Source organism: Exiguobacterium sp. HSB13 (assembly GCF_056764755.1).
The window spans coordinates 2,068,657-2,126,327 of record NZ_JBUZOM010000001.1 but is presented as its reverse complement, the minus strand read 5'-3'; the positions used below and the strand labels follow the sequence as shown (position 1 = coordinate 2,126,327).

Genomic DNA, 57,671 nt, shown 5'->3' with positions numbered 1-57,671 from the left:
GTTCTCGGTGTCATTCCGGCCTTGATCGTCGGGTTTATCCAGGATCCGATTCTTGCGATTTATGCGATCATCGTCATGACGGTCGCGCAACAGATTGATTCGCACATCATGTCACCACTCGTGCAAGGGAAAACGCTTGATGTCCATCCATTGACGATCATCATCGTCTTGCTCGTCGCGGGGAACATCGCTGGTTTCTTCGGCGTCTTGCTCGGTGTACCGTTCTACGCAGTCATGAAGGTCGTCATCTTGAACATCCGTCGTCTCTATCATCTCCGGTCGCAAAAGAAGATGGTCATCACGGAGGAAGAGAAGACGTTCGATACGATCATCACGGAACGCGATTGAGTTTTGAAATTCGCGTAAAAGTGCGTCATACTGAAGAGGTAGCTAAGAAAAAGGGGGCAGGAATCAGATGGATTCACGTCATACCGAAGAACAAGCCGATTTACTGGCGTTGCAGAAATTTCAACACAACTTCGAGAACAGTCTGAAGTCGAGCATCATTTATCTCTTGCGTGATGGTGCGTTGACGATTGGGGAACTCGAGCAACGGATCGATCAGTCGCACGGTCAAATCCTTGAGCAATTGCAGGAGTTGATCGAGGATGGACTTGTCGTCCAGCAGATGTCCGAGAAAGTGCACGGACTTGCCTATTATTTAACGGCACCTGCTGAAGATCTCGTCCGACAGTTCAAGGAATCGATCCGCTGGAGTAAACAGCACATTCGATTCTAAACAAGCAGGTTTCTAGACCTACGAGCAAACGCTCGTGGGTCTTTTTACGTTTTTTAAAACTATGGTCATATAAAATTGAATTAAGCCGTTTTTACACAAAATGGATAGAAGTAGTATGAAATAAAATTACAATATATCTTAAGTGGATATTATTAAAAATATATATTATTTATATTTTAATGGTAAATTAATATTTAAAATACTGGTTAATAATAACTATTTAACCATTGTTTTTGTAAAAAATTGTATATTTTTATGGAGATTGCATGCATAATAATAGGTGTACGATTATTTTTTCCGTAGAAAAGGAGTGTTGAAATGAAGAAAAAAGCACCTGATTTTCGAAAGAAGATGAATCGACACCATAGAAACCACACACGAAGACTAGTGAAACTGCTGGCAGCGTCCTCTCTCGCCCTCTCTCCGATCTCATTCACTTATACAAAAACCGAAGCAGCTGAAAATTCTGAAAAGAAGTTTCAGACGCAACAAAGCCAATTCGCGAATTCGGTGCGAAACTCACTTGCTCCGAATCAAGCAAGCTTGGCAAACATTGAAATTCTCACTGATGCTCAAATCAGTGCAGTTTTAACTGAGCAAACAGAAAAGTATAATTTAGCATTAGGTCTGACGGGGACCGGATTAGCTGATGCTGAAGTCCTCAATCCAACACGTGTTGCAGCATTCTCGATTCCGGATTTAGCTGGTAAGATGTCAGCGCCCAATCCAGCGAACGTAAGTGTTGAGATTCTTCCAATCACGCTTGAGGATTTGCCGACATTAAAGGCAAGTCTAGATCCAATATCGGGAGAGTTAACTTCGACACTTGGTAGCTTACTTCGGGCGTTAAGACCTCTTTTAAGTAATCCAGCTCTTACGGTGGAAGGGTTAGAAGAGTTAGAAGATGCAATCGAGGCATTAGATAATCTAGATGTCGCGTTATCTAAATTACTGGACTATAACGATAAAGTTCCGATTACGATCAACGAAGACGGAACGGTTGTAATTGATTTTAGTGATGGGTTAGGAAATCACATTGAACCAGCCGTCAAAGACGTTGTTCAAGAAACGATTAATAACGTAGTCAGATCATTAAAGAATTTAAAGGTCACCAGTGATTCTATTTTATTGAATACGACGCTTAATCTTACGGTAAATCCTGTTTTAAACCTGTTGAAGGGTTTAGGGACGGAATTGCAAGACATATCGGATGAACTGACAACTGATTTAACTCTCATATCTAATGATCTCGTAGGAGTTCAAGTGATTGGTAACACGACGATCACAGCCGATATTTTAGTCAATAAACCAGCCAATGTACCAAATGACAATGTAGTCGTTACCGGTACTGTCGTTAACACGTCAGCTATAGATGTAGGTATCTTAGCAGATACAGGTGATCAAGCTACAATCATTTTCAATGAAGAAGCTGATGGAGATGCCGACGCCGATGCGGATGCTGATGCCGATGCAGATGCTGACGCGGATGCAGATGCTGACGCTGATGCGGATGCTGACGCTGATGCGGATGCCGACGCTGATGCGGATGCTGATGCCGATGCAGATGCGGATGCTGACGCCGATGCGGACGCGGATGCCGATGCAGATGCCGATGCGGATGCCGATGCGGATGCCGACGCGGATGCCGATGCGGATGCTGACGCTGACGCTGACGCCGACGCGGATGCCGATGCCGACGCGGATGCCGATGCTGACGCCGATGCGGATGCCGATGCTGACGCCGATGCGGATGCTGACGCCGATGCGGATGCGGATGCCGATGCCGATGCGGATGCCGACGCGGATGCCGACGCTGACGCCGATGCCGATGCCGATGCCGATGCTGACGCCGACGCTGATGCCGATGCGGATGCGGACGCTGATGCGGATGCGGATGCCGATGCGGATGCCGATGCGGATGCGGATGCCGATGCAGATGCCGATGCGGACGCCGATGCGGATGCCGATGCGGATGCCGATGCTGACGCTGATGCGGATGCCGATGCGGACGCTGATGCTGATGCCGACGCGGATGCCGATGCGGATGCTGATGCTGATGCGGATGCTGACGCCGATGCGGATGCTGACGCTGATGCGGATGCGGATGCCGATGCGGATGCCGACGCGGATGCGGATGCTGACGCCGATGCCGATGCGGATGCCGATGCGGATGCTGACGCCGATGCGGATGCTGATGCCGATGCCGACGCGGATGCTGACGCCGATGCGGATGCGGACGCTGACGCCGATGCGGATGCCGATGCGGATGCCGATGCGGATGCGGATGCCGACGCGGATGCCGATGCTGACGCTGATGCCGATGCCGACGCAGATGCCGATGCCGACGCTGATGCCGATGCAGATGCCGATGCGGATGCCGATGCGGATGCCGACGCAGATGCCGATGCCGATGCGGATGCTGACGCCGATGCCGATGCGGATGCCGATGCGGACGCGGATGCGGATGCAGATGCTGACGCTGACGCTGACGCGGATGCCGACGCGGATGCGGATGCAGATGCAGATGCAGATGCCGATGCCGACGCAGATGCCGATGCCGATGCCGATGCGGACGCGGATGCTGACGCGGATGCCGATGCGGATGCCGATGCGGATGCTGACGCCGATGCCGATGCTGATGCTGACGCCGATGCGGATGCTGACGCCGATGCCGATGCGGATGCTGACGCTGATGCGGATGCTGACGCCGATGCCGATGCGGATGCTGACGCTGATGCTGACGCAGATGCCGATGCCGACGCGGATGCCGACGCTGATGCCGATGCAGATGCCGATGCAGATGCTGATGCTGATGCCGATGCAGATGCTGATGCTGACGCAGATGCCGACGCAGATGCCGATGCGGATGCCGATGCGGATGCGGATGCCGATGCGGACGCTGATGCTGACGCAGATGCCGACGCGGATCAAGATAATGACGGAGACAATGATAATAATAATGGTGGAGACAAAGACAACGACAATGATGGGAAAGAGGATCCAGACAACGTCTCGAATCCGAATGATGACAACGACAATGACAATGACAATGTCATCATCCCGATCCCAGTCGTCACACCACCAACGACTCCACCAGGAAATGGTCCAGGTGTCACACCAACTCCTGGCATGAGCCCTGTCTCAGGTCCGAACGTCAAACCAGCTCCTTCGACTGGCGCTGTAAACGGACCAAGCGTCAAACCGACATTGCCAGCGAACACAGTCGGTGCACCGATTAATAAATCACCACTCGTCTCAAAACCGATCACTCAACCCGTTAAACGAATCGTTGGTGGTACGTTACCGAACACTTCGGAAAATCTGTTCTTGATCACCCTCATGGGAATGCTTGCGACAGCTGCCGGATTGTTCACGAAACTGTTCCGCCGCCGTCCACAAGAGTAAGTCATGCTGTAGTTAATCGTAGTGGGGCCATCTGTGCCTCACTGCGATTCATCCTTTTAGAATAGGAGTGAAGCTGAACATGGATCTGCTCAACCGATTCACCACTGCCATCGATGTACTGGAACAACACATGAAGACCGATGATATCTATTACTGGAATCGTCAGATGATGTTATTCGTCTCACTCGGACAGGAATCAGAGCGGGCTCGCGTCGTTCGATTCCAAGGCAAAGGGCTACAATCCGTAAAAGATCAAGCACGCAATTGGCTCCGCAAACAACCGGAGATGGAGTGGTTAAAACTCGATATCGCCCGAAACTTTGAGGCGCTCTCGTTTGAGACCTTAAACGAACGTGTGAAAGGAACACGTAAAAATTACTTTCGGCGCGGAATCGCGTTTGATCGAAAGATGCAATGTGCCTATCTAGAAGAAGAATTGAATGGTAATGCCGTTTTGACAAAAGATCCGACGCATCCAGAACTACACATCAATCTAACGAACTTGAGCAATTATGCGCACCAACAAGGGCGGACGGAGCGGATGGTCTTTCATCCGACAAGTCCATGCCTCCTCTTTGATACACTCAGTGTCTTCGCAGACGAAACACCACATGTACTTGAAGTCATACGTGATGTCGAAAAAATCCGTGAGACGACAAGACCACTTCCTTCTGAAATCAAGACGATTGTCGCCCAGTCGAGTGAGTATCTTGCTCGCCAAGTCCGTGCGAATGGTCGCTTCCAATATGGTTACTTCCCATGCTTTGATAAACCAATCAAGTTCTATAACAGCTTACGTCATGCGAGTACACTCTATTCGATGATTGAAGCCTATCGACTGACACCAAGCGAACGAGTACGCCAAGCGATCAACGGAGCAAAACGCTATTTAATCGAGGAATTGATCGTACATGAAGGGGAGCGTTCCTTCGTGCTTGATCGTGAATCAAATGAAATCAAACTCGGTGCCAATGCTGCAGCCATCTTAGCGTTGACGGAATACATGCAGACGTTTCAGACGACGGATGAGTTACGACTCAGTCAACGACTCGCAGCCGGCATTCTTTCGCTGCAACAACCATCAGGTCAATACCTGCATGTACTCGAGTACCCGTCGTTTGCATTGAAGGATGCCTTCCGGATCATCTACTACGAAGGAGAAGCGACGTATGCCTTGATGCGGTTGTATTCACTCGACTCCAATCCACGTTGGCTCGACAGTGTCGTCCAGTCATTTGATCATTTCATCGCTAAATCGTACTGGAAGTTCCACGATCACTGGTTGAGCTACAGTGCGAATGAGTTGACGAAATGGTTACCGGAAGCGCGGTATTTCCAGTTCGGTCTCCAGAACGTTTCCCCGAAACTCGACTTCATTCATCACCGGGAGACGACGTACCCGACGTTCCTTGAACTGATGCTTGCGGCACGCGAGATGATTGACCGAATCGAAGCGCTCGGACGAGCCGACTTGTTAGCTGATTTTCCGATCGACTGGCTCGACCAGACGATTGAACGACGGATGATTTATCAGCGAAACGGCTTCTTCTATCCAGAAGTCGCGATGTATATGAAGAAACCCGGTCGGATTCTCGGAAGTTTTTATATCCGGCACCACTCGATGCGGGTTCGGATCGATGACGTCGAGCATAATTTATCTGGATATTGCCGGGCATGGACACGAATGCTGAAGGAGGTGCCGTCATGATGCGACGCGTATCAACGCTGTTACTTGTCATCGGACTTGCCTTACTTGGATACGTCGGGTATCAAAAACTGACGGTCCAGCAAACCTTGACGACGGAACTCGCAAAAGCAAAAGATGTCGTCCGGGCGGAAGAGACGTCATCGACCACATCAAAATCAGCAGTCACGAGCAAACAAGCGAAGGAGAAGACGGAGGACGTCCTCTTCCAAACCGGTGAGACGGTCGGTTATTTAAAAGTGGCGTCACTTGAAATGGAGTTGCCGGTGCTTGAAGGCGTCGATGATGCGACACTCGCAAAAGGCGTCGGGCATCATCCGGAGACGGCTTTTCCAGGTCAAGGCGACCGGATTTTCCTCGCCGGACATAACGATACGACGTTCTCGAAAATCAGTAAGCTGAAGAAGGGCGACGAAGTCGTCCTCTATCTCGCAAACGGCTCCTATCGTTACGTCATGCAATCGAGCGAGATTGTCGATTACAAAGATACGCGGGTCCTTGAGTCAACGAAGCAGGAGTCGCTCGTCGTCTCGACCTGTTATCCGTTTTATAACGTCACGGACAGTACGGAACGTTATTTGATCTACTTTGAACCGGTCGAGGAGGATGCGTCATGACACGAATCGGAATTTTACGCCTGAATAAGAAACCCCAATTTCGCGATAAGATTGCTTGCGTCATCGGTGCCTCAATGGGCGTTGACATCTTCTTTTTCCGACCACGCGATGTCGATTTTGAAAATCGGACGATCCGGGGACTCTTCTTCGATGAAGATGCCTGGCACCAAAGTATGTATGAGTTTCCGGACGTCATCTACAATCATTTGCCGCTCAGTGATGCAGACAAGGAGTTGTTCAATCGTCTCGCAGCAGAGATTCCGTTTACGACACATCGGATTGGTAATAAAAACGTCGTCTTACGCCAACTCGCGCAAGAAGGTTCGTTTCAGGATGTCTTGATTCCGATGCACCGGGTAAAGAAAGGAGAGACGATCTTCCCATTGGTTGAGCAATACGGAAAAATCGTCTTCAAGCCGGCGAACGGGAAACAGGGACAACGGATTTATACGATCGAGCAGGAGGGAGACCAGTACCGGTTCAGCCATCTACTCGAGTCGACCGTCTGTTCGACAGGGGAATTGATCAGCCGCATCGAAGAAGAGACCAAACGGAATCCGATGATCGTCCAGCCGTTCATCGCCTCACAAACGATCCATGGGCATTCGTATTGCATGCGAATCCATGTCGCGAAGGGAGCGAACGGTCGGTGGAAGCTCGTCAAATATTTTCCGTTCGTCAGCAACAATCACCAAGAATCGGTCAGCCATCTTAGTCACGGGGCGTTCTCGACGACGCGGATGGACATCTTCATGAAGCAGAACTATCCGGATCAACATGAAGCGATTTCGCGACGGATCGTCGACTTTGCGCGACGGTTCCCGGCCTATTTCGAATCATTTTATGCCTACCCGCTCGATGCGCTCGGGATCGATGTCGGGATTGGTGCGGATGGACGCATCTATCTCTATGAGGTCAATAGTCTACCGGGAACGCGCTACGTCGAGTTTCAGGCAGAATATCTTGCGGTCCAGTATTGCCAGTACCTTGCGACACATGGGCGCCCCGGTGTACATGGACTCGATCGGGGATGGATGAAGGAACGGATCGAGGCTTAGAAAAGAGGCGACGTGTGAAGACAGTATTGTTTTATGTGATGTCGGGCTTGCTCGTCCTCATCATCGTAACGAAATTCATGGTCCCCCTCTTCGGTTGGTTTCAGGCAGAAGAACCGACGAAAGAGATGAAACCGCGGACATCGATTCGACTGGATGAAGCACAGCTGAAGCAGTTTGATCGCGAAGATCGACTCGGTGTCGTCTATGAGATGGCGGGATTGAAGCTGAAGACGCTAGACGTCGATACGACCGAAAAAACACGACAAACGCCACTCGTTCAGATGAAGGTCGAAAAACAAAAGCTCCTCCAAGTAATGGGGGAGCCAGGACGGTTGCTTGCAATCACCGTCAAAGTGACGAATCAGTCAGCGGACGAGATTGAAATCTTACCTAAGATCGGGGAGTACGAGACAGAGGACGAAATCGTGACGATTGCGGATCAATTTAATGCTTTGAACGGTAAATATAAACCGAATGAGAGCCGGATTGGGATCGTCTTCATTCCGTCGGAGCAGCTCCGTGTGACGGAAGGACGACTCAGTCTGTTCTATGAGACGATGTCTGGGAAGAAACAACTCCGGATTGCGTTACCGGCAGCAAGTAAATAAAAAATGGGATGCCTCCGACTTGGAGACATCCCATTTTGTCATTTCTGAACGGCGCTGAACGCGTCTTCTGATTCGATTCCTGCTTTGCTGACCGCTGTGATGACGAAACGACCTGTTGCATCTTCAGGGAGTGGGAACGCTTTACGCTCGATCGATTCGGTCGTACCGAGTTTTTTGCGTTTTCCGTCCTTCTCTTGATAGATGTTGTATTTGACGACGTCCTCGTCTGTAGAAGCGTACCAGTTGATGAATCCACCACTGATCCGAATGTTCGTCGCGGGTTTCGGTGGTGTCTTAACAGGGTCAGACGCCTTCTCGTCCAGTTCCGTGAAAACGACGAGACGATCGTCGTACGTTCCTTTATTCTGATCGTACGTTCCGATACACGTGATCAAGTTCAAGTTCCGTGTATCGGCTGGACCGAAGATTTTTTTCAGTGGTGCTTTCAAGTGATCGTACTGAACGATTTCTTTGACGCGGAAGACGAGCTTACGTCCAGACGCATCGGTGATTTCGACGGGATCACCTTTCTTCAGCTCATGCAGTTTATAGAAGATCGCTGGACCGGTCTTTGTATCAGTGTGACCGTCGATGACGGCATTACCGACGTCACCGGGACGCGGACCGAACTTATACCAGCCGGCTTGTTGTTCGTTTTTAGGTGTCGCCATCGCACCATCCTTATCGAGCCCGACCTGTTCGACCTTCGTCTTGATGTCGTGCTTCGGGATGACGAGTTGTTTTGGAAGCTCGACCTCCGTTGCCGAGAGGTCCTTGAACTCCTTCTTAAAGATTTCAGACGGCTTGAGCGGATCTTCTTCCTTCGTCTCGGAAGAGGCCGCGGATTCTGTTTTTGGATCACCTTGCGTGATGTTTGATGTATCCGGTTTTGTTTGACCGAACAAGAGGAACAATAACGTTCCGACCGATGCGACCATTAAGATGATGCTCGCCGGTAATAACCAACGTTTCATAAACGCGTATCTCCTTTCCGAGAGAAGGGATTCCCTCTATGTACAAAAATAACAGGATAGCATGTCGCTATCCTGTTATTGATTATACCCAATTTCTTAGGCGTTTTGACGTTTACGTGCGAGGACAAGACCGACTGCTCCGAGTGCAAGACCGAATACTGCGATCGCACCAGTTGTTGCAGCTGAGTTGTTGTCGCTCATTCCACCGTTACCTGTGTTAGGCATTGATCCTGGAGTACCATCCATGAACTTCTCTGGTGATTGTTTAACGATTGCATCACCGAGGTTAGCTCCTACGCCGTACATGTAAGCGTAAGACTCACGGAATGTGTCGACAGAACCTTTGTAGTCGCCTTCAACATACTGCATGAACGTATCTTGGACGTAAGTCTCGTGACCTGATACGGCTTCTTGTGCTGCTTTTGTTGGAAGGTTTTCTTCTGTAGCGGCACCAAGGAATGCACCGAAGTCGTTCGAGAACATTTTGAGCATGTCTTGTGCGTCACCCATCAATTTCTTGTCGTCATTGATTGCTGCTGTGACGAGGTTCGCTTGTGCTTCGATGTGGTTTTTCGTCCAAACTTGCTCGAACTGATCTGCACCGGCTTGACCGTAGATCGATTTGATTGCTGCTTTGAAGTCAGCTGTGTGCATATCTTCAGCCCAGTTTGCTGCATCATAGTCTTTCGCTTGATCGACACCAGCTGTTAAGCTGAGGTTTGCAAGAGCGACGTGTTCAGCTGCGAGGCTGTTGAGTGTTGAACGAAGATCTGCTGCTTTTGAGTCAGCTTTCGTATTGTCGAATTTCTCTGGCATCTGTGTTGTGATCGCAACAGAGAGTGCTTTTGAGATATCGTACATGCGGCTATAACCTTCACGGAACGTGTTGTACGATCCTTCGTAGTCACCAGCTGCATATTGTTGGAATGTTTTGTAGACGTCTGCTTCGTGAGCACGGAGAACTTCTTCAGCTGCTGCTTTCGGGAGTTTACCTTCCGTAGCTGTATCGAGGAAGCTCGAGAGATCTTGTACGAACTCTTCTGTTTCTTTCTTCGAAGCGTTGATACCGTCTTGGTCGTCTGCTTTTACAGCTTTGACGAGGTCTGTCGTATATTTGTTGTGATCAACGAAGATTTTCTCGAACTGTTTTGCGCCTTCTTCACCGTAGACTGAAGCGATTGCTGGAGTCATGTCGAGTGCGTTTTGTTTGAGTGCTGCTTCGTAGTACTGTGCGTCTTTTGAGCCGTCATATTGTTTTTTCATGTCCATGACTGCAAGGACGAAGTGTTCAGAGAGTAATTGATCGAGTGTTGCACGAAGGTCAGCGGCTTTTGTTTTGACCGTGACGTTTTTCGGTGCATCTTGTTTCATGTCTTCTCCGCCACCGGAAGCGAATGCTGCCGTTCCTGGTAGTACGAGTGCTGCTGCCATTGCTGATGCTGCGAATTTTTTCGTGTGTTTCATCTTAAATCATTCCTCTCAGTTTTTGGTTTATTTGGTAGGTGTTTCTTGCCTGTTCTGAATAGCTTACGCAACGTCGGTTAATTTGGATTGCATAAAGTTTTAATTTTTTTTAAAAGTTATTGAAGTGATGTTTCGTGCCATCCAAGGACCGTTGCTGCGTCGTTCTGGAAAGCTTACGCCGGACAGTTCAGTTTGGATTTAAAAAAGTGTAAAAAAACCGCAGAACGTGGGAAACTGTTTTTCGCTTTCCTTATATACACAAACTAAAATTTTTTAGAGGAATTGCCTGTCTCATCGTGTTACACTAGTTGCGGAACACGTTTTGTAGCGAATTTGGAACTATTTAATACCAGGTACTAATATGCTATACTGTTCTCAGACTGAATCAATGAAAGGTGATCAAGATGGTACAAAACCAAACAGGCACGGATCAGCCAACGCGTGAACGCCTGAAGAAGAAGCAAGAGGCTTCAAACCAGGAAACCGGCAATCCGGAGCACAAATCAGAGCGACGTCTTCGTGCATATTCGACACGCCGAGTTCCGATCATCGTACGTGTACTGATCGTTCTCGTTCTCATCGTCGTAGCACTGATCGTCGGCGCAATGGTGGGTTATGCGACGTTTGGTGGTGGCGAGGCAATGGATGTGTTAAAGCTCGACACATGGACCCGCATCACCGATTTTTGGATGAAATCTTAATTTTAATCAGTGATGGGAGCTGTCGAATATGTATACGATCGAACAAATCAAGGAAGTCATTCCGCACCGGTATCCGTTTTTACTCGTTGACCGCATTTTGGAAGTCGAAGAGGGAAAACGTGCCGTTGGAATCAAGAACGTCACGGCGAACGAAGAATTCTTCAATGGCCATTTCCCAGAATACAATGTCATGCCCGGCGTCTTGATCGTCGAAGCACTCGCACAAGTTGGTGCCTTCGCCGTGCTGAAGATGGAAGAGAACCAAGGGAAGCTCGCTTTCTTTGCAGGAATTGAAGGATGCCGCTTCAAACGTCAAGTCGTGCCCGGGGATCAGCTCCGCCTCGAAGTCGAATTGACGAAGGTCCGTGGACCAATCGGTAAAGGTCGTGCTACAGCCACAGTCGATGGGGAAGTCGCCTGTGTCGCTGAACTGACATTTGCTATGAAGTGATGCGAACATGAAACGCTGGCTTCTCCCCCTCGCGATTTCCTTACTCGTCGTTCCTGGTTGTCAGCGCGCAGAACAAGCGAAGACCGCTTCCCCGACGGTCATCGTAGATCCCGTTAAGCGTGCAGGACAGACTGAGAACATTTCCGCGCAAGTCACCCTGACGGAAAATGACCGGATGCGTCTCGTCATCCGGACAGCGAATGACATTCGACTCGATGACCAACAGGTCGATATCCGGCTCGAAGTCGCCAATCAATCGATTCCGTTTCCGTTCGTCTCCTTCGAAGCGAAGAAGATGGGGGAAATCCGGACCTATACGTCCAATACGACGATCGAAAAAGAAGTCTTCGATGACCAACGTCTTCCTGTCCTCATCATTGATGCAGGAGCAGGCCGTGGAATCGAGATTCCGCTTGAGATCGTCAAATAAGACAGCATAGCGAGCTTCTAGCTCCATGTGCTGTCTTATTTTTGTTTGATTTCGGCTCGTGAGGGAAAAGAAAACATATACAAAGGAGGAATCATTATGGATCAAACGGTACAGCAACGACTGACAGATTGTATTCTTGCTTGTAATCATTGTTTTGATGCCTGTCTGAAAGAAGAACATGTTGGACATATGGCGGATTGTATTCGACTCGACCGGGATTGTGCTGATATCTGTAGCCTCTTGCTACAAGCAATTGCTCGAAACAGCTCGAATGTCGCGGTCCTTGCAAAAGCTTGTCAGGAGATTTGTGAAGCCTGCGCTGCTGAATGTAGTAAACACGATCATGACCATTGCCAAGCGTGTGCAAAAGCGTGTACAGCATGTGCGGAAGCGTGTAGTCAGCTCGTCTAAGACCTTGTCTTTCGACAAGGCTTTTTTATTATAAAAAAATAGCAGGAATTCAAGATTCCTTCTGGTTATTTTTGGCGGATTTGTTTACTATTTAGGGAGGTAATATTAAATCACGATAGGAGCATACATACACTCATGAAAAAACTTGGTTTACTTATGATGGCACTCGTCGTTGCGTTCGGTCTGAAGTTACCGGTCTACGCAGAAACCGTCGAGTGGGACGTCACAGGAACGGGCACGGGTCCGTATACGTTAACGTTTGAAGGCACAGGCATCGTCGATATCACGTCGGAGACGGCACTCGTCTTTGAAGACGGCGTGACAGGTGAAGATGTCAACATCGAAGAGACACCGGTCGTGACGTTCACGGCAGAGACGGCACCTGTCGTCAAGGTCGTCTCAGCAGATGGACAACGGACGATTCTCGTCGAATTCGGTAAAGTCGTTACACCAGAAGAACCGACGACAGAAGAACCAACTCCAGAGACACCCGTAACAGAAGAACCGGTCAAAGAAGATCCAGCAATGGATGAACCGGTGACGGACGAACCAACACCAGAAGAGCCTGTGACGGAAGAACCGGTCAAGGAAGAGCCGACGACAGACGAACCAGAGACAGGTGATGATGCAACACCGACACCAGTCGAGGCACCAACGACGGCAACGATTGAAGGAACGATCTGGTTTGATGAAAACGAAGACGGCATTCGCCAAGAGAAGGAAACACGTCTCGATGATGTCGTCGTCTATTTGATGGACCGGAATGAAGATGTCATCGATGAAGCATATACGAAGAATGGTCTATACAGCTTCAAGGACTTAAAGCCAGGAACATATGAAGTCGAAGTCGACGGATATGACATGGGCTATTACTTCTATTCCGAGCAAAACGTTGGTGACGACCGGACGATTGACTCCGATGTCGATGAAGACTTTGGGATGAAGAAAGTCCGTCTCGTCGCAGGTCAGACGGAAGTGATCGACGCTGGGATTTACGGCGACGAAGAGCTCGACGGTGCGTTCGAGCATTGGTTAGCTGTCGTCAATTTCTTTGATGCGAACGGAAACCAACAGCCAGATTTTGATGAAGGAACACTTCCTGCGACGTATACGGTGACGGATGCGATCACAGGAAAGGACGTCTATCAGGAAAAAATCGCAAAAGATGACTTGATGATGCTCCAACTTGATCCGGGAACGTACACGATCAAGACGGAAGTCGCAGCGGGCTACACGGTCAAAGCGATGCATCACCTTGACATGGATGACTTGATGATGGATATGGATGAAGAGATGTATGAAGACTATGAGTCATTCGCTCAGCAAGCGAAAGCAATGAAATTGATGGCGAGCGACGAAGAAGCAATATCGCCGGAAGAACAAGAGATGATTGATGAGTTATTGAAGTACTTCGAGCGGAAATCACCGGAAGCGGGTGTGACGATCGAAGAAGGCAGCCTCGGTACGATTTTGCTCGCAGAAATCGCGAAAGCAGAACCAGTTGCAAAACCGACGCCAACACCAACGTCAACAGAAACATCTGTCCAGACAGTCGAATCGGCTGAAAAACAGTCGAAACCTACGACAACGACAGCAACGGGCACATTACCACAAGCAGGTGAAGACAAGCCGTTCCCATATGCAGCAACGGGAGCAGGACTTGCGATCATCGGTCTTTGGTTGCTCGTTCGTCGGGGTGCATAATGATTAGAGACCTTCTACACGAGGGTCTCTTTTTTTGATGTGTGTATTCTTTGACACACACGCACACATGTGTGTATAGTGAAGATACTACTAGAAGGAAAGAGGGATGACGATGTTAACGACAAAACAGATCAGTGAATTGTTACGTGTCTCAGAAGAAACGGTCCGTCGCTGGATTCGGACAGGCGAATTGCATGCCGAACAGGATGGAAAAGGGTACCTCGTCGATGAATTGGCGCTGAAACGTCTCGTCGATGAGAAGTCGCAGATTCCAGGAACCGCGATGAACAAGATTCTCCCACTCATCCAAGATATGTTCGGACCGGAAGCGGCGCAGTTCGCGAAATCGAACTTGTTTGATCCACTCCGTCAATCGATGGAGCAAGCCCCACCGAAGCCGGAAGCATCGAACGAGTCACTCGCAGAAGAACTCGATCGTCTAAAGCGCAAAAAACGTCGTCTCGAACTTGAGCATGAACTGAAGTTGCTTGAGATTGAAGAGAAGATCGCAGCAATCGAACGGAAAGTTCAGTCCTGAAGACGAAAAGCGATGTCCCCAAGTGAGGAGACATCGCTTTTTTTCGTTCGATCATAAGAAAAACCCACTTCACGAGTCGGAAGGGGTTTTGTCGTTTGCTTGTTTCTTTTTACGGTACCAGTACCAGTAAGCAAGTCCGAGTCCGATCGGGATTGCAGCCAGGTACGGGTTAGCTTCGATGAAGCTGATCATCTCAAAGAGCGCGAACCATCCACTGATTAAACCGAGGATGAGTAAAATCGTCCGTAGTGCTTCGGGAAGCTTGCGGATCCGATACGCAATGAGACAGACGAGGCAAAAGATAATGATAGCCACGAGCATTCCTCCCATTCCCGTAATCCAGTATAGCGTATTCGGAAAGCTTTTTCGATGCACAAATCTTCTGCTCTCCCGTATAGTGGAGACAGAGAAACTATCGAAGGACGTGATGGAATGCAACTGACAGTGATTGGAACAGGATATGTCGGTCTCGTGACCGCAATTGGACTGGCGGAAAACGGACACGACGTAACGTGCGTTGACTTGAATGCAGAACGGATGGCGCAACTGACACGAGGGATCCCGCCGATCAAAGAAGAGGGAATCGAAGAAGCGCTAGTCGCGAATCAACAACGAATGACATTCACGACGGAATACCCAGTCGCAAAGACATATCTTGTCGCTGTCGGAACACCGGAAAAGGCTGACGGGAGCTGTGACTTATCAGCAGTAGAAGCCGTCGTCGCACATATCGAGCGAATCGCACCAACTGCGGCTGTCATCATTAAATCAACAGTGCCACCTGGAACGACGATGCAACTAGCGATACAGTATCCGACGTTACGTTTTGCGATGGTTCCTGAGTTTTTACGGGAGGGTACGGCGCTCGCTGATATGCGACAACCTCACCGTGTCGTCATTGGAACCAACGATGACGATTTATCGCAAGAACTAGCGACATTATTTGCGACGACGGCTCCACTTGTCACAGTCGATCCGACGACGGCAGAGTTGACAAAATATGCAGCGAATAGTTTTCTGGCTGTGAAGATCAGTTTTATCAATGAAATCGCGCGACTAGCGGATGCTGTTGGGGCTGACGTATCGGACGTTGCAAAAGGAATTGGGCTCGATCCACGGATTGGTTCCTCGTTCTTGCGAGCTGGAGCCGGATACGGTGGATCATGTTTCCCGAAAGATATCGCAGCGCTTACGACGCTCGCTCGTGAACATGAGCAACAACTTCATGTCATTGAAGCAGCAGATAAAACGAATGAAGCTCAACTAGATTATGTTTTACAAAAAATCCAACCACGAACTGGGATGCGCGTGGCGCTACTCGGTCTCGCCTTTAAACCAGGAACGGATGACTTGCGGGACGCACCAGCATTACGCCTCGCAGCACGTCTGGAGCAACTTGGCGTCAGCGTAACCGGATATGATCCAGTTGCCCGGACGTTACTCGATCAGAAGCAAACGGTCGAAGAAGCATTGAAGGATGCAGATGTTGCAGTTATTATGACGGAATGGGAAGAGCTCCGTAACATTGCACCAGAGCAATTCGTTCGTCAGATGCGTCAACCCCGTGTCGTTGATGGACGTAACTGTTGGTTATTCACGGATCAACCGGGAGATGTTCAATACGAAAGTATTGGGCGACCGGCTAAATCATTTTCGAACAATCGAACCGTTTGACCTGTCATGATAGGTGAGCCCCTCGCGGACTCACCTATTTTTGATGAAAAGGAGCAGACCCATGGTCATTGATTATTTCGCAGTCTTACCGAGTGGGAAAAAAGGCGCACTAGAACCGCACTGTCTAACACAGGGAACGTGGTATCAGCGCGTCAACGAGGAATTGTTTCGAGCCATTCATTATGGAGCCGGCATCATCCGGATACGCGACAAGGGAGCGGAATTGCGGATTCCGATTGAATTCGGATTCGGTTACGTCTTGCAGTATCTGCGCCAGTTCACGGAGGCGGAACGACAGGATGGGCGAAAACGTCATATTTTACAACGGCAGCTCGATTGGATTGGTCGCGAATTACCGATTGAATTAAAACGACGCGGAGCGAAGATTGAGATGTGGGCCGATGATGTCCATCGTTTGCACCGAGAATCATTTCTTCGAGCAATTGAAAAAGCAGATCACTTCATCTCGTAAAAATAAAACTTTATTTTAGTAAAGCGAAAATAAGACAAAAATTTAATAAAATGTAAGCGTTTTCTTTAAAGGAGTGAATACAAAATTTAATTTCCATGCACAGCCCATATAAATATATTTTTATTTACTACTATTCACCTATTTTTTACAAAAAATCTATTGTAGCGTTCTTCCTAGTTTTGTATATTTGACCTGTAGCGTTTCTACCGATTCTCAAAAACGAAGCGGTGAAGCGCACGAATCTACAATCAGAAATGGCTTTTTGAAGCGATTTCGGCAGTTTCTTTAGTTCATCCCAATCGGATACATAATGGCTCACGAATGATCGTCTTGATGATAGACGAAAAGTCGCACGTGAAACAGAAGGTACTCCTCCTAAGACGACTAAAGAATTTTTTTAACTGCTTTAAAGTAAAATATTTCTATATTTTACTTATATTGTAGATTTAAAATTGGGATTTGCGCTTTTGATTTGTTAGAAAAGAGGAGGAATAGTAAACATGGGTTATTCGAAGAAAACGAACAAATTGTACGCTGCTGCAGCTGCGCTTGCAGTCACAGCGTCTGTCGTAGCACCGGTTGCTGCTGATGCAGCATCGAAGGTCTCGGTTAAATACATCTCTCCAATCTTGATGAAACACGCTGGTGGTTCGAAATATGCAGTCAAGAAATTGACGCTTCCGACGAAAGTCAAAGTCAAACTTTCAAACGGCAAGTACGAAATGCGCTCAGTCAAATGGAGCGGTTCTGTCAAATTCGAAAAGAAATACATCAACAAATACCAAGTCCTTTACGGTAAGGTAGCGGGTACGACAAAGAAAGCTGTTCTTAAAGTCGAACTTCAAAACTACCCAGTTGATGTCCTCGAACCAGTCCTCGAGCCGGTTGCTGTTGGCGGAAAAGTTCAATTGCCAAGCACGATCAGCATCCAGTACAAATCAGGTATCATCGTTAAGCGTCCAATCAGCAAGTTCAACCTCAAAACACCATCGACTTCAAAAGCAGGTAAATATAAACTGGCTTACTCGTACAAAGGTGCTAACTCTGTCGTAACAGGTTACATCAACTACGAAGTCAAGGCAGCAAACATCTCGAACGTCATGGGAAGCGTCGATGATCAGATGCTTTCAGTCAAAGCAGACGTCATGTACCCAGCAGTGGGCGCAATGGCAGAACTCTTGATCTACCCAGGCAAAGACATGTCAGCAACGCCAATCGTTGCAAAAGGAACGCTCTCGAAAGGGAAGTTCATGGCATCGCAAGGTGGCATTCCAGAAGGAACACACAGCTACGTCGTCAAAGTCGGCGATGTCAAATCAGCTCCGATGGACTTCACGATCGCAAACACGGTCCTCGCTTCAGCGAAAGCAATCGGCAAAGAGAAAGTCGAAGTCTCATTCTCGCGTGCAGTTGATTCTGTCATGGCAGACAACTTCAAAATCGCAGGTGCGACAGTCAAGTCAGCGACACTCAGCGCAGACAAGAAGTCAGCAGTTCTTGAAGTCGAAGGGCTCGAGTACGGCAAAGACTATTCAGTTGACGCTAAAGGCATCATGATCGGTGGCGTTGCGAAAGACCTCGGTTCACTCAGCTTCATGACACAAAGCATTGAAAACATCTGGATGCTTGAAGTGACACCAAAAGCGTCTTCGATCCTTGCAAACGGATCAGACAACACGGAAGTCACATTCCAGTTGAAAAACAAAGCAACAGGTGAAGTCGATACGAAAGCAGACGATATCGTCTTGAAATTATCGACATCATTCGGTTCACTTGCGAAAGAACGCGTCACGATCCAAGACGGTAAAGCAACTGTTCTTTTGACATCTGAATTCAGCAACACAGACATCGAAGCAACAATCGACGCACAAATCATTGAGACAGCAGACAACGAATATAAAGAGTTGATCGGTAAAATCGATGGTCAAGCGAAAGTCAAGTTAAGCACGGTCATGGTTACGCCAGCACCAGTTGAATTGATCAACGTGCTTGCAGCGGAATCGAACCAAGCGGATCGTGTGACGATCTTCCTCGATAAAGCCGTCTCACGTGATCTTCTCTTGAAATCGTTCGGTCTCGATAAGAAATTACCGACGGTTGACGAGAGCGAGTATCTTGCGAACGACAATATTCAAATCGAGCAGTTCGATGGTATGAAACGTGTCATCGGTATCAAATCGATTCCTTCGAATCCAAAAGCATTCGAATTGATCCTTGATAAAGAAACACCACTCCAAGACAACGCCACTGTTAAAGTGCTTGCGAAAATCACAAGCAACACGGATACAGAAGTGAAGTCAAAAGCAAGCTTCAAGTTGACGGATGCACGTCAGCCGGAAGTCACTTCGGTCAAACCAGTCGGTCTGAACCAACTTGAAGTGAAATTCTCAGAAGCAATCGCAGGCGCGAAGTTCAAAATCGATGGTCAATACGGCGAGAAGTACTTCAAAGTCGAATACCTCGGGTTTGATAACAAAACAGGCGTCGATCGCCGTGATACAGTCATCATCACGTTGAACGACGCGAAAATGATGGGTGTTGCTCCAGAAGAGGCGTATCCAGGAGCAAAAGAAGGCTACTTCGCACCTGGTAAACACTCACTCCAGATTTGGAACGCGATGGACTTCGCAGCCCTTTCGGATGAGTCGAACATCGGAACGACACAAAACCTCGACTTCACAGTTGCTGCTGATACAGTCAAACCAACTGCAGGCGTCGTTGTTGAGTCGCCAGAACAATTCCGTATCATGTTCAGCAAACAGCTCAAAGGTCTCGACCTCGATGCAGTCAAAGCATTGCTTGCTTCGAAGAAGTTGAAACTCGAGCGTTACAACTCAAGCACGAAGTTGTACGAAGACTTCAGCCAGTATGCTGATGTCACGTACTACGATGAAGAAACAGGCGAAGTTCTCCTCGAGCTCAATAAGGACTGGACGGAAATCTACGATACAGTCAACACGAAAGAGAACTACTACAACGATAAGTTCAAACTTTCGCTCGCAAAAGATTCTGTCAAAGCAGAAGCGAACGGCGAGAAAAACGATGCGTTATCGCTTGACCTCAACTATGCTGGTTCACCGCTTAACTCTCCAGATCTGAAGAGTGCGGAAATCACGACGATTGACCGTTATCTCTTGACGAATGACTTCACAGTCATGATGAGTGAACCGGTTAAACTTCGTGGTCTTGATCAGTCGGATACGCCACTCATCAACGCAGAAGGTACAGTACTTCCGCCGAAAACAACAGTTGAGTTCATCGGTAAAGATAAGAACGGTAAAACCGTTACGATCGATGGATCAGTCGTTGGTTACACGGATAGCTCAGATATGAACTTCCGCGTCGCTGCGAACGATAACCTCCAGTACCTCGTCGACAAAGACGGTTACGGAGAAGAGTGGAAAGTCGTCGTCAAGTCACTCTCTGACGATGTCGGTAACACGGTCGCTACAGCGACACACGACTTCAAAGTTTCGAAAACGCCAGTCACACCAGTAGCTTCGCCATTCGAAATCGCTAAAGTCACAGCTAACGCAAAAGATGAAAAAGACGTGATCCGTATCAAGTTCACGGAAGGTGTACAATACACTGGTATGTACGATGCAACGAACACTGCACAGTACACGTTGAACGGAAAAAATCTCCCAGTCGGCACAAGCATCTCGCTGGCTGATTCGGATGATGATATCACGAACGGTCTCGACATCGTTAAGATCAAAGTTCCAGAAGGAACACTCAAAACATTGTCGAACGTCATCACGGTCAACAAAGAGCTTCAGTCGTATGACAACTCTGTCTTGACTGGTGGTTACGAGAAAGCAGTTCTTCTCGGACTGTAAGAAACGCTAAAACCTCTTCCTACTTCTTTAGGGAGAGGTTTTTTTGTGACAAAATAGCGCAATCGATTGCATTTTGGTAAATCTATTTACCTGTTTTATAAATTTATAACTGTCTTTACTTTGAAAAAGATGTTAAATTATGTGATGTTATTTGGAATTTTAGGTAGAAATAATCAGAAATATAGATTAGTTAAAGGGAGATTAGACTCATGAACAAGACGAAAAAAGTCTCAACAGGTTTGCTTGCGGCATTGGTAGCGACAAGCGGACTGACGTATGCACCAGAAAGCGCAAAGGCTTTCGCACCAAGTGAAAAACTCGATAACCGCGTTATTTTCCAAAGCTTCAGCCTGTATCAACCATACGAAAGCAACATGTACCGGACGCTTGCTAAAAAAGGTGAGTTGCTCAATTCGTGGGGTGTGACAGATGTGTGGTTACCACCTGCATATCGTTCATTCGATATGGCACGTTACATGGAAGGGTATGCAATCGCTGACCGTTATGACCTTGGTGAATTCCCACAAGGACCAGGTGGATCGGTTGCGACGAAATACGGAAAAGCCACACAACTCGAGATGATGGTCGACATGTTGCATGACGACAACATCAAAGTCCAGATGGACCTCGTTCCAAACCAAATGCTCGGTCTCAACAAACGTGAGGCTGTCTTCGTTCGTCGTGCGACAAGTTCAGGTGAGCCGTTCATGAACCCGTTCACAGGCGGAGAAAAAACGAAGACCCTCGCAACGCCTTACCTCGCTTACACAAAAGGTGGCGGTATGGGACAAGAGAAATACGGTTACCTCAAAGAGTGGAACAAATCATTCATCAATGGAACATCACTGCAAGGGCAGGGTATGGGCCGCGTCATGACGGACAAAGACGGTAAACCGTACCGTTACTTCGGTAAAGACGATGCGAAGAACTACTTACCAGAATGGTTGCTTGACGCAGCGAAGACACAGAACTTGAATGTCGTCGATACGTACCTCGCAGCAGACGGCTGGTATGAAGTCTCACCAGAGAACTGGAAGCCGATGCTTTCGCAATATGCGAAGGATGAAGGATACCTCGAGTACATGAAACAAAACGGCTTCGCAACAAAAGAAGCATTACTCACTTCAACGGAAAACACCAAGATCGCTTCGTTGACGGAAGAATACATGAAGACACAAGCTGCGTACGGTTATGGATCAGAAGAACGTTCATACCAAAACGATAACTCAGGAATCGACATCGAAGATCAGTTCCTCTTCGTTGATGAGACTGGTTTCCCAACGCAGGCATACAACAAAACGATGACGAACAACGATGAGTTCTTGATCGGTGTCGACCTTGCAAACTCAAACCCAGAAGTCATTAAGGAACAAAAGAACTGGATGAAGTGGATGCTTGAAACATACAAGTTCGATGGTTTCCGGATCGATGCAGCATCACACTATGATACGAGAATCTTGAATGCAGAAGCAGAAGTGTCAAAAGCGCACTTCGGTAAAAAAGATTACCTCAGCTACATCGAGAGCTATAAAACAGAACAGAATGCTTACATGAAAGCCAACAATAACGAGCAACTCGTCATGGACGGAGAGCTCTACTTCACACTTCGCACTGCACTTACGCCATCGAACAAACGTGCACTCAGTGACTTAGCGAAAGTCTCAGTCGTTAACCGTGAAGGTGACGGGGCAACGAATGTTCAAGCGAACTGGTCATTCGTCAACAACCATGACCAAGAGAAAAACCGTGTCAACCAAATCATGCTTGATACGTACGGCATCAAAACGAATACGCAGTACGGAAAAGACGGCGAGCCGAAATCGTTCGAGAAGCTCTACAACAAAGAAGACGAAGCAAAAGCACTCGCGATCTACAACAAAGAACTCGCAAGTCCAACGAAGAAATACTCGACGGAAAACGTTGTCGCGCAATACGCGTTCCTTCTTTCGAACAAAAACACGGTCCCAACGGTCTACTATGGTGATCTCTACCAGACGGATGCATCGTACATGTCGAAAACGACACCGTACTATGACGAAATCACAAATCTCCTAAAAGTCCGTAAACAGTATGCGTACGGTAAACAGCACGTTGCGTACCACACATCGAACACGTCAAAAGAAGCGGGCAAAGACTTGATCTCAAGCGTCCGTTTCGGAAAAGACCGCAACACAGGTGTCGCGACAGTCATCGGAAAAAACGCAGCGCTTGATACGACAGTTCAAGTCAACATGGGTAAAACACACGCGAACCAAGTCTTTGTGGATGCTAGTGGTGTGACGAACACGAAACTCGTTACAGATAAGAACGGTATCTTGACGGTTCCAGTCAAAGGTATCAAGACAGCTGAAGTCAATGGTTACGTCGGCGTCTTCGTTCCACAAGCAACAAAAGCACCAGTCGCAACGATTAAAGCAGGTGCGGTCTACCAAGGGAAAGCACTCGACTTGAAAACGACAGTTGCGAACACGACATCAGAAGTTGCGTCAACACGCTACCGTGTCCTGGATACGAAAAAAGCGACAGTTGATTCAAAAGGTCGCCTGACAGGTAAAGCAACAGGCAAAACGACGGTAGAAGCAACGGTTACGTTAAAAGACGGTTTTGTCTTAAAAACAGTCTTACCGATCGAAACAAAAGCAAACAGCGTCACGCTGAAAGCAACAAAAGCAACACTTAAGAAAAACCAGACGACACGTATCACGTACACATCAGCAACGGACAAAATCAAATCCGTTCAGTATGCGTCAGCGAACAAAAAAGTCGCGCAAGTCTCGTCACGTGGTAACGTAAAAGGAATCAAAGCAGGTAAAACAACGATCCGTGTCACATACACGACAGCAGGAAACTACAAAGTCGTTAAAACGTTCACAGTCACAGTTAAGTAATAGTAGACATCACTCTCAACGCGAGAGTGATGTTTTTTCGATTCACGTCAATGTTTCGTTATATTCCACATAATTCCATATAATCCGGGTATTAGTAAGAAAGACCTAGAGGGAGGAACGATGATGCGAACATGGATAGCAGGAAGTTTAGCACTCGGTTTGATTTGTAGTACGGTACCGGTCAATGCGTTTGAAAAGCAGGAAAAGATTCGTCCGGCGACATTGACGAAGGCAAAGGAAGTTCCGGCCTTCTCAAAACAAGCCGGGAGTGCTTTGACAGGACGATTTGATTCGGATGGACTTGCCGTCTGGTATTTTGATGCGAAGGAGTTTGTTGCGAAAGGGACACACTTTGAGTTCGAACTCGACTATGATACGTACGGAACGATGTTCGCCAGTAAAGCGGACGCGGAAGCAGGTCGCGTCTACAATCGGTATTACCAAGTCACGGATGATACACTCTACTTCCCGCTCAGCTGGAGTGGACGACAATACTTAGTCCTCGAAGGCTATCCGGGCGACCGTTATTCTGTTCCTGCCTATATCTCGCGTTACGAACCGATCGAGGAATCAATGACCGCTGCCGTCAAAGCAGTCAAACCGGCGTTACTCGTTCAGACGCGATCTGGCGCGATGCGCGCCCAATCTTTCGGAGCCTCCAAAGTCGAATCACTAGCTTCCGAGCTCCGCATCGAACGACTCGTCTATGAATCCTATGCTGACGCTGAAGCGGCGAAGAAAAAGTTCGAGCAATCGAACAGTGTGGCGTTCGCAGAGTTCGATGCGCCGATTCACGCGTTCGGTGTCGATGCCTATCAAAAATATCAGTGGTCCTTGCAGAACACGGGACAAAAGAAAGGGCTAAAAGGAGCAGATATCGGTTTCGTCGCCATGCAAAAACGTATCAAAGGTAAGAAGCTGTCTGCGACGAAAGTCGCGGTCCTCGATTCTGGCATCAATCCGAGTTATGCGGACTTCGCAGGAAAGGTCCGGATGGATCTTGGTTATGATTTCATCAATGGCGATAAGACAGCCTGGGATGATAACGGACACGGTTCACATGTCGCGGGAGTGATTGCAGCGGGAGGAAATAACACGTATGGGATGACCGGCATCAATCCGGCGGCGACGTTAATTCCAATCAAGGTGCTCGATGAGTCAGGGGCTGGTTCAGTGTCGGGACTCGTCAAAGGGATTCAGCATGCGACAAAACAAGGTGCCCGGGTCATCAACATGAGTCTCGGTGGCAGTTCTTCTTCGAAATCGATCGAGTCGGCATTAGCCGCAGCGGTCAAGAAGAACATCCTGATCGTCGCGGCTTCCGGGAACGAAGGACGCGGAACGGTCGCATATCCAGCCCGCTCGAAATACGTCGTATCAGTTGGGGCGACAGGGCGAAAAGATACGAAAGCGTCGTTCTCGAATTACGGGACAGGACTTGATCTCGTTGCCCCAGGCGTCTCGATCCCAAGCTACCTTGCAGATGGGGAGCTGTTATACGGAAGTGGTACTTCGATGGCGACACCACACGTCGCAGGTGTCGCGAGTCTCTTGATCAGTCTGAAGCCTTCCTTGAAAGCAAGTAGTGTAGAAAGTATCCTCAAGAAATCAGCGAAAGATCTCGGTAAAAAAGGCTATGATACGAGCTATGGTGCTGGTCGCTTGAACGCTGATAGTGCAGTCAAACTGATTCCTTAACGAAATCTAGAAGCCCTGTGCGAACAGGGCTTCTTTTTTTCAGTCAATTCATTGATTGATGGAGGTGAAAAGAACTAGGAAAATCAATTTTTTCCATTATAATGAAAAAGGAAACAGGAATGAAGGAGTGAAAGCATATGAAAAAAGTCATCGTCAGCGCCCTTCTCGTGAGTGCGTTTAGTACATATACATTTAGTGCGACAGAAGCTGCGATAACGGCGAAAAAAGTTCCAGCGATCGAAAAGAAAACGAAAAAGGGCTACATCAAAGGAACGTTCGATGCGAGCGGGAAAGCGTTGTTTTATTTTGATACGAAGACGTATCTGTCAGGTGGAACACACTTGAAGTTCGCTTTTGACGCTTCAAAAAAAGCGACGGTGTATACGTCGCAAACGGAATACAAACAAAAAGATCCATATGCGCGGTATGCGAATAGTAAAAAGACACTCTTTTTCCCACTAACATGGAGTGGACGACAATACATCGAAGTGACGGGAACGAAGAATAAAGCGTTTACGATTCCCTATAAGCTCGAACGCCTTGAACCTATTCGGGAATACGCGACCAAATCAACGACAACTGGACAAGCGACCAGTCTCGTCGTCCGTCTAAACGGGGCGACGAAAGCGAGTACGTTGTCACAGGCGTCACGCGCCACTGATCATGAAACGATCGACAGCACGCTACGACTCGAGAAGTTCTCGTATAACAGTTTCATTCAAGCCGTAGCAGCGAAACGACAACTCGAAAAAACGAAGGGTGTCCGGTACGTCGAACTCGATCAACCGATGAAGTTACTCAGCGCCGATCCGTTCCAGTCGGTTCAGTGGGCGTTAAAAAACACCGGACAACGCGGTGGTGTTAAGGGAGCGGACATCGGTTATCAAGCGATGGTCAAGCGGATTGCGAACAAGTCACGTTCAACCGTTCGCGTGGCAGTCATCGATACGGGGATTAATCCGACCTATGCGGATTTCGCCGGACGCGTCCGGATGGATCTCGGCTATGATTTTGTTCATAAGCGTCAGCTTGCCTATGACGATCATGGGCACGGAACACATGTCGCGGGTGTCATTGCCGCAACATCGAACAATGGTTACGGGATGACAGGAATTAATGACCGAGCAAGCATCATTCCGATTAAGGTCATTTCGCGCAATAACTATGCGTCGAACTCGAATATCGCCAAAGGCATTCTGTTCGCCGTAAAACAAAAAGCAAAAGTCATCAATTTGAGTCTTGGCGGTGGCGGCGTTTCCTTGGCGATTGAAGATGCCTTGGCGGAAGCGCGTAAAAAAGGAATCTTCGTCGCAGCAGCAACCGGAAACGAAGGGGCGTCGAAACTGTCCTATCCGGCACGGTCGAAATATGCCTTCTCGGTCGGGGCGACGAACCGATTCGATAAACGAGCGTCGTTCTCGAACTATGGCGAAGGACTCGATCTCGTCGCACCGGGGCAAGATATCGCGAGTTATTTGCAAGACGGCGAATCGATCTTCTGGAGTGGCACGTCGATGGCAACACCGCATGTCGCAGGGGTCGCGAGTGTCCTCTATAGCTTAAAGCCAAGTATCAAGGTGACGGACGTCGAATCAATTCTTCGGAAGTCAGCGAAGGACCTCGGCAAAAAAGGCCGTGACACGACGTACGGATATGGGCGCTTGAGTGCCGATCGCGCCGTCCAGCTCGTGAAATAAGGAAAGTAGGTTAAACAATGAAACGTATCGTATGTGTCTTCCTGATCGGTGTCCTCTGTTTCAGTGGGACACTTGAAGGACAGGCAGCATCAAAAGAAGTACGACAGATCAAACAAGCGTACAAATCATTCAAGTTCGGTATGACGCTGACGGAAGTTGCGAAGACGATGTACGGAACAGAGTACCGGAAATACATCAAGAAACAAGACGGTCGAGTCGTCTTCACGAAAAAACCGGAAACGACCGATAACGAACAAGGGTATCGCTCCCTTGGATATGTACTTGATCGCCCATCAAAAAATCTTCCAACGATAACGCTTCTTGAATTTAGTACGAAACAGCATCAGAAGACGTATTATCTGACACAAAAAGCGCTGTACTACCAAGCCGATACGGAAAATGGGTTGTATGAAAATAGCCGGACACTCATGAAGCCAGCGTCATTGCACCACGGGATGACGGAGAAACAACTTGATCAACTAGTGACAGGTAAAAAGCTCGGACAGGTGTCGATGTATTTGAGCTGGAACGTTTCGCCCGTCATTAAAAAAAGTCCGATGAAAACGGGACGCTATAAAATCTATCAATTCCATCGACCCCATTCGAAAAAAATTGTATTTGTCACCTTGTCCTATAACACGCAGAAAAAGCGATATGAGGTTGACACAGAAATCGGGATTTCATTGAAGTACAAAAAATGAATAAGGATGATTCATAGAGTCATCAAGGAGAAGTACAAAAAATGAATAAGGATGATTCATAGAGTCATCAAGGAGAGAAGGAAGCAGGTATGAAGCGCATCATCACATGGTCACTCTGTTTAGTACTGTTGCTTGGTTTGTTTGTTCCAGGAACAGTATCCGCAGCAACAAAAGCAGAAACGCTTGCGACGACACATTACAAGGGCTTGAAAAATGGAATGACGATGGAACAAGTCGCGCAAGTCCTGTATGGCAAGTCGTATCAGAAACACCTGAAGAAAAGAAATGGATCGACTGTCTTGAAACTTTTAATCAACTTCGAAGGGGACGAAGAAGGACGTAAGCAATTGATCCACGTCCTCTCCGATTCGACAACAACACATCCCCCGACCGAACTGGTTTTACAATTCATGACGAAACAGAAGAGTACGAAGTACCGGTTGGTGACGAAAGCCTTGTTCATCGAACGGAAGACGAAGACAGGATATCGTGAAAGTACACGGACGCTCGTCAAAGGTGCCGTACTCCAGAACGGGATGACGGAAAAAGAGCTCGATGCGAAATTGACGAGGAAGGGTCTTGGTAACTGGACGATGCTCGGTCATATGGATACAGCGTCCGCTTATACGCTAGATGAACAAAAACGTGGATTTGCTGAAGTGTCTCGGATCAAAGAATATGTCTTTAAATCGACGACGAACAAGTGGAAACATGTCGAACTGACGTATAGCGAACAAGCGAAAACCTACAAAATCAGTGACATGCGTACGATTAAGGCGAAAAACTAAAGCACGTGCAACAGAAAGTGAGTGAAATGGATGCAGAAGTGGAACGTCAAACGATGGCTTCTCATGGTACTGATCGCAATAGTTTGCATCAATCCAGTAACGGCGGATGCGGCAACGAAATCCGAGGCGATTGCGACAAAACAATATCGTGCCTTAAAACCGGGGATGACGGTGGAACAAGTCGCCAAAGTCCTCTATGGAAAGACATATAAGAAGCAGTTGAAGATGAAAAACGGTTCACAAGTCTTACGATTGAACACAGTGATTGAGATGGAAGAATGGGATCGGAACGTCCTTCTCTATGATCTCGTAAATCGAAAAGTGGAATTCCCGTCAGCGATCGGTGTCCTGATGTTCATGACGGAGACGGGCGAAACGAAGTACCGGCTAACGATGAAACAAATGGAGTTCAAGCGTGACACCGCAGCCGGATTCCGGACGAGTGATCGCAAACTGATCAAAGGTGCGAAAATCAAAAACGGATTGATGGAACAACAAGTCGATCGAGTATTGACGGGGAAAGGGCTCGGGGAATTCGGAACACTCGGTCACGTCGATACGACATCCGTCCTTCGAAAAAAAGAAGTCAAAGCAGGAAAAGCAACGATCATTCATACGAAATCATACGTTTTTCCAACAGCGACAAACAAATGGCAATATATCTTTTTCATCTATGACACGAAAAAGAAAGCGTATCGTGTCGAAGATCATAGTCAGTATTAAAAAGGAGAATAGAGTATGAACACGACATTCATGAAAATCACGGTAGCGACAATCATCGTGGGATCAACACTCTTTAGTGGAACGGCATCGGCTGCGACGAAAGTCGAGACAACAGCCACGAATCAATACACGGCACTTAAAGCGGGTATGACGATGGAGCAAGTCGCAAAAGTCTTATACGGCAAAGACTACAAAAAACAATTAACGACGAAAAGTGGTTCACAAGTATTGAAGACAAAAGAAGAGTTTACGGACGTTGAAGAGAAGCGTAAGGAAATCTATTACGAAATCTATGATCGGAAGGCAAAGATTCCTCCAACTTTGATGTCGCTCGGTTTCATGACGAAAAAGAACGACTCGGTGTATCGCCTAATCTCGAAACAAGTCGAAATGGGACGGAATACATATTCCGAATACCGCGAGAGTACACGGAAGTTAAACGCTGGCGCTAAAATCAAGACGGGAATGACGGAGAAACAACTTGATGCTGTGCTTTCAGGTTCTGGTCTTGGGGAATGGGCTGGATTGCTTGAGGAAGATGCACGAGGCGCCTTCAGTGCGAAAGAAATCAAAGCCTATGAGATTGAAGCGTTTAAAGGAAAACTGTATGTCTTCCAAAAATCGACGAAATCGCGTGTTTACGTTGAGATGAGCTATGACACGAAAAAGAAAACCTATGTTATTGAAAATTATGAGACATTCTAAAAAGGGGATATGAAGATGAAAACAACATTTACGAAAGTTGCTGTAGCAACAGTACTCGCAGGAACGACTTTATTTGGAGGTGCAGCATCGGCTGCGACGAAAGACGAAACGAAGGTCACCGACCGTTACACCGCATTAAAAGCAGGAATGACGATTGAGCAAGCAGCAAAAGTCATCTACGGAAAAGACTATAAGAAACAACTGACGAAAAAGAGTAATTCGACGGTACTAAAGAAAAAAGCAGAGTATACAACCGTTTCGCAAGGTCAAAAAACAACGGCATACACGTTCTCTGATGATAAGAACTTTACGAACATATCTGTGTTTCAGTTCATGACGAAAAAGAACAGTTCAGTCTATCGTTTGACAGGAAAGTCGTTAGATCTGTTTCGTGTTGATAGTTACTCAGGTGCGCGTGAAAGTAAGATGAAATTGCTCAAAGGAAAGAAAATCAAGACGGGTATGACCGAAAAACAATTGGATGCAGTATTATCTGGAACTGGTCTTGGCGAGTGGACAGGAGTGGACTCAATCGACTGGACATCGATTCAATCGAAACAAGAACTGGACTATGGACTCGGAATTAAAGCACTTTCTAAAACATACGTATTTCCGACTTCGACAACACAACGTAAACTCGTCATTATGAACTATGATTATGAGAAGAAAACCTATACGGTAGAAAGTCAAACCTCACTCTAATGAACGAAGGAGCTTATCTAAACGATAGGCTCTTTTTTTCATCTTTTCCCGTTTTTGACAAATCACGCTTAAATTTCGTTATACTCGGACTGTAAGTCTTTTTATATATAACCGATATTAACGAGAAGCAAAACACAGAAGGGAATGGACTCAGTTGGAACGAGTTAAAAAAAGACGTAAGGTGAAAAAACGCTGGACGCCACTGAAAATCATGCTATTGGTTGCACTTGTCCTCGTCGTTGGTGCCGGTGGATTCATTGGCTATACATATTATCAAGTTGATCAGACAGTTAAAAAAATTCAAGCACCGGTTAAGAACACGGGAGATAAGGTCGTCGAAGAGCAAAAGCCGGTCTCGGTACTATTACTCGGTGTCGACCAAAGACCGGGAGAGCGGGGACGCAGTGACTCGATCATGGTCATGACACTGAATCCGACACGAAACGAAAGTCGATTGATTAGTATTCCCCGGGATACGAAAGTTGATATCGTTGGAAAAGGAACAAATGATAAGATCAACCATGCGTATTCCTTCGGTGGACCGGAAATGGCAATCAAGACGGTCGAAAAGTTTCTCAATATCCCAATTAACTACTACGCGGAGATCAACATGGAAGGGTTCACGTCGCTAGTTGATGCAGTCGGTGGGGTGACGGTCAATAATGATATCGACTTTACTGTTGAAGGAACGCATTTTGTTGTCGGAAAAAATAACTTAGATGGAGCAGCTGCATTGAAATTCACGCGGATGCGTTACGAAGATCCACGTGGTGACTTCGGTCGTCAGATGCGACAACGGGAAGTCATTGCCCAAGTTGCGAACAAATTGTCATCTGATGTATCAGTCGGAAACTTCAATGCGATCATGGATGTCGTCGGAAAGAACGCTCAAACGAACGTCTCCTTCAAACCGATGCGGACGCTAGCCTTTGATTATATGGATGCCTTCCGTAACCAAAAGAACTTGAAGCTTGAAGGAACGGGTGGGAAAGAGGGAGATGGAATATATTACTGGCATCCGACAGACGATTCATTGAAAGAAACACAAACAGCATTGCGTTATTCACTTGATATGGAATGATAAAAAGCACCGAATCCACGAGGATTCGGTGCTTTTCGTTTAGAACGATTGTTCAGCTAAGCGAATACGACTAACCGTACCTTCTTTTTCAAAGCGTTGCAGTCGATATGAGTTACTCGTGATGAGTCCCGTTGTTTCTGTTTCGAGCTGAAGCGGAGCAAGCGAAGCGAGTTGCGCATTCGTGATATCCGTGTTCGTCCAATCGATTGCAATGACGCGGTCATCTTTTAAAACGAAGAAATGATCACCATAAAATACATAATCGTGTAATTCGTCTTCAAATGTCCGATCAGCTGGTCCATAAAGACTATTCAACTCTGTACTTTTTTTACCGATAAGGTCAATGAGTGTACCTGTAACGAAGCTTGTATCGAGTTGATCGTTCACCCAAGTTAGGAGTGTTTCGTCAGCGAGTGGTTCACCTTCCAAACGTTTCGTTGTATCAGATGTTTTAATGAATCCTGTTAAGTCATCGGATAGTTCCACTTCTGTGATACCGTCTTTCTTCTCAACAATGCGGTATCCGTCTCCAAAGTCAGCTTCGTAGAGTAACGTCGTCATCGATTCTTCTTGATAGATATTGCTCGAACGCGTTTTGACATACAGTACATCATCGACAGGAGAAGCAGTTTCTGTTGCTTGAGGTTTTTGTTCCTTTGTTTTCTCGACGGTGACCGGTTTTTCGACTGTTGCTTTAGGTGTCGTATCTGCCGAATGAGCGAAGTATGTTGAATAGACGTATGTCCCACCGGCTCCAAGTAAGAAACAAAGAATCAACAGGGCAAGCCAGCCCCATGGAACTGGTTTTTTAGCACCAGCATGTGGAATAGCCTTCTCTTTTTTACGACGTTTGGATTCAGGTTCCCGATGACTTCGCGAGAGTGTCGGAAGCACTTCTTTCTCTTCCACTGGAAGCGGACCATCTTCATCCAGCAGTGGACGGGCAACGAGCGTGCCGTAAAAATCAGCGAGAACGGGGTGATGTTTTCCACCGAGAAATGCTTCCCATTCCGTCGCAGTTACCGTGTCTTCTTCATACGGAATGAGTGGCGGTTGCCCCGTGATACGAATCATCGTATCGGTCAGGGATTCCGTCGAAGCAAGACTTGAACGGATCCGTTCATGCAGCCGAGAAATATCCTCAGCAGAGTGAGAGGTATAAAATTGTAAGGCTTGAAGCGAGCGGTGCATAAAAAATCCTCCTATGTCTGATTGCAGGAATGAATGTAAAATTGGAACAATTCATATTTTATTATACGCAATGTTTTTCAAAAAACGTATGACATTTCCTAAAAAAACATCAACCATTTCCCAAAAATTTGTTATACTAACTTTTAGTTGTGTTAGAAAACGTTGAATTAGACAAATAAAGGAGAATAATTAAACCATGAATGAAACGATTAGCTTGCAGGAATTATTTTCAATTTTACGTAAATCGTTTTGGCGGATTCTAGCGCTAACGATTGTAGTAGCCTTGATTTCGTTTGCTGTCAGTAGTTTTTTAATTAAGCCGACCTATCAAGCAGGAACGCAAATCCTCGTTACACCGAAAAAACAAGAGAACAACATCATTGATGCGCAACAGGTCCAGTCATCGGTGACGCTCGTTAATACATATCGTGTCATCATTAAAAGTCCAGCCATCTTAGAAAAGGTTCAAAAAGAAGTATCAAATGCTCCGTCAAGTGTATCTGCACTTAACAATATGATTACAGTCGAAAGTGAACAGAACTCTCAGGTCATTAACGTGTCCGTTCAAAGTAAAGATGCAGCACTCGCTTCAGACATCGCGAACTCTGTTGCGAATGTATTTAGTGAAGATATTCCGAAGTTGATGAATGTCGATAACGTCAAAGTATTATCGGTTTCAGGTATTCCAACATCACCCGTCAGTCCAAACATCATCTTAAATACAGCAATTGCTGCAGTAGTTGGTTTCTTATTAGGTGTCGGTCTCGCCTTCTTACGTGAAGTACTCGATCGCCGCATCCGCACAGAAGAACAAGTCCAACAAATCCTTGACCTACCGGTCCTTGGTAGTATTCCAGATATCGATAGTAAAGTATTCAAGTCTTCATCAAAAGCAGCCAAACGAGAGGCGGTCAAACAATATGGCTAAGAAAAGTAAAATGAATAAAGACGCACGGAAGCTGATTACGGTAACACAACCGAAATCACCCGTAGCTGAACAATATCGGACGATTCGAACGAATATTGAATTCATGGCTGTCGATCGTGAGATTCAGGCGATTCTTGTTACATCTGCTACGCAAGGGGAAGGGAAGTCAACGACTTCGTCCAATCTTGCAGTCGCTTATGCGCAACAAGGAAAAAAAGTCTTGATCATCGATACAGATATGCGCCGCCCAACAGTACACTATACGTTCAAAGTTGCAAATGGCTTAGGACTATCGAGTTTACTGACACGTCAAGCAGAAAAAGAAAAAGCCATTTTACCGACAAAAGTCGATAACTTATCCATTTTAACAGCAGGTCCGATTCCACCGAACCCAGCAGAGTTATTATCGTCACGCGCGATGGAGCACCTTGTATCACAACTACGAGCAGACTTTGATGTGATTATCTTTGATGCACCACCATTGCTACAAGTGGCAGATAGTCGGATTACATCTAAGCTCACGGATGGTGTCGTACTCGTTGTCGGCTGTACGACATCCGATCGTCAACGTGTCTTAAAAGCAAAAGAACAACTCGATCTCGCTGAAGCAAAAATTCTTGGCGTCGTCTTGAACCGTCGTGAACTGACAGATGATTCAGCATATCAATACTACTATTCTTATGAGTGAGGGACATTCACATGGTTGATATCCATTGTCATATCTTGCCGCTCGTCGATGACGGTCCGTCTAGTGTCGAGCACGCGTTACAGTTAGCAGAACAAGCTGCTGCCGAGGGAGTATCGCGGATCATTGCGACACCGCACCTCTATCATCCGCAATTCGAGACAGAAGACGTCGACGTACAATTGACAGTGAATGAGTTCAACGTGTTATTGAAACAACGTGATATTCCAATCACTGTCTATCCAGGACATGAGATTCGTTTGATTGGTGAGTTGATGGAAGCTATAGAAGCAGGGCAAGCGTTAACGTTGAATGAGTCGCGCTACATCTTGATTGAGTTCCCGTCGAGTGGGATTCCATCGTACGCGCGTCAAGTATTCGCTGAATTGATTTCAGATGGCTACATTCCTATTGTTGCGCATCCAGAAAAGAACAAGGCAATTATTCAAAATCCGTCCCTATTATTTGAACTGATTTCGAATGGTGCGATCAGTCAAGTCACATGTGCTAGTTTAGTTGGAAAGTATGGTAAGGATGTGCAACGCTTTGCGTTGGCTCTGTTAGAAAATGCACAAGCACATCTCATCGCTAGTGATGCGCACCATATAGAGAAACGTCCGTTTTACTGGAAACAATGTGAACAAGTGCTTGAAAAGAAATTAGAAGATTGGTTGATTGATGAAATTTATGAAAACAATGAAGCAGTTTTATTGAATCAATTGGTCACGATCAACCCGCCAAATCCAGTCGAAAAGAACTGGAAAGGACAGTGGTTATAAGTGATTTAATGTCAATGAAAGGAAAAGAGAGTGAATTAACACTCTCTTTTTTCTATGTTAACGCTTACATTATGAATATATGGAAAAGTTTATGGTAAGTAGAATGTGGTATGTGTTATCTTAAATAAAGTAAAGATTGCCATATAAATTATCTTATGGAAAATGAGAATGGAGTGAATCTCATGAACCGAGTCAAAAAGGCAGTGATTCCAGCAGCGGGGCTTGGAACACGTTTTTTACCAGCGACAAAAGCAATGCCGAAGGAAATGTTACCTATTGTTGATAAGCCAACGATTCAATATATTATCGAAGAAGCAATTGAGTCAGGGATTGAAGATATCATCATCATTACAGGTAAAGGTAAACGGGCAATTGAAGATCATTTTGATTCAGTGCCGGAGCTTGAGGCAAATCTAATTGCTAAAAATAAATCTGATTTGTTACATCTTGTTGAAGAGACGACAAATATTAACATCCATTTCATCAGACAATCCAAACCAAAAGGTTTGGGAGATGCAATTCTCCAAGCAAAGGCATTTATTGGAGAAGAGCCGTTCGTAGTTATGTTGGGTGATGATATAGTTCAAGCTGAAATACCATGTACACGTCAATTAATTGAGCAATACGAACAAACTAATCGTTCAATCATCGGAGTGCAACAAGTGCGAGATCAGGATACACAACGTTATGGTATCGTCGATCCAAACAACAGCATCTCAGAGAATTTACATGAGGTGAAATCATTCGTTGAAAAACCTATTTTAGGAACAGCGCCGTCTAATTTAGCTATTTTGGGACGCTATCTTTTAAAACCAGATATTTTTAAGTACTTAGAAACACAAATTGTTGGAGCTGGTGGAGAAATTCAACTGACAGATGCGATTTCAAGACTAAATGAATTTGATGAAGTATTGGCTTACGAGTTCCGTGGAAAGCGCTACGATGTGGGAGAAAAACTAGGTTTTATCCAAACGACACTTGAATTTGCGTTAAAACGTGACGATTTAGGAGATGATGTCGCACGCATGATGGAAGATTTATTGGCGGAGAGAGCGAACCGAATCTCCTCTTTATAAGAAATACTTCAGATGTGAAGAGAAAGGACTTTCAACTAATGAAATTTTATTATTATTATCGAACCCTGACATTAGCCTGTATTGATGCTGTAGCGTTATGTATTGCTATTGCTTTTACTTATTTTTTCTTATATCCGAGAGAGCTATTTGACTTGATTGACAGTCAACTCTTATTACAATCGGCAGCAGTTTTTTCTTTACTGTTCGTCACACTTGCCTTCTTAATGAAGTTGTATCGCGTGAACTGGAAGTACGCTAGCATTCAGGAAGCTTTAACGCTTTCTTTATCATTAGGAGTCAGTTCCATCGGTCTAATGATTTATCAAAAATTCTTATTTGGACAAGTTCTTGAACGTATCACGATTCTCAGCTTTTGCATTGCTCTATTGCTTTTAGGAGCAATTCGGATCGTATTACGTCTGCTTGGGATTGGTCAGCATTGGCGTAAATATGCTCTACCGTTACGTTTAGTCAAAACACGTAAACGGACACTTGTGATTGGTGCTGGTCGTGCCGGGCGTGCCCTTGTTCGTCAGTTATATGCTTCACCTTTTCATGAATTAAAACCAGTTGCTTTTGTCGATGACGATCCGAAAAATATGCATTTCATGATTCAGGGAATTGAAGTTGTCGGAACAACGAAAGACTTAAAAGTAGCTATCGAGAAACATAATATTGAAGCAATTGTGCTCGCAATTCCATCACTGAATCAACAGCGACGGATCGAACTAATCACAGAAGCAAAGACGTTATGTAAAAACGTTCAGACTCTACCAATGATTGAAGAATTAATTACCGGTAAGATTTCAGTTAATGCAATTCGTGATGTTTCGATCGAAGATTTATTGGGTCGAGAACCGGTTGAACTTGATATTTCTGGAATTAAAACAGAGATTGAAGGTCGGACAGTTCTTGTAACCGGAGCAGGTGGATCGATTGGTTCAGAAATTTGCAGACAAATTATTCAGTTCAATCCTACAACGATTGTACTGCTCGGTCATGGAGAAAACAGCATTTACCTGATTGAACGCGAATTACGCAGCCTTCAAGTTCCAATTAACTTAGTTCCAATTATTGCAGATGTCCAAGATCGGACGCGACTTGAAGAAGTTTTCGCAACACATAAACCAAATGTTGTATTTCACGCTGCAGCACATAAGCATGTGCCGTTAATGGAAGCAAATCCGTACGAATCAGTAAAAAATAATGTGTACGGAACTAAAAATGTCGCGGAAGTGGCTGATTTATTCCAAGCAGAACGTTTTGTCATGATTTCGACAGATAAAGCTGTTAACCCGACAAACGTAATGGGATCGACGAAACGAATTGCGGAGATGATTGTGCAAGATTTAGGTCGTCGTAGTCAGACAAAGTTTGCTGTCGTTCGTTTTGGGAATGTACTCGGCAGCCGTGGTTCAGTTATTCCACTCTTTAAATCACAAATCCTTGCAGGCGGACCTGTTACAGTAACACATCCTGAAATGACACGTTTCTTCATGACGATTCCGGAAGCAAGTCGTCTAGTTATTCAAGCAGGGATTCTAGCCGATGGTGGAGAAGTATTTGTGCTTGATATGGGGGAACCTGTCAAAATTATCGATCTCGCAAAGAACATGATTGAATTGAGTGGTTTTACAGAAGACGAAATGCCGATTGTGTTTTCTGGTATTCGTCCGGGTGAGAAGATGTACGAAGAATTACTTAAGGACGGTGAGGTTGATTCGGAAGCAATTTATCCGAAAATTTTTGTCGGACGAACGTGTCAAAAAGAACCGGTAATGAATATTTTAAATTTAGTCGACCAGTATAAAGAAGTACCATTACAACTAAGAAATATTTTACTAGATATTGCAAATGATGTTGTTGTACAAGAAGAAAATTTGGTCTAATTAACTTTTTATACTATAAAAGGAGAAAATAAAATTGAACTATCTAAAAATTAAACGTCCTTTAGGCTTCTTAATAGCATTAGTTGCATGTTTAGTATTAGTTCCAGTATTTGTACTGATTATGGCTGCAATTAAGATTGAGTCAAGAGGTCCGGTATTCTTTAAACAAAAACGAGTAGGGTTAAATAAAAATCATTTTAATATTTTAAAGTTCCGAACGATGTATATTGAAACGCCAAACGATACACCAACACACTTATTAGCGGATCCGGATGTCTATATTACGCGTATAGGTAAGATTTTACGTAAAACTAGTTTAGATGAGTTACCTCAATTATTTAACATCCTTAAAGGGGAAATGGCGTTTGTCGGACCCCGTCCTGCTCTATGGAATCAGTACGATTTAATAGATGAGCGTGACAAATATCAAGCAAATGACACGTTACCTGGTTTAACAGGTTGGGCACAAATTAACGGTCGTGATGAGTTACCAATTGAGGTCAAGGCAAAATTGGATGGAGACTATGTAAAACAGATTGGATTTATGATGGATACACGCTGTTTTGTTGCTACGGTTTTTAGTGTTTTAAAGAGTGATGGAGTAGTTGAAGGTGGTACCGGCTCGTTAGCATCAAAAGAAGCTGCGAGTTCAAAGGAGTAAATACATGAAAAAAATACTGATAACAGGAAAAAATAGTTATGTAGGTAATAACCTATCAGATTGGATTTCTCAAAAAAATAATGGTTATAAAGTTACAATGGTAGGAATGAGAGATGGAGAATGGGAAAAGATTGATTTTTCTTCTTTCGATACTGTTGTACATGTAGCTGGTATTGCACATGTGTCTACGGATCCAAGAATGAAAGAACAATATTTTAAGATTAACAGAGATTTGACTAAAGAAGTTGCGATAAAAGCAAAAGAATCTGGTGTGAAACAATTCATTTTTTTAAGTAGTATTATTGTTTTTGGAAAAGCTACATACAATCAAAAAGCTATAAATGTTAAAACAAAAGCAAATCCAGAGAATTTTTATGGTGAAAGTAAAATACAAGCAGAGAAAGAACTGTTAACTATAGAAGATAAGTCTTTTAAAGTTTCTATTGTAAGACCCCCTATGATTTATGGAGAAAATTCAAAAGGAAATTATCCTAAATTATCAAGACTAGCTAATATTTCACCTTTGTTTATTAAAAATACAAATAAAAAAAGCATGATTTATATAAAAAATCTATGTGAATTTTTATATCTACTTATAAAAAATAATGAAAAAGGAGTATTTCATCCTCAAAATGACGAAGTGATAAGCTCTTCAAAACTTTTTAATACAATAGCAAATGTTAATTCAAAAAATATATTAAATATAAAAATAAATGATGCAATTATAAAAATATTAATTGATAAAATTGAAATTTTTTCTAAAATTTTTGGAGATTTACATTACGAAGAAAAACTTAGTCAATACAAAGAAAAATATAATATTTTTAGTTTTGATGAATCAATAAAATTATCAGAAAAAAAGGATAAAATTTAATGAAAAAAATACTAATTGTCTCTTCAGTAGCATCTATGATTGATCAATTTATAATGCCAAATATAGAGTTATTAAAAGATCACAATGTAGAAGTTCATGTAGCTGCTAATTTTGAAAAAGGAAATACATGCTCGGTTGAAAAAATTGAAAAATTGAAAACTAAGTTAGAATTACTCGATGTTACATTCTATCAAATAAACTTTGATAGAAATGTTTTTGATTTGAAAAATAATCTGCTTGCTATATTGCAATTGATGAACATAACAAAATCCACTAAGTTTGATTATATACATTCACATTCTCCTATTGGTGGAGTATGTGCAAGGATCGTAGGACAATTAAGAAAAATTAAAGTTATATATACTGCTCACGGATTTCATTTTTTTAAAGGAGCACCAATTAAAAATTGGTTGATCTATTACCCGATAGAAAAGATATTATCTAATTTCACTGATACTTTAATTACTATAAATCTCGAAGACTATAAGTTTGCCCAAAAAAAATTTTCTTCTAATAATATAAAATATCTTCCCGGTGTAGGCATACAGACTGGTATACATTCTAATTCAAATAGAAGTATGAAATCAGATATAAGAAAAGAATTATGTATACCTGCTGAATCTAAAGTTATGCTGTCAGTAGGCGAACTAAATCAAAATAAAAATCATGACTTTATAATTGATAGTATGTGTTCAAGTCTTTCTGAAGACAATGTATATTATATAATTTGTGGACAAGGCGAAATGTATCGTTATTATATAAATAAAATTAAAGATTTGAAATTGGAGAGGAAAGTATTCTTTTTAGGTTTTAGAGAAGATGTAAAAGATATATACAAAATGGCGGATTTATTTGTTTTTCCTTCTAAGAGAGAGGGATTACCTGTATCTATCATGGAAGCGATGAACAACAAATTACCAGTAGTGTGCTCTAATATCAGAGGAAATATTGATTTGATAGATGAGAATAAAGGTGGCATATATATCGATTTGTCTAATATGGATGAAACCTCGCATAAAATAAACGATTTACTGCAGGATGAAAACTCTTTAGACTTTTTTGGCGAGTATAACGCTAGAAAAATAAAAAAGTTTGATGTTAAAAATATTAATAAGATGCTTTTGGATATATATGGAATAAAAGAAGCCGATTTAGTAAGCAAAATAGAGAATATGTAATTAGGAGAAAAAAATGAGAGTAATGCATGTTTTAAATACTAATAAATTTTCAGGTGCCGAAAAAGTGGTTATTGAAATTATAAATAAAAGTTCAGATCAGTATGAAATGTACTACTGTTCTCCAAGTGGAACTATAAATAATAATTTAAAAAATAATAATATTAAGCATATAGAATTAGATTCTTTAAATTCTAGAAAATGTTTTAAAAAAGCAATAGATTTAGTAAAACCTGATATTATTCATGCACATGATATTCGTGCGACATTTTTTTCAAGTATTTATTCTGGAAAAATTCCGGTTGTTTCGCATCTACATGGTAATTCTGATCAAATGAAGAAAGTATCATTAAAGTCACTCATGTACTTATATTCTAGCTTCTTCGTAAAACATATAATTGCAGTTTCAAAAAGTGTTTTAAAAGATTATAAATATTCTGATTTTATAACTAAGAAAACATCAGTTTTATATAATTTTGTAGATAAAGAGAATTTGATGAAAAGTGTAGAAAAAGATACTAATATGTATGATTTTGATTTTGTGTTTCTTGGACGATTGTCTTTTGAAAAAAATCCTTTAAAAATTGCAGAGATTTCTTCACATATACTAAAGGAAGATCCCACACTTAAGTTTGGAGTCATTGGTGATGGTCCATTAAAAAATGAGATGGAGAATATTTTTATAAAAAATGGTGTGAGAAGTCAGGTGGATTTTTTAGGTTTCGTAGAAAATCCGTACAAAATTTTAAGTCTAAGTAAATTTATGATAATGTGTTCGAAATTTGAGGGAACTCCTATGGCTGCTATAGAAGCCTTACATCTCGGTGTCTCAATAATTACATATCCAACGGATGGTTTAAATGAACTTATAATTCATGGTCAAAATGGATATTTTGCTAAAAATGATAATGAATTTAAAGAGTATGCTTTTAAAATTTTTAATACTACATCTTTAAAAAAAGAACAGAACACTTCTTTGATGACTCCTAAAAGCTACATGGAAATTCTTGAAAAAATATATGTTGGAATAAATCAGTTTAAAAGAGATGTTTGAATACGTTATGAGGGTGAAGTTATGAAAGTTATTGCATTGACTGGTGGTAAAAATGTTTCAAGTGCTAGATTTAGAATTAGGCAATATATAGAAATATTAAATAATGATTATGACATTGAACTAGTTGAATCTTACTCGACCTTTACTTCGTATCCACCTAAAAACAAGTTATTACGCCCTTTATGGTTAATATTAGTATATGTAAGTCGCTTAATAACAGTTATAAAAATTAATTTTTCAGATGTTGATGCAGTAATTCTCCAAAGAGAAGTAATTTCTACTATTTATTCAGTGGAAAGATTTATAAATAAAAAAATTATTTTTGATGTAGATGATGCTATATTTTTAACACAAAGAAATAGATCTATTGAAAAAATTGCGAAAAAATCCGAAATGATATTTTGTGGCAATAAGTATCTATATGATTGGTTTAAAAAATACAATAAAAATATTTATATTATTCCTACTTCAGTTGATACTAATAGATTCGTTCCTAAAAATAAAGGTTGCAAATCTGAAAAAAAAGATTTTGTAATTGGATGGTCTGGAACAAGTAGTGGTTTAAAATATTTATACGAAATTGAAACTCAACTCAGTAACTTTATAAAAAAACACAATGATATAAAGTTGCATATAGTGTCTGATAAAAATCCTCAATTTCAAAATGAAATTTTGAAAAAAAATTTAATTTTTACAAAATGGAGTAAGGATAATGAAGTATCGACTATTCAAAACTTTGATGTTGGATTAATGCCTTTAGAGAACACTGAATGGGAAAAAGGTAAATGTAGCTATAAAATGCTGTTATACATGGCTTGTGGAATTCCCTCAGTAGTTAGCGACTTTGGAATGAATAGTGAAATACTTAGTTCAAACGAATTTGTTGGCTTAGGAGTTAAAGATATAGAAGATTGGGAAAAAAAAATCGAAAAAATTTACTTAGACGAAAACTTAAAGAATAAACTAATTTTAAATAGTAGATTGCATTGTTCGGAAAATTTTTCGCTTGAAAATATTTCTCGGACTATTAGTGAACTAATCTTAAGAAAAGTATAAAATCCGTAATTTTTTATTTGTGTTCTAGCTGTATTTTTAATAAAAAAAGGGGCGAGTGATATTTTTATGAAAGGTATAATATTAGCAGGAGGAAGCGGTACAAGATTATATCCACTTACTAGGTCGATCTCAAAACAATTATTACCAGTTTACGATAAACCGATGATTTATTATCCGATGTCTACTTTGATGTTAGCTGGAATTAAAGAAATATTGATCATTTCGACACCAGAGGATACACCACGCTTTGAACAACTGCTTGGTAATGGAGAAGAACTCGGACTCTCATTGTCATATAAAGTTCAAGAATCTCCTGATGGTCTTGCTCAAGCATTTCTTATAGGTGAAGAGTTCATCGGGGAAGATTCTGTTGCTCTGGTGCTTGGCGATAACATCTATTACGGTCACGGGTTCACAGATTTACTTCAAAAAGCAGCTTTTTTAAAAGAAGGATCAACTGTTTTTGGTTATCATGTTCACGATCCAGAACGTTTTGGCGTTGTTGAATTTGACGATCATCAAAACGTGATTTCAATCGAAGAAAAACCTGAAGTCGCTAAGAGTAACTATGCAATTACTGGACTTTATTTTTATGATAATCGAGTCGTTGAGTTTGCTAAATCGTTAAAACCTTCTTCAAGAGGCGAACTCGAAATTACAGATCTAAACAAATGCTACCTTGAAGACAACTCCTTACGTGTCGAGTTACTCGGTCGTGGATTTGCATGGCTTGATACAGGAACACATGAATCGTTGCTTGAAGCATCGACGTTTATCGAAACGATTGAAAGACGTCAGAAACTAAAAATCGCTTGTCTTGAAGAAATCTCATATCGGATGGGGTACATTTCTAAAGAACAGTTGATTGAATTAGCGCAACCATTACAAAAAAATGCTTATGGCCAGTACCTGCTTCATGTTGCGAAAACAGTAAAAGATACTTCTGAGAAGAAAGCAGGTCTTACTTTATGAAAGCACTAAAAAGTAAATTAGAAGGTGTTCTTTTGCTAGAACCTAATGTTTTTGGAGATCATCGTGGTTTTTTCATGGAGAGCTATAATCGCCAAGTTTTTCATGATTTAGGCGTTACACATGAGTTCATTCAGGATAATCATTCACTCTCCAAAGAGGCTGGCGTGTTACGTGGTATGCATTATCAGTTACAACCAAAGGCACAAACAAAGCTCGTTCGAGTGGGATCAGGGGCAATCTATGATGTAGTAGTTGATATGCGAGTTGGTTCACCTACCTATGGGGAATGGGAAGGGTTTATTTTAAGCGAACATAATAAACGTCAGTTGCTTGTTCCAAAAGGCTTTGCACATGGTTTTTGTACGCTGACTGAGTATGTCAATGTTCTCTATAAAGTTGATGAATTGTATTCGTCTGAACATGATCGGGGTATCCAATGGGATGATCCTGAAATCAACATTAATTGGCCAGTATCAAACCCGATTTTGTCAGAAAAAGATACAAAACATCCAATGTTGAAAGATGCAGAAAATAATTTTAAATGGAGTGAATGATGATGAATTTAATCGTTACTGGTGGTGCTGGTTTTATTGGAAGTAACTTTGTCCGTCATATGCTCAATACATATCCTGACTATACAATTATCAATCTTGACTTGCTAACTTACGCAGGAAATGAAGAAAGCCTAGATGATTTAATCGATAATCCTAAACATATTTTTGTGAAAGGAAACATCACTGAACGCGATTTGTTAGATCAACTGATTACAGATTATAAAGTAGATGGAATCATTAACTTTGCTGCTGAGTCGCACGTGGATCGTAGTATCTTGAATCCAGAAGTCTTCGTCGAAACAAATATTCAAGGAACATTGGCATTGTTAGACGCTGCTCGTAAGCACAAGTTGAAGAAGTATGTTCAAGTCTCAACAGATGAAGTATACGGTTCGCTTGGAGCAGAAGGGTACTTCACAGAAGATACACCACTTGCACCAAACAGTCCGTATTCGGCTTCTAAAGCCGGTGCTGATATGTTGGTTCGTTCGTATTTTGAAACATATGGTATGGATGTCAATATTACGCGTTGTTCGAATAACTATGGACCGTATCACTTCCCTGAAAAACTAATTCCTTTAATGATAACAAACGCAATGGATCAAAAAAATCTTCCGATTTACGGAGATGGTGAAAATATACGTGACTGGCTTCATGTAACTGATCATTGTGCCGCAATTGATTTAGTTTTCCATAAAGGTAAATCCGGTGAAGTCTACAATGTAGGCGGACACAACGAGAGAACAAACAATCAAATCGTTGATTTAATTGTTGATCGTCTCAATGTCTCGAAAGATTTGGTGACGTATGTTGAAGATCGTTTAGGGCACGATCGCCGTTATGCGATTGATCCACTCAAGTTAGAGACAGAACTAGGATGGAAGCCCAAATATACGTTTGATACAGGAATCGTTGAAACGATCGATTGGTATTTAGAAAACGAAGCTTGGTGGCGTCCGCTTAAAGGAAAGTCGGAAATTGTAAAATGAAGAAAAAAATTCTAATTAATGGTGCGAATGGTCAACTCGGAACTGACTTAGTTGAATTAATTGATTCTTCTTTGTACGAAGTTGCTGCTTTTACAAAACAGAATCTCGATATAACTGACTATCAAGCTGTTGAAGAAACAGTCCATCGAATTAAGCCAGACTGGATTCTTCATGCAGCAGCCTATACAAATGTAGAAGCTGCTGAGGATGAAGGAAAAGAAATGAACTGGCTTGTTAATGCGAGTGGAACAGAAAATGTGGCAAAAGCAGCACAACAAGTTGGGGCAAAAATGGTATATATTAGCACGGATTATGTATTTGATGGAGTTAAAAAAACTGAATATGAAGTTGATGATCAAGTCAATCCACTAAATGAATATGGCAAAGCGAAGTTAGCTGGAGAAAAGGCCGTTCAAAAATTTCTTAAACAAGACGGTTATATCATTCGAACTTCTTGGGTCTTTAGTAAAACCGGAAAAAATTTCGTAAATACAATGCGTAAGTTATCTAAAGAAAAAGAAGTACTCACAATTGTTTCAGACCAGTACGGCAGACCTACTTCTACTAAAGATTTAACAGCCTTTATCTTTGCTATTCTTGATCAAGTACCTGAGAGTGGCGTTTATCATTTTTCAAATGACGGAGTATGTAATTGGTATGAATTTGCTGTTCAGATATTAAAAAGTATGTCATTTGAAGGTAAAATAGTAGAATGTAGTTCAAAAGACTTTGTTCAAAAAGCAAAACGTCCTAAAAATAGTATACTTTCATTAAAAAAGACCAAGAAAAATGTTCATTATGAAATTCCTGATTGGGAAATAGCACTTGAAAGAGATTATAAATAAAAGTAAAAGCAATCATTTCTGATTGCTTTTTTTAAAGGATGATTTAAAGTTGGAAACGACACTCACACAAAAAATACTAGGATATCTACCAGGAACGATTATTCCCTCGTTACTCACTTTATTATCTCTAAAAATGTTTTCAGTATATCTTTCGATTGAAGAGTTTGGATTATACAATTATTGGTTGACTCTCTCTTTACTGATTTCTTCTATTTTTTCTCAATGGATTTCCCAACCTACATTAAGATATGCTACAGACAAAAAAATAGTATATCAAGATGAAGTGATAAGTTGGTTTATATTTATTATTGGTATAGTACTAAGTTTGATTTTAGTAATTGAGAACTTCATTTTAGAAAATGAAAATAAATTACTATACAGTTTAGTAATAATACTCGTTTTTTTGTTTACATGTATTCAAATTATTTATACTAAGTTACAAGTTAGTTTTCAAATTAAAAAATATTCGCTTATACGATTAATTGAATCAGGAGCGAAAGTATTACTTCCTGTACTATGTGTTTTTATATTTTCACCAAATGTAAATACTATTTTTCTTTCAATGATTTCAGGAATGTTTCTCATATTAATTATGAATTCTAAAATCTTATTTCCAAAAAAAATTTTCAATAAGAACTTAGTGAAAGATAAAGAATTTATAAATACCCGAAAAAGTTATTTCTCATTTGGAATACCTATGGTAATTTGGTTTTCGATTAACGGAATAATGTCATTTACAGATCGTTTTTTATTAAAGATATTTAATGGATATGATTCGGTTGCTATTTACTCAGCAAACTATTCATTAATTACAGGAAGTGTAGTATTAGTTACTGCACCGTTATTGCTGATAGCTCATCCTATGTTAATGAACAAATGGAATAATGCAGATAAAGACGAAACAGGAAAACTATTGTCATATTTTATAGAGATTTTTATTACAGTTAGTTTTTTAATCGTAGCATTAACTTTTATGAATAAAGATTTAATTACAGTAGTTTTTTTAGACGAGAAATTTAAAGAAGGAAATGTCGTAATGCCACTTATCTTAGTAGGATTTATCATTTGGCAATTAGGAATGTTTTTTCATAAACCAATTGAATTCAAAGAAAACACTAAAAAAATGGTCATTGCCATGTTAATTGCCTGTGGAATAAACATAATGCTAAACTTAATATTTATTCCAAGATTATCATATATCGGTGCAGCTATTTCATCAATTGTTGGCTATAGCACATACTCATTTATTGTTTTTAAATGGGGTAATAAAATAATCAGTTATCAGTTTATGAATAAACAAAGTATGTTAAAAAACATTATTTTGTATATAGCTACTTTCATTATTATAATTATAGTAGATAATTTAAACCTAAAAGTTGATATGATTATTTTAAATATTTTTACAAGTCTATTTTATTTATTACTATACGTTAAGATTAACCTTAAAAGACTGATTAGATTACTTGAAGTCATAAAATAAGTAAAGTGAGCTGAGTTTTTTTATGAAAAGGTATAAATCATTAGATGGTCTAAGAGGAATAGCATCGGTGATCGTGTTAATTCATCATTGTATTATTATTATTCCTTTTTTTTTTAAAGTTCATTTTCATAGAATAAGTAATGATGAGAATAATTTATTACTTCAACTCTCACATATTTTTTGGGCTGGTCATGAAGCGGTATTATTATTTTTTATTTTGAGTGGATTTGTTTTATACAATTCTGTTCAAAAACCCCAAAAATACACATTGTATATATACAATCGATTTTTAAGAATATATATTCCATATGTATTCGCAATTATTATTTCAGCTAGCTTGTATCTTACATTTTATAATTTTAATTTGATCTCTCATAGTAATAGATTTAGTGAATGGTTTAATTCTATGTGGCCATTTCCTATTGACTATCTTTCAATTATATCAGCCATATTTATGACTAGTTATAATTCACATTCAATAAATACAGTTACATGGTCATTAATTCACGAATTGAGAATTTCTCTTTTAATTCCAATGTTAGTATGGTGGATGACTAAAAATAATAGATTTATAAATTTGATGGTAGCAATTTCTTTTTTATTCGTAATAAATGTTATTAGCACATTAATAGTGCCTACTTCTATTGGTTTATATTTATATATAATGATAATGAATTTAAATGATACATTCTATTACATGATTTTCTTTTTAATAGGTATCTATTTAGCTTTAAACATAGAAGTGATACAAAAAAAATTAAGTGAGATTAATTCAAAAGTTGCCTTCTCTCTTTACGGTATTGGTATATTATTTCTTTTATTTGAATGGATTTTTCCTAATATTTCTAGTTTGAAGTATTCTGAAAATATATATATAAGTAAAATAAATTTTTTTTTGATAGATATGCTTATATCAATAGGTATCATCATTATTTTTTCCTTGGCAATATCATATACGCCAATGATTAAATTTCTAGAAAATAAATTATTTATTTTTCTAGGTAAAATTTCTTATAGTCTATATCTTATACATCCTATTGTAATTTTATGTTTAATACATACACTCGGAAACAATTTAAATTATATTCTCATCATAATTTTTAGCTTTATAATTAGTTTGTTATGTGGAGTTATTTTTTACAAGATTGTGGAGAAGAGAACTTTTGTTCTTCTAAGACAAGATTAATTGAATTTTAAAAGATATAATTACTAAAAAATTGAATTATTCAATATATTCTTAGGGGAAATATAAAATTGGGGGTTTACTTTTGAAAGGATATTTAATTTTATTTTTATACATATTAGGTTTGTTTTTACCAAACTCTACAAAAGGCATTATAAGTTCTGATTTTGAAATAGGAAGTAATATTGTTCTCTTATTAGTTTTGATTTATTTTATTTATACTCAAAAAAAGGTAGATCTAATGAGTTTTTATATAGTCATTTTGATAAATAGTTCTCTTTGGCTGTCTACGTTACTTACTCAGGCCCATTTAAACAGTTTTGGAACTTCTATTAGTTTTATGAATCTCTCGCTATTATTGTGCTTAGATTTTAAAGAATTAAAAATTAATAAAAAATCTTATAAGTATACTTTTTTTCTAACTAATATAATCAATATTGCTTTAGGAATGCTGATAGTATTTGATAATGCAAATATTTTAGAGTTCATAAAAAACTATTATTCTGCCTTCTACGATGATTTATTACTCTATATGCTATCTTCAAATAAACCAGTCAATACACTAGCTTCACACTCTTTAGCAGGTTTTTATCATTTTATATTTTTTATATTAAATATACTGTCTTATAAAAAGAGTGGGAAAAATATATATTTAATAATGAGTATTTTCTACATGATACTTTTATGGTTTTTATCTTCGAATACTGCATATTTATTTTTAGGAATTAGTTTTATAATTTTTGTTTTTATACTGTTTTATAAAAATAAAATTCTTTTACTATTTAGTTTATTTGTAGTTTTTGTTGAGTATCTTTTCAATGTCGAATCTGTAAATCATATTCTATTAAATTTATTTACTGAGTCATCAAATGTCTTTAAATCTAGGGAAAATGGAATTCTGAGTAGATACTCTAATTCTGGAAATTTGATGAATAACTACGTTTATCTAAAAGAAAACTATTTTGCACCAGTAGGATTTGGGAATTATACAAATTTAAAATATGGAGATTCTGGTATAGTAGAATATCTTCTAAGAGGTTCTATTATTTGCTTACTTTCAATACTGATTGGTTTTTATATTTTTCTTAAACGCAACTTGGGAAAAAAATATGCCGTACTAATTTTTATTTTGTTTGTATCATTCGAAGTAGGATTTTCTAATTTTATCTATTTTAGAACTCTTTTGGTTCTTCCATTCTTAATTGTGTATTTAAAATTACTTTTAAAAAATGATGCATCAATCACTAAAGAGATTTAATAAATTGATTAATATACTTTAATAATTGAACGTTTATAAAATTAAGCACAATGCTTCTTCAGAAAAGACCTCCTATGCAGTTTCTGAACTGAACCCCGAATGATGCACTTTTTTTCAAGTGTCTATCATTCGGGGTTCAGTTCAAAATCGAGAGAATTAGTCTTTTTATTTATATAGTTTTGAAAATATATATTCACACTGTTTAAATAACCATTTGGATTTTGTAATTGCCAAAGCCAAGCATCTTTGCACATATTATATAAAGTCTTTTCAGCTTTTTAATTAAGTAAATGCTCTGCCTTTGATACATCTGCATAACAAGCAGCAACATCCCCAGCTCTTCGATCAACAAACTTACGTTTGATACTAATGCCTGTCGCTTACTCGAATGTTGTTACCAAATCTAGAACACTTGAACCCTTCCCTGATCCCGGATTAAACGCTTCGATCCCTTGATGCGAGTATTCAAGTGCTTTTAAATGCTCTTTTGCTAAATCTACTACATGGATGTAGCCACGAACTCCTGTACCGTCGAATGTAGCATAGTCTTGTCCATAGATACTTAGTTTATTGAGCCGACCAGCCGCTACTTGTGTAACATATGGCATCAGGTTGTTCGGAATTCCATTAGAGTCTTCGCCAATCGGACCACTGATATCGGCTCCAATCGGATTAAAATATCGTAAAAGTGAAATTTTCCATGTTGCATCAGCGGCAGCTATATCTTCGAGCATTTGTTCAATCATCAGCTTTGTTGCACCACATGGATTTGTAGTGGATCTAGGTGCGCTTTCTTTAATTGGCATTTTTTCTGGTACGCCGTATACTGTAGCGGAAGAACTGAATACAAGTTTTTTACAGCATTACGTTCCATTACTTCAAGTAGAACAAGGGAACTGATTAAATTATTTTTATAATAGTACAATGGTTTTTCGACGGATTCGCCAACAGCCTTTAGTCCTGCAAAATGAATGACGGTCTTAATTTGATGCTGTTTAAAGATGTTTTCAAGAGCTGATCTATCCATAACGTCTGCTTCATAAAAGGCAATTGATTTTCCTGATAATTGTTCTACACGATCTAAAGCGATTTTGTGGCTGTTGCTCAAGTTATCAATTACGATGACATCATAACCTGCACGAAGCAATTCAAGACATGTGTGGCTACCGATATATCCGGCACCTCCTGTTACTAAGATTTCTATTGCTTTTCTCCTTTTTGTTACAATTATGGATATAATAATATCGTATTTTTTCTTCTAAAATGAATCTTATATTAAGTGCTTAGTGTATTTTTATTGTAAAAGTTTTTGAAATTGTACATTAAGGAGTATTTTATGAATACAGTTAAGATATTAACTACTACTTTAGTAAACGAAAAATCTCATGAAAATTCATTTTCAGAATCTGATATTCAACTTGTTACATATCACCGTGTCTTACAGTGTATCCACATTAACTCAGTGGGAAGTGAACAACTCAAAGAGCAGTTTACTCAAAAGAAACAAACGATGGCTATTGAATTACTCATATATACGAATGAATTAATCCGTATATTAGCTTTGTTTCAAAAAAATCAAGTGAACATCATTTGCTTAAAAGGACCAGTCATTGGTCAAAAAATTTATTATTCGATTGGTCTACGGATGTTTCGTGATTTAGATTTACTGATTGATGTCAAAAACTTACCTAAAGGAACTCTTTTGTTAAAAGAACTCGGATATGTATTAGATGAAGAATCTGAATATGATGCGCGACGGGCACATCATTTAGTGTTCACTCATCCTAAAACACATCATATCGTTGAATTGCATTGGCGGCTTCACCCTAACATCATTAACGAACCAACATTTGAGGAACTATGGGCAAGTCACGAAACAGTTCGAATTGCAGGAACCGATATACCATGTTTAGAGACGACAGAGTTATTCGTTTATTTGATTTCTCATGGCTCAAAGCACGCATGGTTTCGATTACGTTGGCTATACGATATTCATTTATTTTTAAAACTGCCGCTCGACTTAGTTGAAATCCAAACCCGTCTAGCAAAGCGAGGATGTCTCCACATGATGGGACAAGCGTTACTATTACGTCAGGAGCTATTCGAAGTAGAAATCCCGGATTCGTTCGTCTACTTAACGAAAGATCGTAAGAGTAAGCGAATGGCTAAAATGGCACTGCGCATCATCGAAAAACAAAATGATCCAGGAAAAGCGAATCAGACACTAACTGAGTATTGGTACTGGAAACGTTACTTCTGGTTGATTCGTGACTCTTCTAGACGTTTTGAATTCGTTTGGCATCATCTCATTCCGAATCAGCAGGATAGAGCGATGATTCCATTACCTCAATCACTTCACTTTCTTTACATTCCGCTTCGACCGCTGACTTGGAGTTTACGGCGATGGAAAGGAAGGACGTCATCATGAGTGCGATTTTTGGTGTGATAAATTTTCGGAATATTAATTTAATTAACCGAATTGATACGTTAAAAGATATCTATGCCTTACGTTATTACAGTGATCGTTGCCATCGAACGATTACTTCGAATTGTGGTCTAGGTGCGCTGGAACAGTGGATACGTCAGAGTGACCAATCAAAGATGCTGCCTTATCAACAAAATCATTTGACAATCGTCGTAGATGCGATGCTCGATTATCGAGAGGAGTTAGCGGAGCAACTCGGTGAGCCATGGGATGCGAAGACGAGTGACACGGAGTGGATTCTACGTGCCTATCAAAAGTGGGGGCGAGCATGTGTCAAACAGTTTTATGGTCCGTTTGCGTTCGCAATTTATGATTCAAGCACAGACGAGCTATTTCTAGCGCGTGATCCACTAGGAGAACGTAGTATTTGCTACGGGTATAGTGAGGAGATGTTCGTATTCGCTTCGACGGCAAAACCCGTCGCAACATTGCTAGGGTGTACGTATGATGAATCATTTTTAGAGACCTATGCCATGCTACCATTCGTTCCAAAATCGTCGAATCCCTATGCCTCACCTTGGGAAGGAGTGACCTATCTCGGACCTGGACAGACGTTAGTCGTTCGAGAGGGAGATCATCAAATTGAAACGTACTGGTCGTATGACAAATTATCTAACGAAACGGAATCAATGAAAAAGGATTTCTATCAAGAGTTCGAGAACATATTAACAAACGCGACCGAGGCCTGCCTTGCTGTTGAGGGGGAAGTTGGTCTTCAACTAAGTGGAGGTCTTGACTCGACGACGGTAGCAGCTTTTGCGGAACCGATTTTAAAAAAACGCAGACAGGTGTTACATGGATATACCCATGTGCCATTACGAACCTACGAAGACAATGGTGAACTTGGAAATGAGCGTCCGCTTGTTGAAGATTTAATAAAACAATATAGTGGCATTCGGCAGACATGGGTCGAAAACCCGTCGCGTAATAGCTACAACACGATAGACGACTGGTTACATATCCTTGAGATGCCATACGGCTTCTTCATGAATGCCCCTTGGTTGCTTGAAATCCATCAATTGGCACAGAAGCAAAATGTGAAAGTCCTGTTGAATGGAAAACATGGGAATTCGACCATTTCGCATGGCTCACTTGACGGATATCGTCATGAATTGCTCCAGCAGAAACAGTGGAGCAAACTCAAGCAGGAGTTGACGTATACGACGTCCTCAATCTTGAGGCAAGGAAAATCGCTTGCCGCGTTACTGATTAAAACACGCCTCAATGAAGAACGGCTGCGCCGGTACTATTTAGCACGGACCAAACGAACGTTTCACCCCAACGTTCTAAAGAATACGACCTATTCTCATGGACAGTTTCCGTTTCGATCGACGACGGATCGCTTGGCATTCGCTTATCGGATTAATGATTTGCACGATCGTGGCGTTCTTGGAACGCTGTTCTCATTACATTTTCGATGTATCGCGCGCGACCCGACGTCGGATCGGAAGTTGATTGAATTATGTGCCCGACTACCAGTAGAAGTATTCAGTTCTAAAGGCATCGCTAAAAAAATCGTCCGGACGATCATGAAGGAACGTTTACCGGCGTCCATTCTCCATCCGAAGCGGGCGAGAGGCAGACAATCGGCTGACTGGAAACTACGTTTGCGTGATGAAATCAAACCAATCATTGAGGAAGTTAGTCAATTTACCAATATTGAGGCGAATAAAATATATCGGCATGACTTTTTTGAAGCATCGAACCTAAATAAGGTACTTCAAGATATATGGTCCGTGAAGCTTTTACTTCGCGCGATTACACTTCATCGATTCAAAGGAGGTGAAGACAAATGAAACAAGAGTGGCAAACACCGGTACTCGAAGAACTTGATGCCAAACAAACGGAGAGTAGCTTTGATACTCCAAACGATGATGGTTCGGGTTTTTTCTCGGGCTCGTAAGGCGGTACATAGACTACCTGGAACTTCAGGTAGTCTTTACTCTGAAGTAAGGAAGTGACGTTATGTTCGCATCGATGAATCAAGCAAGCATGTGGCGCCTGATTCATGATCTTTTCATACATACGGGGCATCGCCTTTGGTACGTCGTCGTCTGGACCAGCCTGAACGCGATGACTTCCGCACTCGGGATAGCACTCATTCTACCGTTACTCGCGCTCCTCTTTCCGGTTCCGGGAATTGCTCCGCTACAGGTCAACTGGTTGAACCCGGAGTGGTTGAACCTTGAAAGTATTTTGTTGCTCTATCTAGTACTTGTATCACTCAGTGTCTGGATCAACCGGCAAACGATGGTTCAGACGTCGATACTCGTCCAAGAGTATACGAAGCACCTCCGGGTCCTCTTGTTTGAAACGTTGTTTGCCAGTGACTATTCGTATATCGCTTACCAGAAAAAAAGTGACGTCCTCAACCTGTTCACGTTGGAAATTGCACGTATCAGTTCCAGCGTCACAGCGTTGATCGGTCTGATTTCCGGAGTCCTCATCATGATTCCGCATATCGTGCTCGCCTGGTATCTCTCGCCCCGTCTGACCGGGTTCGTCCTCGTGAGTGGCATGATCGTCTTCATCAGTTTATACACCTCCCTCGGGCGCGTCCGACGACTGGCGCTCTCGCTGTACCAATCGAATCAGACGTGGCAGCAACGGTTGCATGAGCAACTTTACGGGATGAAGGAGATTCGCAGTTACGGGATTGAAGCGAGACAAGTCGATTTTTTCCGTCAAGCGACGGAAGAGGTGGAGCAACAACTCGTGCAGTTCGCAAAAGAACAATCCAAACCGGATACGGTGTTTAAGATCGTCGCAGCAGCAGTCATCAGTCTTTTTTTCTACATCAGCCTGTCCGTGTTACAAGAAGAGGTCAGCACCTTGCTTGTCATCGTTCTGTTGTTCGGACGTCTGTGGCCGTTGTTCGCGGCCTTTCAAAAAAACATACAGATCTTTTTATCCGGTGTGCCGGTATATACCCTTCTACTGAACAAGATGGAGGCAGTCCCGAAGCGAAGCGGAAGCGACGAGGAGAAACTGACATTTCACGAGACACTCGTAATCGATCGTGTTCGTTATTCCTATGGTCAGACGACGGGGATAGGCGTCTCCTTCACGGTGAACGCCGGTCAGATGGTCGCCATCATGGGTGCCTCCGGTACGGGTAAAAGTACGTTCCTTGATTTGTTGCTGGGACTTCTTGAGCCGCAAGCTGGAGAAATCCGGGTGGACGGAAAAACCTTGAACGCACGACGGGCAGCGGCATGGCGTGAACAGATCAGTTATATTCCGCAATCCGCCTTTTTGTTTCATGGTACGATTCGCGAGAACATCCTGCACTTTAATCCGGATTTGACGGACGAGGCACTCGTTGAAGCACTCGATTTAGCAGGTGCGACCTTCGTATTTGATTTACCGAACGGCATCGAGACGATGATCGGTGATTTCGGAACACGCTTATCCGGTGGACAGCAGCAAAAGATCATCCTGGCGCGGGCGTTAGCTAAAAAACCACGTATATTGTTACTCGACGAAGCGACGAACGCCTTGGATCGTGAACAGGAAGTGATGTTCCATGACACCTTGCGTCAATTGACGTCGCGCATGACGATTCTCTACATCACCCATCGTCGGGAAATCGGACAGCTCGCGGACGCCATCTATCAGATGGAGACTGGAACATTCGAAAGAAGAGAGGTGAATCATTCTAAATGAAACGCATGACGTATCGTTATTCCGTGTTCGGACTGACTGTGACGTCCGAACTGGCATTACCAGAATTACCGAGCAGTGAAACAACACGTAGTGACGTACATATTCAAATCAGTGATCTGCAAGAAAAGATGAACGGACTGACGGCTGATCATCCGTATCGATTGACGGAAGAGGCGTTTTCACTCTATGTTCCCAGTGTTGCCCACTATTTCGTAGCATCCGGGACAACTATCGAGGTGGATCTTGCTGCAGGAGCTGAAATCGAAGCAGTGAAACTGTTCCTGCTTGGGTCCTGTATGGGAATCATCCTGCATCAGCGGGGGGTTCTACCGATGCACGGTAGTGTCATCACGGACGGGGAAACAGGAATCTTGCTGACAGGGCATTCGGGAGCCGGAAAGTCGACGACGGCACATCGTTTTTTGGCACAAGGATACCATCTTGTCACTGACGATGTAGCCGCGACACGCTTCGAGGATGATGCGGCGCTCGTCGCGCCTGCCTATGGTCATCAAAAATTGTGGGAGGATGTCTTACCGTCCTCTGGCATCGGCTATACGCGGGTCAATCGTGAAGTGGATGGACGGACGAAATATACCGTCGACCGGGAACAGCAGTTTTGGAACGCACCGGTCCGCTTACGGTTGATCGTAGAACTCGTACCTGCTGATATCGAATACGTGCAACATGAAACCGTGACGGGAATAGACAAAGTCCGTACGTTGATGCTCCATACATACCGCAACATCTATTATAAAGAACTTCAAAAAGAGGCGTTTCAATTTGAGAGTGCGATGGCACTCGCCCGACGCGTCCAACTCCTGCGGATCTATCGTCCGCAGAGAATCGCTTCAGAACAGACTGTCGTAGAATTGATAACAGCAGCAATCAAGGAGGAAATCAACGATGGAAGCATTAAAAGCAAATCATAAATTCTTACGAAAAGAGGACATTCTGGCATCAGAAATGGATGGCGAAATCGTTATGATGAGCGTCACGCAAGGGAAATATTTCAGTATCGGTCAGAGCGGCGTTGCGATTTGGGGATTACTCGATCAGGAACGGACGGTGACGGAACTTGTACACTTATTACGGGAA

51 protein-coding genes and 1 pseudogene (2 of these 52 only partly in view) are annotated in these 57,671 nt (G+C 42.5%); 47 read left to right on the top strand and 5 right to left on the bottom strand.

All coding sequences use genetic code 11. From position 1 onward, the window contains the following. From ACZGCQ_RS11105 to ACZGCQ_RS11075, 7 genes are all read left to right on the top strand, one after another. Positions 1 to 348, top strand: the 3' end of a protein-coding gene (locus tag ACZGCQ_RS11105; protein WP_481266296.1) for an AI-2E family transporter. 810 nt of this gene lie to the left of the window's left edge; the window shows 348 of its 1,158 coding nt (coding positions 811–1,158); the start codon falls outside the window, past its left edge; the stop codon is at positions 346 to 348. 67 nt (positions 349 to 415) lie between these two features. Further along, on the top strand, positions 416 to 739 hold the full coding sequence (locus ACZGCQ_RS11100; RefSeq protein WP_058704119.1) for a winged helix-turn-helix transcriptional regulator: 324 nt from the start codon (positions 416 to 418) through the stop codon (positions 737 to 739). 543 nt (positions 740 to 1,282) lie between these two features. Further along, positions 1,283 to 4,144: an adhesive domain-containing protein gene (locus ACZGCQ_RS11095; protein ID WP_481266295.1), complete on the top strand. Its 2,862-nt coding sequence runs from the start codon at positions 1,283 to 1,285 to the stop codon at positions 4,142 to 4,144. Positions 4,145 to 4,223: 79 nt separating this feature from the next. Beyond that, entirely contained in the window at positions 4,224 to 5,852 is a 1,629-nt protein-coding gene (locus tag ACZGCQ_RS11090) for a poly(glycerol-phosphate) alpha-glucosyltransferase (protein ID WP_481266294.1), read from the top strand. Then, positions 5,849 to 6,466 carry a class D sortase gene (locus tag ACZGCQ_RS11085; protein WP_481266293.1) on the top strand — a complete coding sequence of 206 codons (618 nt, stop codon included), beginning with the start codon at positions 5,849 to 5,851 and terminating at the stop codon, positions 6,464 to 6,466. Before ACZGCQ_RS11090 ends, ACZGCQ_RS11085 begins: the two co-directional genes overlap by 4 nt. Then, positions 6,463 to 7,524 carry a YheC/YheD family protein gene (locus ACZGCQ_RS11080; RefSeq protein WP_481266292.1) on the top strand — a complete coding sequence of 354 codons (1,062 nt, stop codon included), beginning with the start codon at positions 6,463 to 6,465 and terminating at the stop codon, positions 7,522 to 7,524. Before ACZGCQ_RS11085 ends, ACZGCQ_RS11080 begins: the two co-directional genes overlap by 4 nt. 14 nt (positions 7,525 to 7,538) lie before the next feature. Then, complete coding sequence (locus tag ACZGCQ_RS11075) at positions 7,539 to 8,132, top strand: hypothetical protein (RefSeq protein WP_481266291.1); 594 nt, start codon at positions 7,539 to 7,541, stop codon at positions 8,130 to 8,132. A 38-nt stretch (positions 8,133 to 8,170) separates the two neighbouring features. On the opposite strand, the gene ACZGCQ_RS11070 is transcribed toward ACZGCQ_RS11075, so the two are convergent. Then, a complete protein-coding gene (locus tag ACZGCQ_RS11070; RefSeq protein WP_481266290.1) occupies positions 8,171 to 9,106 on the bottom strand; it encodes a class F sortase in 936 nt (311 codons plus the stop codon). A gap of 96 nt (positions 9,107 to 9,202) precedes the next feature. Then, positions 9,203 to 10,570 (bottom strand): copper amine oxidase, encoded by a 1,368-nt coding sequence (locus ACZGCQ_RS11065; RefSeq protein WP_069940026.1) that lies wholly within the window; start codon positions 10,568 to 10,570, stop codon positions 9,203 to 9,205. A 404-nt stretch (positions 10,571 to 10,974) separates the two neighbouring features. Here ACZGCQ_RS11065 and ACZGCQ_RS11060 point away from each other — a divergent pair, with 404 nt between their 5' ends. The 6 genes from ACZGCQ_RS11060 to ACZGCQ_RS11035 all read left to right on the top strand — a co-directional run bounded on the left by ACZGCQ_RS11060 (position 10,975) and on the right by ACZGCQ_RS11035 (position 14,805). After that, the gene (locus tag ACZGCQ_RS11060) at positions 10,975 to 11,271 is read left to right on the top strand and encodes a DNA-directed RNA polymerase subunit beta (RefSeq protein WP_481266289.1); all 297 of its coding nucleotides are present in this window, start codon (positions 10,975 to 10,977) and stop codon (positions 11,269 to 11,271) included. Between the two features lie 28 nt (positions 11,272 to 11,299). Further along, the gene (gene fabZ / locus ACZGCQ_RS11055) at positions 11,300 to 11,722 is read left to right on the top strand and encodes a 3-hydroxyacyl-ACP dehydratase FabZ (RefSeq protein ID WP_029342716.1); all 423 of its coding nucleotides are present in this window, start codon (positions 11,300 to 11,302) and stop codon (positions 11,720 to 11,722) included. Between the two features lie 7 nt (positions 11,723 to 11,729). Then, positions 11,730 to 12,152: a hypothetical protein gene (locus tag ACZGCQ_RS11050; protein WP_029342715.1), complete on the top strand. Its 423-nt coding sequence runs from the start codon at positions 11,730 to 11,732 to the stop codon at positions 12,150 to 12,152. A gap of 96 nt (positions 12,153 to 12,248) precedes the next feature. Continuing rightward, on the top strand, positions 12,249 to 12,563 hold the full coding sequence (locus tag ACZGCQ_RS11045; protein ID WP_069940025.1) for a four-helix bundle copper-binding protein: 315 nt from the start codon (positions 12,249 to 12,251) through the stop codon (positions 12,561 to 12,563). Positions 12,564 to 12,698: 135 nt separating this feature from the next. Beyond that, the gene (locus ACZGCQ_RS11040) at positions 12,699 to 14,267 is read left to right on the top strand and encodes an SdrD B-like domain-containing protein (RefSeq protein ID WP_481266288.1); all 1,569 of its coding nucleotides are present in this window, start codon (positions 12,699 to 12,701) and stop codon (positions 14,265 to 14,267) included. Between the two features lie 112 nt (positions 14,268 to 14,379). Further along, entirely contained in the window at positions 14,380 to 14,805 is a 426-nt protein-coding gene (locus tag ACZGCQ_RS11035; protein WP_029342712.1) for a helix-turn-helix domain-containing protein, read from the top strand. Between the two features lie 69 nt (positions 14,806 to 14,874). Here the strand turns inward: ACZGCQ_RS11035 and ACZGCQ_RS11030 are convergent, their stop codons facing one another. Beyond that, on the bottom strand, positions 14,875 to 15,126 hold the full coding sequence (locus ACZGCQ_RS11030; protein ID WP_230088487.1) for a hypothetical protein: 252 nt from the start codon (positions 15,124 to 15,126) through the stop codon (positions 14,875 to 14,877). A 111-nt stretch (positions 15,127 to 15,237) separates the two neighbouring features. Here ACZGCQ_RS11030 and ACZGCQ_RS11025 point away from each other — a divergent pair, with 111 nt between their 5' ends. The 12 genes from ACZGCQ_RS11025 (at position 15,238) to ACZGCQ_RS10970 (ending at position 31,773) form a co-directional block, all read left to right on the top strand. Further along, on the top strand, positions 15,238 to 16,479 hold the full coding sequence (locus ACZGCQ_RS11025) for a UDP-glucose dehydrogenase family protein (RefSeq protein WP_481266287.1): 1,242 nt from the start codon (positions 15,238 to 15,240) through the stop codon (positions 16,477 to 16,479). Between the two features lie 61 nt (positions 16,480 to 16,540). Continuing rightward, positions 16,541 to 16,951 (top strand): hypothetical protein, encoded by a 411-nt coding sequence (locus ACZGCQ_RS11020; protein ID WP_481266286.1) that lies wholly within the window; start codon positions 16,541 to 16,543, stop codon positions 16,949 to 16,951. Positions 16,952 to 17,451: 500 nt separating this feature from the next. Then, positions 17,452 to 20,790: a hypothetical protein gene (locus tag ACZGCQ_RS11015; protein ID WP_481266285.1), complete on the top strand. Its 3,339-nt coding sequence runs from the start codon at positions 17,452 to 17,454 to the stop codon at positions 20,788 to 20,790. Positions 20,791 to 20,999: 209 nt separating this feature from the next. After that, a complete protein-coding gene (locus ACZGCQ_RS11010; protein ID WP_481266284.1) occupies positions 21,000 to 23,678 on the top strand; it encodes a glycoside hydrolase family 70 protein in 2,679 nt (892 codons plus the stop codon). Positions 23,679 to 23,801: 123 nt separating this feature from the next. Next, positions 23,802 to 25,376, top strand: a complete 1,575-nt coding sequence (locus tag ACZGCQ_RS11005) for a S8 family peptidase (RefSeq protein ID WP_481266283.1) — start codon at positions 23,802 to 23,804, stop codon at positions 25,374 to 25,376. A 137-nt stretch (positions 25,377 to 25,513) separates the two neighbouring features. Next, a complete protein-coding gene (locus ACZGCQ_RS11000) occupies positions 25,514 to 27,073 on the top strand; it encodes a S8 family peptidase (RefSeq protein WP_481266282.1) in 1,560 nt (519 codons plus the stop codon). Positions 27,074 to 27,090: 17 nt separating this feature from the next. Next, on the top strand, positions 27,091 to 27,774 hold the full coding sequence (locus ACZGCQ_RS10995) for a hypothetical protein (RefSeq protein WP_481266281.1): 684 nt from the start codon (positions 27,091 to 27,093) through the stop codon (positions 27,772 to 27,774). Between the two features lie 89 nt (positions 27,775 to 27,863). Further along, complete coding sequence (locus tag ACZGCQ_RS10990) at positions 27,864 to 28,562, top strand: hypothetical protein (RefSeq protein ID WP_481266280.1); 699 nt, start codon at positions 27,864 to 27,866, stop codon at positions 28,560 to 28,562. 21 nt (positions 28,563 to 28,583) lie between these two features. Further along, a complete protein-coding gene (locus ACZGCQ_RS10985; RefSeq protein WP_481266279.1) occupies positions 28,584 to 29,285 on the top strand; it encodes a hypothetical protein in 702 nt (233 codons plus the stop codon). Positions 29,286 to 29,300: 15 nt separating this feature from the next. Further along, complete coding sequence (locus tag ACZGCQ_RS10980) at positions 29,301 to 29,990, top strand: hypothetical protein (RefSeq protein ID WP_481266278.1); 690 nt, start codon at positions 29,301 to 29,303, stop codon at positions 29,988 to 29,990. Positions 29,991 to 30,005: 15 nt separating this feature from the next. Beyond that, positions 30,006 to 30,692, top strand: a complete 687-nt coding sequence (locus tag ACZGCQ_RS10975; RefSeq protein WP_481266277.1) for a hypothetical protein — start codon at positions 30,006 to 30,008, stop codon at positions 30,690 to 30,692. 181 nt (positions 30,693 to 30,873) lie between these two features. Beyond that, positions 30,874 to 31,773, top strand: coding sequence for an LCP family glycopolymer transferase (locus ACZGCQ_RS10970; protein ID WP_481266276.1), 900 nt, complete (start codon positions 30,874 to 30,876; stop codon positions 31,771 to 31,773). 39 nt (positions 31,774 to 31,812) lie between these two features. Here the strand turns inward: ACZGCQ_RS10970 and ACZGCQ_RS10965 are convergent, their stop codons facing one another. Next, complete coding sequence (locus tag ACZGCQ_RS10965) at positions 31,813 to 32,964, bottom strand: hypothetical protein (protein WP_481266275.1); 1,152 nt, start codon at positions 32,962 to 32,964, stop codon at positions 31,813 to 31,815. Between the two features lie 196 nt (positions 32,965 to 33,160). Here ACZGCQ_RS10965 and ACZGCQ_RS10960 point away from each other — a divergent pair, with 196 nt between their 5' ends. From ACZGCQ_RS10960 to ACZGCQ_RS10880, 17 genes are all read left to right on the top strand, one after another. Next, the gene (locus tag ACZGCQ_RS10960; protein WP_481266274.1) at positions 33,161 to 33,892 is read left to right on the top strand and encodes a YveK family protein; all 732 of its coding nucleotides are present in this window, start codon (positions 33,161 to 33,163) and stop codon (positions 33,890 to 33,892) included. Then, positions 33,885 to 34,580, top strand: coding sequence for a CpsD/CapB family tyrosine-protein kinase (locus tag ACZGCQ_RS10955; RefSeq protein WP_174316649.1), 696 nt, complete (start codon positions 33,885 to 33,887; stop codon positions 34,578 to 34,580). The genes ACZGCQ_RS10960 and ACZGCQ_RS10955 overlap by 8 nt, the downstream gene beginning before the upstream one ends. Before the next feature lie 11 nt (positions 34,581 to 34,591). Beyond that, complete coding sequence (locus ACZGCQ_RS10950; RefSeq protein WP_481266273.1) at positions 34,592 to 35,356, top strand: tyrosine-protein phosphatase; 765 nt, start codon at positions 34,592 to 34,594, stop codon at positions 35,354 to 35,356. A gap of 182 nt (positions 35,357 to 35,538) precedes the next feature. After that, positions 35,539 to 36,432 carry a UTP--glucose-1-phosphate uridylyltransferase GalU gene (gene galU / locus ACZGCQ_RS10945; RefSeq protein WP_481266272.1) on the top strand — a complete coding sequence of 298 codons (894 nt, stop codon included), beginning with the start codon at positions 35,539 to 35,541 and terminating at the stop codon, positions 36,430 to 36,432. A gap of 38 nt (positions 36,433 to 36,470) precedes the next feature. Beyond that, positions 36,471 to 38,321 carry a polysaccharide biosynthesis protein gene (locus tag ACZGCQ_RS10940; RefSeq protein ID WP_481266271.1) on the top strand — a complete coding sequence of 617 codons (1,851 nt, stop codon included), beginning with the start codon at positions 36,471 to 36,473 and terminating at the stop codon, positions 38,319 to 38,321. A gap of 34 nt (positions 38,322 to 38,355) precedes the next feature. Further along, the gene (locus tag ACZGCQ_RS10935; protein WP_481266270.1) at positions 38,356 to 38,982 is read left to right on the top strand and encodes a sugar transferase; all 627 of its coding nucleotides are present in this window, start codon (positions 38,356 to 38,358) and stop codon (positions 38,980 to 38,982) included. 4 nt (positions 38,983 to 38,986) lie between these two features. After that, the gene (locus ACZGCQ_RS10930) at positions 38,987 to 39,856 is read left to right on the top strand and encodes an NAD-dependent epimerase/dehydratase family protein (protein ID WP_481266269.1); all 870 of its coding nucleotides are present in this window, start codon (positions 38,987 to 38,989) and stop codon (positions 39,854 to 39,856) included. Then, positions 39,856 to 41,034 carry a glycosyltransferase gene (locus ACZGCQ_RS10925; RefSeq protein WP_481266268.1) on the top strand — a complete coding sequence of 393 codons (1,179 nt, stop codon included), beginning with the start codon at positions 39,856 to 39,858 and terminating at the stop codon, positions 41,032 to 41,034. The genes ACZGCQ_RS10930 and ACZGCQ_RS10925 overlap by 1 nt, the downstream gene beginning before the upstream one ends. A 13-nt stretch (positions 41,035 to 41,047) precedes the next feature. Continuing rightward, positions 41,048 to 42,085 (top strand): glycosyltransferase, encoded by a 1,038-nt coding sequence (locus ACZGCQ_RS10920; protein WP_481266267.1) that lies wholly within the window; start codon positions 41,048 to 41,050, stop codon positions 42,083 to 42,085. A gap of 21 nt (positions 42,086 to 42,106) precedes the next feature. Next, positions 42,107 to 43,141 carry a glycosyltransferase gene (locus tag ACZGCQ_RS10915; RefSeq protein ID WP_481266266.1) on the top strand — a complete coding sequence of 345 codons (1,035 nt, stop codon included), beginning with the start codon at positions 42,107 to 42,109 and terminating at the stop codon, positions 43,139 to 43,141. A 66-nt stretch (positions 43,142 to 43,207) separates the two neighbouring features. Next, positions 43,208 to 44,113, top strand: coding sequence for a glucose-1-phosphate thymidylyltransferase RfbA (gene rfbA, locus ACZGCQ_RS10910; RefSeq protein ID WP_481266265.1), 906 nt, complete (start codon positions 43,208 to 43,210; stop codon positions 44,111 to 44,113). Further along, on the top strand, positions 44,110 to 44,667 hold the full coding sequence (gene rfbC / locus ACZGCQ_RS10905; RefSeq protein WP_481266264.1) for a dTDP-4-dehydrorhamnose 3,5-epimerase: 558 nt from the start codon (positions 44,110 to 44,112) through the stop codon (positions 44,665 to 44,667). The genes rfbA and rfbC overlap by 4 nt, the downstream gene beginning before the upstream one ends. A 2-nt stretch (positions 44,668 to 44,669) precedes the next feature. Then, on the top strand, positions 44,670 to 45,656 hold the full coding sequence (gene rfbB / locus ACZGCQ_RS10900; RefSeq protein WP_481266263.1) for a dTDP-glucose 4,6-dehydratase: 987 nt from the start codon (positions 44,670 to 44,672) through the stop codon (positions 45,654 to 45,656). Beyond that, positions 45,653 to 46,501 carry a dTDP-4-dehydrorhamnose reductase gene (gene rfbD / locus ACZGCQ_RS10895; protein WP_481266262.1) on the top strand — a complete coding sequence of 283 codons (849 nt, stop codon included), beginning with the start codon at positions 45,653 to 45,655 and terminating at the stop codon, positions 46,499 to 46,501. Before rfbB ends, rfbD begins: the two co-directional genes overlap by 4 nt. 49 nt (positions 46,502 to 46,550) lie before the next feature. Then, positions 46,551 to 47,981 (top strand): oligosaccharide flippase family protein, encoded by a 1,431-nt coding sequence (locus tag ACZGCQ_RS10890; protein ID WP_481266261.1) that lies wholly within the window; start codon positions 46,551 to 46,553, stop codon positions 47,979 to 47,981. A gap of 22 nt (positions 47,982 to 48,003) precedes the next feature. Beyond that, positions 48,004 to 49,167 (top strand): acyltransferase family protein, encoded by a 1,164-nt coding sequence (locus ACZGCQ_RS10885; protein WP_481266260.1) that lies wholly within the window; start codon positions 48,004 to 48,006, stop codon positions 49,165 to 49,167. 82 nt (positions 49,168 to 49,249) lie between these two features. After that, positions 49,250 to 50,422, top strand: a complete 1,173-nt coding sequence (locus ACZGCQ_RS10880) for a hypothetical protein (protein WP_481266259.1) — start codon at positions 49,250 to 49,252, stop codon at positions 50,420 to 50,422. Between the two features lie 125 nt (positions 50,423 to 50,547). On the opposite strand, the pseudogene galE reads toward ACZGCQ_RS10880, so the two are convergent. Then, a pseudogene (galE, locus tag ACZGCQ_RS10875) lies at positions 50,548 to 51,626 on the bottom strand (UDP-glucose 4-epimerase GalE). A gap of 132 nt (positions 51,627 to 51,758) precedes the next feature. Between galE and ACZGCQ_RS10870 the strand changes: the two are divergent. From ACZGCQ_RS10870 to ACZGCQ_RS10850, 5 genes are all read left to right on the top strand, one after another. Then, positions 51,759 to 52,850, top strand: a complete 1,092-nt coding sequence (locus ACZGCQ_RS10870; protein WP_481266258.1) for a nucleotidyltransferase domain-containing protein — start codon at positions 51,759 to 51,761, stop codon at positions 52,848 to 52,850. Continuing rightward, positions 52,826 to 54,703, top strand: a complete 1,878-nt coding sequence (locus ACZGCQ_RS10865) for an asparagine synthase-related protein (RefSeq protein WP_481266257.1) — start codon at positions 52,826 to 52,828, stop codon at positions 54,701 to 54,703. Before ACZGCQ_RS10870 ends, ACZGCQ_RS10865 begins: the two co-directional genes overlap by 25 nt. A 169-nt stretch (positions 54,704 to 54,872) precedes the next feature. After that, positions 54,873 to 56,573 (top strand): ABC transporter ATP-binding protein, encoded by a 1,701-nt coding sequence (locus ACZGCQ_RS10860; RefSeq protein ID WP_481266256.1) that lies wholly within the window; start codon positions 54,873 to 54,875, stop codon positions 56,571 to 56,573. Next, a complete protein-coding gene (locus ACZGCQ_RS10855; RefSeq protein ID WP_481266255.1) occupies positions 56,570 to 57,505 on the top strand; it encodes a hypothetical protein in 936 nt (311 codons plus the stop codon). The genes ACZGCQ_RS10860 and ACZGCQ_RS10855 overlap by 4 nt, the downstream gene beginning before the upstream one ends. Next, positions 57,480 to 57,671, top strand: the 5' portion of a protein-coding gene (locus ACZGCQ_RS10850; protein WP_481266254.1) for a lasso peptide biosynthesis PqqD family chaperone. 90 nt of this gene lie beyond the right edge of the window; the window shows 192 of its 282 coding nt (coding positions 1–192); the start codon lies at positions 57,480 to 57,482; its stop codon lies beyond the right edge, outside the window. Before ACZGCQ_RS10855 ends, ACZGCQ_RS10850 begins: the two co-directional genes overlap by 26 nt.

What these genes read in the sequence shown, in the direction of transcription:
- ACZGCQ_RS11025 (WP_481266287.1), top strand. Translation starts at nt 15,238, where the DNA reads ATGCAACTGACAGTGATTGGAACAGGATATGTCGGTCTCGTGACCGCA.
- ACZGCQ_RS11070 (WP_481266290.1), bottom strand. Translation starts at nt 9,106, where the DNA reads ATGAAACGTTGGTTATTACCGGCGAGCATCATCTTAATGGTCGCATCG.
- rfbD (WP_481266262.1), top strand. Translation starts at nt 45,653, where the DNA reads ATGAAGAAAAAAATTCTAATTAATGGTGCGAATGGTCAACTCGGAACT.
- ACZGCQ_RS10920 (WP_481266267.1), top strand. Translation starts at nt 41,048, where the DNA reads ATGAGAGTAATGCATGTTTTAAATACTAATAAATTTTCAGGTGCCGAA.
- ACZGCQ_RS11050 (WP_029342715.1), top strand. Translation starts at nt 11,730, where the DNA reads ATGAAACGCTGGCTTCTCCCCCTCGCGATTTCCTTACTCGTCGTTCCT.
- ACZGCQ_RS11010 (WP_481266284.1), top strand. Translation starts at nt 21,000, where the DNA reads ATGAACAAGACGAAAAAAGTCTCAACAGGTTTGCTTGCGGCATTGGTA.
- ACZGCQ_RS10925 (WP_481266268.1), top strand. Translation starts at nt 39,856, where the DNA reads ATGAAAAAAATACTAATTGTCTCTTCAGTAGCATCTATGATTGATCAA.
- ACZGCQ_RS11035 (WP_029342712.1), top strand. Translation starts at nt 14,380, where the DNA reads ATGTTAACGACAAAACAGATCAGTGAATTGTTACGTGTCTCAGAAGAA.
- ACZGCQ_RS11045 (WP_069940025.1), top strand. Translation starts at nt 12,249, where the DNA reads ATGGATCAAACGGTACAGCAACGACTGACAGATTGTATTCTTGCTTGT.
- galU (WP_481266272.1), top strand. Translation starts at nt 35,539, where the DNA reads ATGAACCGAGTCAAAAAGGCAGTGATTCCAGCAGCGGGGCTTGGAACA.
- rfbA (WP_481266265.1), top strand. Translation starts at nt 43,208, where the DNA reads ATGAAAGGTATAATATTAGCAGGAGGAAGCGGTACAAGATTATATCCA.
- ACZGCQ_RS10975 (WP_481266277.1), top strand. Translation starts at nt 30,006, where the DNA reads ATGAAAACAACATTTACGAAAGTTGCTGTAGCAACAGTACTCGCAGGA.
- ACZGCQ_RS10980 (WP_481266278.1), top strand. Translation starts at nt 29,301, where the DNA reads ATGAACACGACATTCATGAAAATCACGGTAGCGACAATCATCGTGGGA.
- ACZGCQ_RS11015 (WP_481266285.1), top strand. Translation starts at nt 17,452, where the DNA reads ATGGGTTATTCGAAGAAAACGAACAAATTGTACGCTGCTGCAGCTGCG.
- ACZGCQ_RS10995 (WP_481266281.1), top strand. Translation starts at nt 27,091, where the DNA reads ATGAAACGTATCGTATGTGTCTTCCTGATCGGTGTCCTCTGTTTCAGT.
- ACZGCQ_RS10990 (WP_481266280.1), top strand. Translation starts at nt 27,864, where the DNA reads ATGAAGCGCATCATCACATGGTCACTCTGTTTAGTACTGTTGCTTGGT.
- ACZGCQ_RS11000 (WP_481266282.1), top strand. Translation starts at nt 25,514, where the DNA reads ATGAAAAAAGTCATCGTCAGCGCCCTTCTCGTGAGTGCGTTTAGTACA.
- ACZGCQ_RS10865 (WP_481266257.1), top strand. Translation starts at nt 52,826, where the DNA reads ATGGAAAGGAAGGACGTCATCATGAGTGCGATTTTTGGTGTGATAAAT.
- ACZGCQ_RS11080 (WP_481266292.1), top strand. Translation starts at nt 6,463, where the DNA reads ATGACACGAATCGGAATTTTACGCCTGAATAAGAAACCCCAATTTCGC.
- fabZ (WP_029342716.1), top strand. Translation starts at nt 11,300, where the DNA reads ATGTATACGATCGAACAAATCAAGGAAGTCATTCCGCACCGGTATCCG.
- ACZGCQ_RS10855 (WP_481266255.1), top strand. Translation starts at nt 56,570, where the DNA reads ATGAAACGCATGACGTATCGTTATTCCGTGTTCGGACTGACTGTGACG.
- ACZGCQ_RS11090 (WP_481266294.1), top strand. Translation starts at nt 4,224, where the DNA reads ATGGATCTGCTCAACCGATTCACCACTGCCATCGATGTACTGGAACAA.
- ACZGCQ_RS10955 (WP_174316649.1), top strand. Translation starts at nt 33,885, where the DNA reads ATGGCTAAGAAAAGTAAAATGAATAAAGACGCACGGAAGCTGATTACG.
- ACZGCQ_RS10915 (WP_481266266.1), top strand. Translation starts at nt 42,107, where the DNA reads ATGAAAGTTATTGCATTGACTGGTGGTAAAAATGTTTCAAGTGCTAGA.
- rfbB (WP_481266263.1), top strand. Translation starts at nt 44,670, where the DNA reads ATGAATTTAATCGTTACTGGTGGTGCTGGTTTTATTGGAAGTAACTTT.
- ACZGCQ_RS11085 (WP_481266293.1), top strand. Translation starts at nt 5,849, where the DNA reads ATGATGCGACGCGTATCAACGCTGTTACTTGTCATCGGACTTGCCTTA.
- ACZGCQ_RS10930 (WP_481266269.1), top strand. Translation starts at nt 38,987, where the DNA reads ATGAAAAAAATACTGATAACAGGAAAAAATAGTTATGTAGGTAATAAC.
- ACZGCQ_RS11020 (WP_481266286.1), top strand. Translation starts at nt 16,541, where the DNA reads ATGGTCATTGATTATTTCGCAGTCTTACCGAGTGGGAAAAAAGGCGCA.
- ACZGCQ_RS11065 (WP_069940026.1), bottom strand. Translation starts at nt 10,570, where the DNA reads ATGAAACACACGAAAAAATTCGCAGCATCAGCAATGGCAGCAGCACTC.
- ACZGCQ_RS10885 (WP_481266260.1), top strand. Translation starts at nt 48,004, where the DNA reads ATGAAAAGGTATAAATCATTAGATGGTCTAAGAGGAATAGCATCGGTG.
- ACZGCQ_RS10860 (WP_481266256.1), top strand. Translation starts at nt 54,873, where the DNA reads ATGTTCGCATCGATGAATCAAGCAAGCATGTGGCGCCTGATTCATGAT.
- ACZGCQ_RS10870 (WP_481266258.1), top strand. Translation starts at nt 51,759, where the DNA reads ATGAATACAGTTAAGATATTAACTACTACTTTAGTAAACGAAAAATCT.
- ACZGCQ_RS10960 (WP_481266274.1), top strand. Translation starts at nt 33,161, where the DNA reads ATGAATGAAACGATTAGCTTGCAGGAATTATTTTCAATTTTACGTAAA.
- ACZGCQ_RS11040 (WP_481266288.1), top strand. Translation starts at nt 12,699, where the DNA reads ATGAAAAAACTTGGTTTACTTATGATGGCACTCGTCGTTGCGTTCGGT.
- ACZGCQ_RS11060 (WP_481266289.1), top strand. Translation starts at nt 10,975, where the DNA reads ATGGTACAAAACCAAACAGGCACGGATCAGCCAACGCGTGAACGCCTG.
- ACZGCQ_RS10950 (WP_481266273.1), top strand. Translation starts at nt 34,592, where the DNA reads ATGGTTGATATCCATTGTCATATCTTGCCGCTCGTCGATGACGGTCCG.
- ACZGCQ_RS11005 (WP_481266283.1), top strand. Translation starts at nt 23,802, where the DNA reads ATGCGAACATGGATAGCAGGAAGTTTAGCACTCGGTTTGATTTGTAGT.
- rfbC (WP_481266264.1), top strand. Translation starts at nt 44,110, where the DNA reads ATGAAAGCACTAAAAAGTAAATTAGAAGGTGTTCTTTTGCTAGAACCT.
- ACZGCQ_RS11030 (WP_230088487.1), bottom strand. Translation starts at nt 15,126, where the DNA reads ATGCTCGTGGCTATCATTATCTTTTGCCTCGTCTGTCTCATTGCGTAT.
- ACZGCQ_RS10940 (WP_481266271.1), top strand. Translation starts at nt 36,471, where the DNA reads ATGAAATTTTATTATTATTATCGAACCCTGACATTAGCCTGTATTGAT.
- ACZGCQ_RS11100 (WP_058704119.1), top strand. Translation starts at nt 416, where the DNA reads ATGGATTCACGTCATACCGAAGAACAAGCCGATTTACTGGCGTTGCAG.
- ACZGCQ_RS10965 (WP_481266275.1), bottom strand. Translation starts at nt 32,964, where the DNA reads ATGCACCGCTCGCTTCAAGCCTTACAATTTTATACCTCTCACTCTGCT.